Annotated in this window: 36 protein-coding genes and 1 riboswitch (1 of these 37 cut by a window edge); of the genes, 15 read left to right on the forward strand and 21 right to left on the reverse strand. The window is 70.5% G+C overall.

What is annotated here, in order from left to right:
• Window positions 1–559 carry the end of an ABC transporter substrate-binding protein gene (locus H1Q64_RS22540; protein ID WP_237905694.1) on the forward strand. Its footprint begins 683 nt before the window's first position, so only the last 559 of its 1242 coding nucleotides appear in the window; the start codon falls outside the window, past its left edge; its stop codon occupies window positions 557–559.
• A 62-nt stretch (window positions 560–621) separates the two neighbouring features.
• Here the strand turns inward: H1Q64_RS22540 and H1Q64_RS22545 are convergent, their stop codons facing one another.
• A complete protein-coding gene (locus H1Q64_RS22545; protein WP_237905695.1) occupies window positions 622–2427 on the reverse strand; it encodes a glycosyltransferase in 1806 nt (601 codons plus the stop codon).
• Window positions 2428–2501: 74 nt separating this feature from the next.
• Between H1Q64_RS22545 and H1Q64_RS22550 the strand changes: the two genes are divergently transcribed.
• The 8 genes from H1Q64_RS22550 (at window position 2502) to H1Q64_RS22585 (ending at window position 10866) form a co-directional block, all read left to right on the forward strand.
• On the forward strand, window positions 2502–3467 hold the full coding sequence (locus H1Q64_RS22550) for a L,D-transpeptidase (RefSeq protein ID WP_237905696.1): 966 nt from the start codon (window positions 2502–2504) through the stop codon (window positions 3465–3467).
• A gap of 98 nt (window positions 3468–3565) precedes the next feature.
• Window positions 3566–4435 (forward strand): branched-chain amino acid ABC transporter permease, encoded by an 870-nt coding sequence (locus H1Q64_RS22555; protein ID WP_237905697.1) that lies wholly within the window; start codon window positions 3566–3568, stop codon window positions 4433–4435.
• Window positions 4432–5421, forward strand: coding sequence for a branched-chain amino acid ABC transporter permease (locus H1Q64_RS22560; protein WP_237905698.1), 990 nt, complete (start codon window positions 4432–4434; stop codon window positions 5419–5421). Before H1Q64_RS22555 ends, H1Q64_RS22560 begins: the two co-directional genes overlap by 4 nt.
• Window positions 5421–6146 carry an ABC transporter ATP-binding protein gene (locus H1Q64_RS22565; protein ID WP_041812312.1) on the forward strand — a complete coding sequence of 242 codons (726 nt, stop codon included), beginning with the start codon at window positions 5421–5423 and terminating at the stop codon, window positions 6144–6146. Before H1Q64_RS22560 ends, H1Q64_RS22565 begins: the two co-directional genes overlap by 1 nt.
• Window positions 6147–6299: 153 nt before the next feature.
• On the forward strand, window positions 6300–8012 hold the full coding sequence (locus H1Q64_RS22570; protein WP_237905699.1) for a methyl-accepting chemotaxis protein: 1713 nt from the start codon (window positions 6300–6302) through the stop codon (window positions 8010–8012).
• 121 nt (window positions 8013–8133) lie between these two features.
• Window positions 8134–9255: an LPS export ABC transporter permease LptF gene (lptF, locus tag H1Q64_RS22575; protein ID WP_237905700.1), complete on the forward strand. Its 1122-nt coding sequence runs from the start codon at window positions 8134–8136 to the stop codon at window positions 9253–9255.
• 16 nt (window positions 9256–9271) lie between these two features.
• Entirely contained in the window at window positions 9272–10300 is a 1029-nt protein-coding gene (locus tag H1Q64_RS22580) for a glycosyltransferase family 9 protein (protein ID WP_237905701.1), read from the forward strand.
• Window positions 10301–10392: 92 nt separating this feature from the next.
• Window positions 10393–10866, forward strand: coding sequence for a flagellar biosynthesis regulator FlaF (locus H1Q64_RS22585; protein ID WP_237905702.1), 474 nt, complete (start codon window positions 10393–10395; stop codon window positions 10864–10866).
• Window positions 10867–10985: 119 nt separating this feature from the next.
• Here H1Q64_RS22585 and H1Q64_RS22590 read toward each other — a convergent pair whose 3' ends face one another.
• The 3 genes from H1Q64_RS22590 to H1Q64_RS22600 form a co-directional block, all read right to left on the reverse strand.
• Entirely contained in the window at window positions 10986–13052 is a 2067-nt protein-coding gene (locus tag H1Q64_RS22590; RefSeq protein WP_237905703.1) for a hypothetical protein, read from the reverse strand.
• Window positions 13049–14455, reverse strand: a complete 1407-nt coding sequence (flgK, locus tag H1Q64_RS22595; RefSeq protein ID WP_237905704.1) for a flagellar hook-associated protein FlgK — start codon at window positions 14453–14455, stop codon at window positions 13049–13051. The genes H1Q64_RS22590 and flgK overlap by 4 nt, the downstream gene beginning before the upstream one ends.
• 92 nt (window positions 14456–14547) lie before the next feature.
• Window positions 14548–17973 (reverse strand): flagellar hook-basal body complex protein, encoded by a 3426-nt coding sequence (locus H1Q64_RS22600; RefSeq protein ID WP_237905705.1) that lies wholly within the window; start codon window positions 17971–17973, stop codon window positions 14548–14550.
• Window positions 17974–18287: 314 nt separating this feature from the next.
• Here H1Q64_RS22600 and H1Q64_RS22605 point away from each other — a divergent pair, with 314 nt between their 5' ends.
• Window positions 18288–18518, forward strand: a complete 231-nt coding sequence (locus H1Q64_RS22605) for a hypothetical protein (RefSeq protein ID WP_237906500.1) — start codon at window positions 18288–18290, stop codon at window positions 18516–18518.
• Here H1Q64_RS22605 and H1Q64_RS22610 read toward each other — a convergent pair.
• Complete coding sequence (locus tag H1Q64_RS22610) at window positions 18491–19945, reverse strand: tetratricopeptide repeat protein (protein WP_237905706.1); 1455 nt, start codon at window positions 19943–19945, stop codon at window positions 18491–18493. The genes H1Q64_RS22605 and H1Q64_RS22610 overlap by 28 nt on opposite strands.
• 66 nt (window positions 19946–20011) lie before the next feature.
• Here H1Q64_RS22610 and H1Q64_RS22615 point away from each other — a divergent pair, with 66 nt between their 5' ends.
• Complete coding sequence (locus H1Q64_RS22615) at window positions 20012–20344, forward strand: DUF1491 family protein (RefSeq protein WP_014197577.1); 333 nt, start codon at window positions 20012–20014, stop codon at window positions 20342–20344.
• Window positions 20345–20369: 25 nt separating this feature from the next.
• On the opposite strand, the gene H1Q64_RS22620 is transcribed toward H1Q64_RS22615, so the two are convergent.
• Both H1Q64_RS22620 and H1Q64_RS22625 read right to left on the reverse strand, forming a co-directional pair.
• Window positions 20370–22841 (reverse strand): PAS domain-containing sensor histidine kinase, encoded by a 2472-nt coding sequence (locus tag H1Q64_RS22620; RefSeq protein WP_237905707.1) that lies wholly within the window; start codon window positions 22839–22841, stop codon window positions 20370–20372.
• A gap of 7 nt (window positions 22842–22848) precedes the next feature.
• Window positions 22849–24384: a bifunctional metallophosphatase/5'-nucleotidase gene (locus H1Q64_RS22625; protein ID WP_237905708.1), complete on the reverse strand. Its 1536-nt coding sequence runs from the start codon at window positions 24382–24384 to the stop codon at window positions 22849–22851.
• Window positions 24385–24827: 443 nt separating this feature from the next.
• Here H1Q64_RS22625 and H1Q64_RS22630 point away from each other — a divergent pair, with 443 nt between their 5' ends.
• Entirely contained in the window at window positions 24828–26273 is a 1446-nt protein-coding gene (locus tag H1Q64_RS22630; RefSeq protein ID WP_237905709.1) for a PLP-dependent aminotransferase family protein, read from the forward strand.
• A 15-nt stretch (window positions 26274–26288) separates the two neighbouring features.
• On the opposite strand, the gene H1Q64_RS22635 is transcribed toward H1Q64_RS22630, so the two are convergent.
• Together H1Q64_RS22635 and H1Q64_RS22640 are read right to left on the reverse strand one after the other, a co-directional pair.
• On the reverse strand, window positions 26289–26738 hold the full coding sequence (locus tag H1Q64_RS22635; protein WP_237905710.1) for a carboxymuconolactone decarboxylase family protein: 450 nt from the start codon (window positions 26736–26738) through the stop codon (window positions 26289–26291).
• Window positions 26739–26862: 124 nt separating this feature from the next.
• The gene (locus H1Q64_RS22640) at window positions 26863–27462 is read right to left on the reverse strand and encodes a TetR/AcrR family transcriptional regulator (RefSeq protein WP_237905711.1); all 600 of its coding nucleotides are present in this window, start codon (window positions 27460–27462) and stop codon (window positions 26863–26865) included.
• Window positions 27463–27535: 73 nt separating this feature from the next.
• On the opposite strand from H1Q64_RS22640, the gene bdcA reads away from it, so the two are divergent.
• A complete protein-coding gene (gene bdcA, locus H1Q64_RS22645; RefSeq protein WP_237905712.1) occupies window positions 27536–28249 on the forward strand; it encodes an SDR family oxidoreductase in 714 nt (237 codons plus the stop codon).
• Window positions 28250–28258: 9 nt separating this feature from the next.
• Here the strand turns inward: bdcA and bluB are convergent, their stop codons facing one another.
• From bluB to cobA, 3 genes are read right to left on the reverse strand one after another with little or no spacing between them, the layout of a single operon-like run.
• On the reverse strand, window positions 28259–28918 hold the full coding sequence (bluB, locus tag H1Q64_RS22650; protein WP_237905713.1) for a 5,6-dimethylbenzimidazole synthase: 660 nt from the start codon (window positions 28916–28918) through the stop codon (window positions 28259–28261).
• Window positions 28915–30261 carry a cobyrinate a,c-diamide synthase gene (locus H1Q64_RS22655; protein WP_237905714.1) on the reverse strand — a complete coding sequence of 449 codons (1347 nt, stop codon included), beginning with the start codon at window positions 30259–30261 and terminating at the stop codon, window positions 28915–28917. The genes bluB and H1Q64_RS22655 overlap by 4 nt, the downstream gene beginning before the upstream one ends.
• Entirely contained in the window at window positions 30254–31060 is an 807-nt protein-coding gene (cobA, locus tag H1Q64_RS22660) for a uroporphyrinogen-III C-methyltransferase (RefSeq protein WP_237905715.1), read from the reverse strand. The genes H1Q64_RS22655 and cobA overlap by 8 nt, the downstream gene beginning before the upstream one ends.
• Between cobA and H1Q64_RS22665 the strand changes: the two genes are divergently transcribed.
• Window positions 31059–32201: a cobalt-precorrin-5B (C(1))-methyltransferase gene (locus H1Q64_RS22665; protein WP_237905716.1), complete on the forward strand. Its 1143-nt coding sequence runs from the start codon at window positions 31059–31061 to the stop codon at window positions 32199–32201. The genes cobA and H1Q64_RS22665 overlap by 2 nt on opposite strands.
• A 185-nt stretch (window positions 32202–32386) precedes the next feature.
• Here the strand turns inward: H1Q64_RS22665 and cobM are convergent, their stop codons facing one another.
• The 3 genes from cobM to cbiE are packed head-to-tail and all read right to left on the reverse strand — an operon-like array spanning window position 32387 to window position 34778.
• Window positions 32387–33148, reverse strand: coding sequence for a precorrin-4 C(11)-methyltransferase (gene cobM / locus H1Q64_RS22670; RefSeq protein ID WP_237905717.1), 762 nt, complete (start codon window positions 33146–33148; stop codon window positions 32387–32389).
• Window positions 33145–33555, reverse strand: coding sequence for a cobalamin biosynthesis protein (locus H1Q64_RS22675; protein WP_237905718.1), 411 nt, complete (start codon window positions 33553–33555; stop codon window positions 33145–33147). Before H1Q64_RS22675 ends, cobM begins: the two co-directional genes overlap by 4 nt.
• A complete protein-coding gene (cbiE, locus tag H1Q64_RS22680; RefSeq protein ID WP_237905719.1) occupies window positions 33552–34778 on the reverse strand; it encodes a precorrin-6y C5,15-methyltransferase (decarboxylating) subunit CbiE in 1227 nt (408 codons plus the stop codon). The genes H1Q64_RS22675 and cbiE overlap by 4 nt, the downstream gene beginning before the upstream one ends.
• Before the next feature lie 23 nt (window positions 34779–34801).
• On the opposite strand from cbiE, the gene H1Q64_RS22685 reads away from it, so the two are divergent.
• Window positions 34802–35542 carry a cobalt-precorrin-6A reductase gene (locus tag H1Q64_RS22685; protein ID WP_237905720.1) on the forward strand — a complete coding sequence of 247 codons (741 nt, stop codon included), beginning with the start codon at window positions 34802–34804 and terminating at the stop codon, window positions 35540–35542.
• A gap of 101 nt (window positions 35543–35643) precedes the next feature.
• Here H1Q64_RS22685 and cobJ read toward each other — a convergent pair whose 3' ends face one another.
• The 6 genes from cobJ to cobW form a co-directional block, all read right to left on the reverse strand.
• Window positions 35644–36423 carry a precorrin-3B C(17)-methyltransferase gene (gene cobJ / locus H1Q64_RS22690; RefSeq protein WP_237905721.1) on the reverse strand — a complete coding sequence of 260 codons (780 nt, stop codon included), beginning with the start codon at window positions 36421–36423 and terminating at the stop codon, window positions 35644–35646.
• Window positions 36420–37160: a precorrin-2 C(20)-methyltransferase gene (locus tag H1Q64_RS22695; RefSeq protein ID WP_237905722.1), complete on the reverse strand. Its 741-nt coding sequence runs from the start codon at window positions 37158–37160 to the stop codon at window positions 36420–36422. Before H1Q64_RS22695 ends, cobJ begins: the two co-directional genes overlap by 4 nt.
• Window positions 37157–37798: a precorrin-8X methylmutase gene (locus H1Q64_RS22700; RefSeq protein WP_237905723.1), complete on the reverse strand. Its 642-nt coding sequence runs from the start codon at window positions 37796–37798 to the stop codon at window positions 37157–37159. Before H1Q64_RS22700 ends, H1Q64_RS22695 begins: the two co-directional genes overlap by 4 nt.
• Window positions 37788–39185 (reverse strand): precorrin-3B synthase, encoded by a 1398-nt coding sequence (gene cobG, locus H1Q64_RS22705; RefSeq protein ID WP_237905724.1) that lies wholly within the window; start codon window positions 39183–39185, stop codon window positions 37788–37790. Before cobG ends, H1Q64_RS22700 begins: the two co-directional genes overlap by 11 nt.
• Window positions 39182–42583 carry a cobaltochelatase subunit CobN gene (gene cobN, locus H1Q64_RS22710; protein ID WP_237905725.1) on the reverse strand — a complete coding sequence of 1134 codons (3402 nt, stop codon included), beginning with the start codon at window positions 42581–42583 and terminating at the stop codon, window positions 39182–39184. The genes cobG and cobN overlap by 4 nt, the downstream gene beginning before the upstream one ends.
• 155 nt (window positions 42584–42738) lie before the next feature.
• Window positions 42739–43806: a cobalamin biosynthesis protein CobW gene (cobW, locus tag H1Q64_RS22715; RefSeq protein ID WP_237905726.1), complete on the reverse strand. Its 1068-nt coding sequence runs from the start codon at window positions 43804–43806 to the stop codon at window positions 42739–42741.
• Between the two features lie 37 nt (window positions 43807–43843).
• A riboswitch (cobalamin riboswitch) is annotated at window positions 43844–44059 on the reverse strand.
• Between the last annotated feature and the right edge of the window lie 137 nt (window positions 44060–44196).

Here is a 44196-nt window from a genome sequence, read left to right on the forward strand (position 1 = left end):
GGCGACCGGCGCCGAACTCGCCATCGTCACCACCCGCGCCAACGACGCCATCATGCTGGTGCGCGAGATGGTCAAGCAGCGGTGGGAGCCCAAGGGCATCGTCTCCCCCGGCTCGCCCGGCCTGTACGACGAGCAGTTCTACAAGGTGCTGGGCAAGTACGCCGACTACGCCATCACCAACCTGCCCTGGTACGATCCCAAGGCGGAGCTGACCAAGCGCGTCGAGGCGGCCTTCAAGAAGCAGTATCCGAACGACCGCTTCGAGGGCTACGCCTTCAACGTCGCCTTCACGCTGGAAGCGATCCTAGTTGCCGCCGACGCCTTCAAGCGCGCCGGCACCGCGGAGCCGGCCACCCTGCTGGAGGCGCTGCGCCAGACCAACCTGAAGGACAAGATGATGGTCGGCCCGGCCATCACCTTCGACGAGAAGGGGCAGAACACGCAGCTCGTCTCCGCCTGCCTGCAGAACCGCAACCTGCGCCCGACCGTGGTCCTGCCCAAGGGCTCGGCGGAGATGGACCCGGTGTTCCCGATGCCGGGCTGGGGCAAGCGCGCCTGATCGAGAGAGCGTGAGGCGGGAGGGGACGCGGTCACAAGGGGCCGCGTCTCCTCCCTTTGCCGTTATGCCGTCTGGGCTTCGAGCCCGTATGCCAGCAGCCTTTCCACCGACGCGCGGCGGTCGCCGGCCGCGGCGAACCGGGCGCGGGCCTCGGCGGACTGCCGGTCGCGGAAGGCCGCGTCGCTCGCCAGGGCGGCGGCGCGCTCCAGGAAGGCCGCCTCGTCGGCCACCGTGAAGGCCGGTCCGGCCACGGTCGCCACGTCGCCCGCCGCGATGGTCACCACCGGAACCCCGTCGGCCAGCGCGAAGGCCGCGCTGCCGCCACCGCCCTGACGGCGCGGGTTCAGATAGGCGGTGGCGAGGCGGTGCAGCGCCCGCACATCCTCGACGTCGCCCAGCGTGTGGACGCGGTCCGCGTTGCGCAGGGCGGCGATCCGCTGCGGCAGCGATTCCACGCCGCCGGCGACGGCGATGCGGGCCTCCGGCAGGCGGTCGAGCAGCGAATCGACCAGCGCCAGGAACTCCGGCCCGGCCTCCTGGTCCAGGCGGTTGCCGACCACGAGGAACAGCGGTCCGCCATCCGGCCCGGCTTCGGGAAGGCCGAAATCGGTGCGGCTGCGCTCCGGCCCGGTGGGCGGCAGGGTCCAGCCGAAGGAGAAGGGGCGGAAACGCTCCGCCATGTCCGCCGGCCAGCCCTGGGTGGTGTCGGCCTCGCCATAGCCCAGGACCAGCCGCGCCATGGACAGCGGCAGGCCGGAGGAGGTCGGGAGGCAGATGACCGGGCGCGCGCCGGAGAACAGGTCGGCCACAACGTTGGACCCGCCGAAGGCGACGATGACGTCGGGGTCGAAGCCGTCCACGTAGTCGACGATGGCGTTCACCTTCTCCTCGTCGAAGCGCTTCTGCGGGAAGGACATCATGCGGACCCTCGCGCCGAAGGCGGCGATAACCTGCTCTCCGTCATACTCCTCGGTGATGTTGTAGGCGTATTCAGGGACGAAGCCGTTCTCGCCGGTGATCGCCATGGCGTTCGGGTTGATGATGACCACCTCGCGCCCGAACTCGTCCTGCAGGCGGCGGGCGAAGTCGAAGGCGTCCGCGGTGGGCTGGTGTCCGGCGCCGAGCATCTGGTTGGTGATCAGGGCGATCCGCCTGACCTCTCCGCGCGGCGTGGCGCGCTTCATGCGGCGGCGCAGGTGGAAACGCAGCGCCGTCTCGTCCACCATCAGGCGGTAGTAGTCGGTGAGGTTCCCGGTGTGGAAGGCGCCGGCATCGCCGGACCGCGCCGCGCCCTGGAAGAGCTGCATCGCCATGCCCCAGAAGGCGTAATGGATCGACGGCACGGTGAAGCGCATCGGGTCTTCCAGGACGGCGTCCGTCAGCGCCGCGTAATGGGCGACGTCGCCGTCGAGCAGGAACAGCAGCGAATGGCGGCGCATCACGTCGCCCATGGCGTAGGCCGCGTCGACCTCGGCGGCTGCGGCGCTGCGGGTCTCGTCGTCGTAGCGGCGGATCAGCCCGGCCAGCGCGCTGACGTTGCCCCAGCCTTCGCCCTCGTTGGTCAGCAGGGTCAGGGCGCGGGCGAAGCTCAACGCCGCATCGCGGGTCTGGCCGGTGGCGTGCAGGGCGTGGCCGAGATTGGCGTGCAGCAGGGGCGAGGTCGGGTCACCGGCCACCGCCTGTCCGATCAGGTCCACCGCCTCCGCCGGACGCCCGCCTTGCAGCCCGATGACGCCGAGCAGGTGCAGCGCGTCAGGATGGCCGGGCGACGCCGCCAGCACCTCGCGGTACAGGCGTTCCGCCTCCGTGGTGCGGCCGGCGCGATGGTGTTCGGTCGCAACGGCCAGCGTCTGTTCGATGGTGTCCATGGTCGGCGTTCCTGCTGCTTGGTCCCTGACGGCATGTTTACGCGCTTTTAGGGCGGATGCGCTGAACTTTTCCCATGCAGCGCACCGCGACATTCTTGTGGCATCTTGTTCCAACGGCAACCCTGGCGATTGCCCTCGCGCTCGTTTCGCCTGGCGGCGTTCGCGCGCAGGATGCCGACACCACCTCCGAAACCGCCGCCGGGGTGACCCCGACGCGGCGAATCGTCATCAGCCTGACGGAGCGCCGGCTTCATCTGCTGGAGGAGGGCCGCCCGCCGCGCTCCTTCCCGGTCGCCATCGGACGGCTCGGCGTGGCGATTCCGCTGGGCGACAGCCGGGTCCTGCGCAAGCGGCGGAACCCGACCTGGCACCCCACCGCCAACCAGCGCCGGGAGAATCCGGCGTTGCCGGTGTCGGTGCCGTCGGGGCCGTCCAATCCGCTGGGCAAGTTCGCGCTCGACCTCGGCTGGACGGCCATCGCCATCCACGGCACCAACGAGCCGGATTCGGTGGGCCGCCGGGCCAGCGGCGGCTGCTTCCGCATGCTGCCCGCCGACATCGCCGTCCTGTTCGAGATGGTGCCGGTCGGAACCCCCGTCCGAGTCGTCTCCGGACCCGCCGCCGTCCCGGCGCCGCAACCCACCATTGCGGTCGCCGTTCCGGCGGCTATCCCAACTCCTACCCCGTCACCGTCCCTGCTTCCGAAGGTTGCGCCTCCGCCGCTCCCCATCCTGGCCGATCCGCGTTGCGCCACGGCCGGCGCGCCGCTGCGCCGGATGATCTGCACGGTGCCGGACCTCGCTGCGCTGGACGGGAGAGCGCGCGGGCTGCACCAGCGCCACCTCGCCGCCCTGCCGGCGGAGCGTCGCGACGCAGCGGCCTATGCGCTGCTCCAGGAGGAGCGCCGCTTCGACGACCGCATCACCGCCCGCTGCTGGGTCCGCCGCGGCATGGAGGAGGACCCGGCGGTCGCCGCAGCCGCGGAGGACTGCCTGCGCGACGCCCTGAGCGCCCGTCTGGAGGAGGCAAAGCGCCGTTGAGCGCCGCCTGATCCGCACAGGAAACTTGTCACGACTACGAAGGACTGCTACGCCGCTCAGGCTTGGCCATCCGGGGCTCTCCCAAGGGCGAATGATGCATGCCGTTTGACTATTACCTGAACATCGCCGCGTCGGGCCTGCTGACCGGACTGGTCTACGGGCTGGCGGCGCTCGGCCTGTCGGTCATCTTCGGCGTCGTGCGCGTGGTCAATTTCGCGCATGGCGAGATGATGGTCGCCGGCATGTACGGCGCCGTGCTGCTGGCCGGCGTTCTCGGGCTCGACCCGATCCTGGCGGCGCCGGTCGTCGCGGCGGTGCTGTTCGCCTTCGGCTGGGTGCTGCAACGCGGGCTGATCAACCGCTTTGTGGAACGGCCCGAGCACATGCAGTTCATCCTGCTGCTGGGCATCGCGACGATCATCCTGAACGCCATGCTGATGCTGTTCGGGCCGGATTCGCGCAACGTCATGGTGCCCTACAGCTTCGACACGGTGGAGATCGGGCCGCTGCTGCTCGACGCGGTGCGGCTGCGCGCCGGGGCCGGTGCGATCGTGGTGACAGTGGCGCTGTTCGCCTTCTTCCGCTTCAGCCGCACCGGCAAGGCCATTCGCGCCTGCGCCGACAACCCGCTGGGCGCCCGCGTCGTCGGGCTGAACATCGACGGGCTCTACGCGCTGACCTTCGGCATCGGCGCCGGGGTGGTGGGCATTGCCGGGGCGCTGATGACTCTGCTGGTTGATTCCCGGCCGCAACTTGCGCCGGAATACACGCTGCTGAGCTTCATCATCGTCATCGTCGGCGGGCTGGGCAGCCTGCCGGGCGCTTTGCTCGGCGGCATGCTGATCGGCTTTTCGGAGGCGATGGCCGGCTTCCTGCTGGACCCCTCGCTCAAATCCCTCTTCAGCTATGGTGTGCTGATCGTGGTGTTGCTGCTGCGCCCGCAGGGCCTGCTGGGGAAACGGTCGTGACGGGGCGCGGGATCGTCCTTCTGGCGCTGTGCGGCGCGCTGCTGCTGGCCGCGCCGATGATCGCCGACCGTTACGTCCTGTCGGTGCTGACCACGGTGCTGTGGTTCGCCTATGTCGGGCAGGCGTGGAACGTGATGATGGGCTTCTCCGGCCTGCTATCGCTGGGCCACGCGCTCTATGTCGGGCTGGGGGCCTACGCCAGCGCGGCGCTGTTCGTGCATTTCGGGATCGGTCCCTGGGCGGGCATGTGGGTGGCCATGCTGGCGGCGACGGCGGCGGGCTGCTTCATCGGCTTCCTGGGCTTCCGCTTCGGCGTGCGCGGCGTGCATTTCGCGCTGCTGACCATCGCCTTCGCCGAGGTCGCGCGCATCGGCTTCGACCATCTGCAATGGTTCGGCGGCTCGGGCGGCTTCTTCATCCCGGTGGCGGGCGACGCCGGCAACGACGTGCTGAACCTGCGCGGCTCGCCGGAGCTGTTCTACTACGTGATCCTGGCGCTGGTGCTGGCCGCGCTGGCCCTGTCGCGGGTCCTGCTGCACAGCCGCCTCGGCTATCAGTGGCTGGCCGTGCGCGAGGAGCCGGAGGCGGCGGAGGCGGTCGGCGTCGACCTGTTCCGCGCCCGCATCGCGGCGGTGGCCGTGTCCTCCGCCCTGACGGCGCTGGGCGGGGTGTTCCAGGCCTTCTACTTCAACAACCTGTTCCCCGAGCAGGTCTTCTCCATGGGCCGCTCCATCGAGATCATCCTGCCGGCCATCGTCGGCGGCATCGGCACGCTGATCGGGCCGATCCTCGGGGCCTTCATCCTGACCCCGCTGGGCGAGCTGCTGACCTTCCTGATCGAGGCGACCGGCTTCGACCTGCCGGGCCTGAAGCAGCTGTTCTACGGGGTGGCGCTGGTGGTGATCGTCGTCTACCGCCCGGACGGGGTGTGGCCGTGGCTGGCCGCCCGGCTGGGCCTCGTCCGCCGCCCCGGGGAGGACGCGTGATGGCCGGGCTTCTGGAGGTCGAGGGCCTGTCCAAGCGGTTCCGCGGGCTGAAGGCCGTTTCCAACGTCAGCTTCTCCGTGCCGGAGGGCCGGATCGTCGCGCTGATCGGGCCGAACGGCGCCGGTAAGACGACCACCTTCAACCTGATCGCCGGGGTCTTCCCGCCCGACGAGGGGCGGGTGCATCTGAAGGGCGCGCCGATCACCGGGCTGAAGCCCAACCACATCTGCACGGCGGGCATCGGCCGGACCTTCCAGATCGTTAAGCCCTTCGGGCAGCTGTCGGTCGAGGAAAACGTGATCGTCGGCGCGCTGGCCCGCGAACGGTCGGTCGCGGCGGCGCGCGATCAGGCCCGGCGGGTGCTGGACCGGCTGGGGCTGGCGGATCAGGCCAACCGCCCGGCGCGCAGCCTGACCCTGCCGGACCGCAAGCGGCTGGAGGTCGCCCGCGCGCTCGCCACCCGCCCGATCCTTCTGCTGCTGGACGAGGTGCTGGCCGGTCTGCGCCCGACCGAGGTCGACCGCATGGTCGAGGTGCTGCGCGACCTGAACCGGCGCGAGGGCATGACGATCCTGATGATCGAGCATGTGATGCGCGCCGTGATGGCCCTGTCCGACCAGGTGGTCGTTCTGGACCACGGGGAGAAGATCGCTGACGGATTGCCCTCGGAAGTTGTGGCGAACCCCAAGGTGATCGAATCCTACCTGGGTGCCGAGGATATTTGACCGCGTGTTTGCAACAGGCGGCCTCGACGCTGGAAACACTCCTTTAATGTTTGTTGGCCCATCATTCGTTCCCAGATAAGGGCAACGACCAGACACAGCAACGTCCGGTCGAGAAAACAAGCGTCCGAAAAGGGTGCTGCACGGGAGGAACGAATGAAGGCACTCGGCAATCTGCGGATTGGCAAGCGGCTGTCCATCGGCTTCGCGGCGGTGATCGCGGTGTTGGTGGTGACGGTCGGCACCGGCCTGCTGCTGACCGACAATGGGAAGACGCTCAGCCGTCTGGTGGCCGATGTCCGCATGCCGACGGCGCTGGCCGGGCAGGGCATCGTCGCGTCCGTCACCGCGACCAACGCGGCCATGCAGGGCTATCTGCTGACCAACCGCGAGGACCTGAAGCAGGAGCGCAACGTCGCCTGGGACCGCATCGACGCCCTGCGCCAGGAGATGGACGGCCTGTCGCCGCGCTGGACCGACCCGCAAGTGCGGGCCACCTGGGACGCGGTGAAGCCGCTGCTCGACCATCTGCGCCGCGATCAGGACATGGCGGAATCGCTGGGCACCATCGGCGACCAGATGGGGGCGCTGAACTCGCTGAACGACGACGCGATCCCGCGCGCCAACCAAGTGATGAGCCTGCTGGTCGGCGACGCCCGCTCCAACGACGCCAGCGGCCTGATCCCGCGCCAGCGCGCCCTGCTGCAGGCCGACACGGAGGGGATGATCCAGGGTGCCGACCGTCTGGTGATGATCCAGGCGGTTCTGCTGACCCTGGGGCTGCTGATCGCTGCGGCGGCGATCCTGCTGACCTCGCGCTCCATCGTGCGGCCGCTGGGCGCCATGACCGAGGCGATGCGCCGGCTGGCCGACGGCGACTCCGCGACCCCTGTGCCGGCCACCGGGCGGGGCGACGAGATCGGGCAGATGGCCAAGGCCGTGCTGGTCTTCAAGGACAACATGATCGCCGCGCGGGACGCCGCCGCGCGCGAGCATGCGGAGCAGGACGTCCGCGCCCGCCGCGCCCGCGCCATCGAGGAGCTGACCGGCCGTTTCGACCGCGAGGCGGCGGCCGTGCTCGGCTCCGTTTCCGCCGCCGCGGTGCAGATGAAGGCGACGGCCAGCCAGCTCGCCGCCACGGCCGAGCAGACCACCCGCCAGTCGGTGACCGTGGCCGGCGCGTCGGAGCAGGCGAGCGCCAACGTGCAGACCGTCGCCACCGCCACGGAGGAGCTGGCCGCCTCGGTGCAGGAGATCGGGCGGCAGGTCGCCAGCAGCACGGCCATCGCCGACGAGGCGGTGCACAAGGCCGAGCGCGCCGATCAGGCGATGCGCAGCCTCGCCTCCGCCTCGGCGGAGATCGTCGCGGTGATCGACCTGATCACCCAGGTGGCCTCGCAGACCCGGCTGCTGGCGCTGAACGCCACCATCGAGGCGGCGCGGGCCGGCGAGATGGGCAAGGGCTTCGCCGTCGTGGCGGCGGAGGTGAAGGCGCTGGCCGACCAGACCACCCGCGCCACCGACGAGATCGCCGCGAAGATCGTCTCCGTCCGCAGCGAGACCGAGGGTGCGGTGGCCTCGATCGGCGACGTGATGGGCACCATCGGGCGAATCAGCGAGGTCGCCTCGACCATCGCCGCGGCGGTGGAGCAGCAGCAGGCGGCGACGCGGGAGATCGCGCGGAACATCCAGCAGGCGGCGGTCGGCACGCAGGACGTCACCTCCAACATCGCCGACGTGAACCGGGCGGCCAGCGAGACCGGCAGCGCCGCCCGCAACGTGCTGGAGGCCGCGGGATCGCTGTCCGATCAGGCGGACGGGCTGCGCAGCAAGGTGGAGGTGTTCCTGACCGCGGTGCGCACCGCCTGACGCGGCGGACGGCGTGTCGGGGAGCAAAAGTTCGGTGCGCCGGGTCTGTTTCCAGATCAGGACTTGACCCGGACGCCCGAGCCCGTCAGCTTCTCGCCGGGCTCCCCCGTGACGCATGCACATGAACCGACTGCAACGCTATCTCTTCCGCAATCTTCTGATCGCCCTTCTCTATTCCACGGCCGGCCTGACCCTGACGATCTGGCTGAGCCAGTCCTTGCGGCTGATCGAGATGGTGGTGGAAGCCGGGGCGCCGATGCGGGTGTTCCTGTGGCTGCTCGTCCTGACGGTGCCGACCTTCCTCGGCATCGTGCTGCCGCTGGCGCTGGTCGGGGCGGTGCTGTTCACCTACAACCGCTTGGCGACCGACAGCGAACTGGTGGTGATGCGCGCCGCCGGCGTCGGTCCCTTCGCCCTGGCGGCCCCGGCGATGCTGCTGGCCTTCGGTGTGACGGTGGTCGTCTATGTGCTGAACCTGTGGCTGACGCCCGCCGCCCACCAGGAGTTGGTGCGCATGGAATACGCCGTGCGCAGCGACTATTCGCAGCTGTTCCTGCGCGAAGGCGTCTTCAACGAGGTGGGCGACCGCTTCAGCGTCTTCGTGCGCGAGCGCGACAGCGACGCCAATCTGCACAACGTGATCATCCATGACGGGCGGGTCCCGGAGAAGCCGGTGACGATCATGGGCGAGCGGGCGGTGATGCTGACCGGGTCGGAGGGCGCGCGCTTCGTCGTCTTCAACGGCAACCGGCAGGAGCTGGACCGCAAGACCAACCGGCTGTCCCAGCTTTTCTTCGAACGCTACGCCGTGGACCTGAAGGTGCTGAGCAGCGCAAATGCCGAGCGTTATCCGGACGCCCGCGAACGCTCCACCGACGAGTTGCTGCACCCGTCGCCCCAGATGGCGGAGGACCCGAAGATGATGCGGGACCTGCTGGCGGAACTGCACCACCGCCTGTCCTCGCCCCTGCTGGCGCTGGCCTACACCATGGTGGCGCTGGCCTGCCTGCTGTCGGGCGAATTCAACCGCCGTGGCCAGTCGGTGCGCGTGACCACCGCGGTGCTGGTCGTGATGGCGATCCAGTCCGCCGTCCTCGGCCTGTCCAGCCTCGCCGCCAAGGTGACCGTGCTGGTGCCGCTGATGTATGTGCTGCCGGTGGCGGCCCTGGCGCCGGCGGCCTGGATCCTGTCGCGCAACCTGCGGCGGCGCGTGCCGCCCGGCGGCGAAGCGGCGGCGGGCTGAGGAGGCGGGCCGGCTCTTGCGCATCCTGTTCATCACCTCCAACCGGCTGGGCGACGCTGTCCTCTCCACCGGCCTGCTGGCCCATCTGAGTGAACGGCATCCGGACGCCGCGCTGACCATCGCCTGCGGCCCGCTGCCGGCACCGCTGTTCCGTTCCGTTCCGGGGCTGGAGCGGCTGATCCCCATGCCGAAGCGGGCCTGGGCGCGGCATTGGATCGACCTGTGGAGGGCCTGCGTCGGCACGCGCTGGGATCTGGTGGTGGACCTGCGCAACTCTGCGGTCGGCCGTCTGGTGCTGGCGAAACGCCGGTTCTTCCACGCCCGCGCCCCGCATCTCCACAAGGTGGAGGAGATCGGACAGGTGCTCCGCCTGTCCCCGCCGCCGTCGCCCCGCCTGTGGATCGACGCGGCGGCGGCCGCGGCGGCCGACCGGCTGCTGCCCGGCGGCGCGGAGCCGTTCCTGGCGATCGGCCCGACCGCGAACTGGACCGGCAAGGAATGGCCGGCGGACCGCTTCGCCGAACTCGCAACGCGGCTGACCGGACCCGGCGGCCGGCTGTCCGGCCGGCGCGTCGCCGTCCTCGCCGCCGGTCCGGAACGCGAACGCGCCCGACCGGTCCTGGAGGCGCTGGGCGAGCGGGCCATCGACCTGACCGGGCGCACCGACCCGATGGCCGCGGCGGCCTGCGTGCGCCGGGCGGCGCTCTACATCGGCAACGATTCCGGGCTGATGCACATCGCCGCCGCCGCCGGCACGCCGACCGTCGGCCTCTTCGGGCCGGGTTTTCCCGAGACCTACGGCCCTTGGGGCGTGGCGGCGCGCACCGTGATCAGCCGGGTTCCGCGGTCCGAGCTCCTGGCCCGTCAGAAGGCCGATCCGCAGGCCACCGGCCTGATGGACGGCATTTCCGTGGAAGCGGTCGAACTGGCGGCGGGAGAACTGCTGGAAGCGGCGACGCCGAACTCGACAATGCCGGTCCCTCTAATGCCGGACTGCCGCGAAGTCGTGACAAATCCTTGCAAATCACCGGAGACAGGTCCCTAAAGTTGACAAGGATTGAAGGATCGCTGACAATCCATTTGGTCCGGACCTGATTCAGCATTGCTCTGTCCGGCGGCCTGTCCCGAGGGTTTGGAATGAAGCCGACACCGACATACGCGAACAAGCCGACCTCCGACAATCCCCGCGATGTCGAGGCTTGGGCTTTGGCGGAGGCGTCGCGACGCCTGATCGATGCCGGGCGCAGCCCCGTGAACGAAGAGACGCTTCGCGGTGCCCTGCAATTGAACCAGCGCCTGTGGACGATTTTCCAGGCCGCGATGACCGAGGAGGATTGCGGCCACCCGCCGGAGGTGCGGACCAATATCGCCGCCCTGTCGCTGCTGGTCGACCGCGAGACCATGGCCCGGCTGATCGACCTGGATGTGTCGAAGCTGGAGACCCTCATCAGCATCAACCGTTCGGTGGCAAGCGGCCTGACTGCCCGCCCCGACGCGCCCGCCCAGGTCCAGCCGGCGCCGGCTCCGCAGGCGGCGCGCGCGCCGATGGCTCCGCCGGTTTCCGCTCCGGACGGCCAGCCGCCGCGCCAGTCGCTGCGGATCTCGATCTGAGGTCCCCGGGCTTCAAAAGGAAAACCGGTCAAAAGAAAACCGGCGCCCCTCGGGGCGCCGGTTTTTTTAATTGGCGGCCGTACCCTCCCCTCGTCGCAGGGGAGGGAGCCATCACCGCTTCAGGCGATGTAGTTCAGCAATGACAGCTTCTGGCGCTGACCGGCGACCGTGTAGGCGGCCTCCAGGGCGTTCATGGAGGTGCGCAGGCGGGCCGCCACCTCCGTCTCGTCGATGCCTTCGATGCCGGCGATGCGCTCGACCACCGTGGCCGACGCGGTGGTGTGGGCGGTCTTCTTCTCCTCCAGCGTCGCGAGGTCGGACGCCACCTTGGAGTGGACCGAGCGCACCTCGTCCTTGGCCTGGGCCATCAGCTCCCGCGACTTGGTGATGTACTCCTCGTACTTGCCGGGGTTGGACGCGGCGACGTGGGCCATGCGGAAGGCGGCGACCAGCTTCTGGAAAGCGCGGTCGTCGCTGGTGACGCCGTAGGTCAGAGTCTGGCCGTCGTCGATGGTGACCGCGGCCTTGTCCCACGCCTTGCTGTTCTTCCGGTTCGACATGTATTCCGAATCGTAGAAGGGCAGGTCCGGCGGGTCCACATAGGGCAGATCGGTCAGCGCGTCGGCCTGCGACGGCAGGGTAGCGACCGAGATGGTGTTGTCGATCTGGCCGTTGACCGCCCGCACCGAGGTGGTGAACTGCTGCACGCGCGACGGATGGTTGGGGTCCATCGTGGTGTCGCTGGTCAGCTGGATGGTCGATCCGTTGCCGGCGGCGTCGATGGTCACCGGCGGGACCGGGCTGGTCTTGGAGAACTCGGCGCGCAGCATGTCGGCCACCTTCGACACGTCGGTGACGCCGTTGTTGTAGTCCTTCTCCGTGACCGTGTAGCGGACCGTGTATTGCTGATAGGGCGGCAGGTCCTCGGGCTCGTCCGGATGTTCCGAGTAGTATTTCCGGTTGAAGGGGTCGTCCGGGTCGCCGACGGTGACGTTGATCTCGTAGGTGTCGCCGATGTCCACGCCATCGCCGGTCAGCGCGAAGCTGTCGATCTGCTTCAGCCCGGTGCCGGCGGGCGCCGGCAGGGTGGCCGCCTGGGTGGTGGTCGGCGCCGTCATCGAATTGTCGATGCTCATCGAGTTCTGGACGCGCGCCTTCACGTCGAACTTCTGGCTCGGGTCCTCGCTGATCAGCGAGATGACGCCGTTGGCGGCGGCGGCGATGATCGGCAGCTTCGGATTGGCCGACTGGATCAGGCTGTTGAGCGTGCTGGCCACGAAGGTGACGGTCTTCGGATCGCCCGGCTGGACCTGATAGCCGAAGGGCTTGCCGTCGATCGACACTTCGAAGTAATCGTCGGCGTTGACCATCGACCCGTTCAGCGTCACGCGGGTGGACTGCGGCTGGGACAGCAGGTCGCCGACCGGCTCCGTGCCGTAGCGCGAGCCGGCGAACAGGTAGCGGTCGCCGAACTGCTCGTTCAGAAGCTGCTGGATGTCGCGCAGCGCGCCCTCGACCCGATCGCGCATGTCGTTGGCCTGCGGCCAGCTCACGTTGAAGGTGCTGCTCGACGCCGCGGTGAGCTGGTCGAAGCTGAGGTTCAGGACCGCGCCTTCGCCGGGGCCGCCATCGATCTTGAAGTTGTAGCCGCCGCCGTCGCTGGGGGGCACGGTCTTCAGATTGATGGTGCGGGTGGTCTTGCCGCCCAGCCCGTCGGTCACCGTCACATCGAACGAGCCGTTGACGCCATCCTTCGAGGGGATGGAGGTCACGGTGTAGCGGGCGTTCTGGGTGAAGGTGGACTTGTCGCCGTTGACCGTCAGCTTCAGCGCGTCGGGATTGCTGTTGAAGGGGGAGGTGACGGTGGCCGGCCCCGGCTGGAACGGCATCAGGTTGCTGCTCTGCCAATCCGTGGCCAGCTTCTCCAGGCTGTTCAGCACCGTGTCGGTCGCCTTGACGCGTGGCGACGCGGTGTTGATGTTCTGGACGTACGACTCGCGCTGGGTCAGCTCGGCGCGCAGGGCGAGCAGCTTCTGCGTCTCGGCCCCGTAGGCGTTCAGGTCGGTGGATTTCTTCCCGGTGGTCAACTGCTCCGAGAGCGTGTCCACCTTGTTCTGGCCGTTGGTCAGGTTGCGAACCAGGCCAAGATACTTGGCGTAGCTGCTGACTTGAGTGACGGAGCTCATCGGACGATCGCCTCCAGCGCGTCAAACATCGTGTTGGCCACTTGCATGACCCGTGCCGACGCGGCGTAGGAGGTCTGGAGCTGCTGCAGATTCGCGATTTCCTCGTCGATGTTGACGCCGGTCGTCGCGTGGTAGCGCTCCTCCAGGATCTGGCGGGAGTCCTTGTCCAACGAGGACTTGTCCATCGCAGTCTTGGCCGCGGACATCCAGCCGCCGGTGATGTTGCTGGTGATGGAACTGAAGGACGCGCCCTCCAGCTTCAGCCCGTCGGCCTGGAAGCTGCGGCCCGTCGCGCTGAGCGCCGTGACCACGTCCTTGACGGCCGCGCTCTTCAGCTTCTTGGTGTTGTTCAGCAGGTTTTCGTTCACGTGGATGGTGAAGCGGTCGTTGCCCATGAAGAACTGCGTGCCTTCCTCGCCCGGGACCGTCTTGGCCTGATCGTAGGCGTCGCGGAAGCTGGTGGGCTCGCCCGGCTTGGTGGAGCCGGTGAACATCTGCGCGTAAGCGTCGAGCTGCGAGCGCAGTTTGCGGATCACCTCGGTGGTCGGGTCGGCGCTGGCCGCCTGCGGCGGGTTGGCGGTGGAGCCGTCGGCCCGCAGGTTCATCAGCGCGGCAACCTTGCCTTCCTTCAGGTGCTGGTTGACGTTGGTGACTTGATTGCCCACCGTCAGGTTGATATTGCCGCCCTCGTAGGAAAGATTTGCCGCCTGGCTGTCGACCAGCGCCAGTCCCGTGGGGGTGAAGACGGCGATGCGGCCGTCCGGGCGGGCCATCGTGCGCACGCCGACATAGGTGCTCAGCTCGCGGATCAGCCCGTCGCGCTTGTCGGCCACCTCGTTGCCGGCCGAGCCGTAGCCCTGCAGCGACACGATGTTGTTGTTGATGCTCTCGATTTCCTTCAGCAGCCGGTTCACCTCGCCGACCGACTGGCTGAGGTCCCCCTGGATCTCGCGGTCCATGTCCTCGACACCCTGGGACACGCGATTGATCTCGCGCGCGAAGGTGTCGGCGGCCTGGATGAGCTGGTACTGCGCGACCTCGCTCTCCGGGGAGGTTTCCACCGCCTTCCAGGCGGTCTGGAAGGCTTCGGCGTACTGGTTCAACTGCGGCTTGCCGCTGGTCGTACGCAGCAGGTCGCCCAGCTGCTGCATGTAGGAGGATTTGGTGGCCGACGAGCCCTCGCGCGCGGTCAGGTCCTGCACCTGGCTGAGCAGGGCGGAATCGACCTCGCGGCGGTACTGGGAGGTGAGGACGAACCCGTTGGAATCCAGCACGTTCGACACGGTGTGCCGGGTGCGGGTGGGGTCGTCGGCGCGGGCGACGTTGTCCGAGACCAGCTTCACCTGGGCCTGGACCGCACGGAGGCTGGCCGTCGCGCTGCCGAGGGCGCCGAAGAGGGACATGGTCGTTGGACCTTTCGTCTACGGGGAAAGCGGTCTGCTGTTGACCGGGCGGGCCGCGGGTCACGCGGCCGCCCGCTGGATCAGGACCGCGCTTAGCGCTTCAGCCCGAGGACTTCCTGGAGCATCTCGTCGGAGGTCGTGACGATCTTGGTGTTCGCGGAGTAGGTGCGCTGGGTGACGATCAGCTTGGTGAACTCGTCCGCGATGTCCACGTTGGAGGATTCCACGCTGTTCGCGACCACCGCGCCGGCGCCGTTGGTGTCGGGGTCGTTGAAGTTCGGCCGGCCACCTTCGTCCGTCTCGATGTAGACGCCGCCCGCCTCGCGCTGGAGCGCGTTGGGGCTGTTGAAGGTGACCACCGGAATGCGCCCGATGGTGCGGCTGCGGCCGTTGTCGTAGTTGACGATCACGTCGCCGTTGTCGCCGTAGACCACCTCCTTGTACTGGCCGCGCGAAGCGCCGTCCTGCACCAGCTCGCGCACGTTGATCTCGCTGCCGGCGAACTGGGTGACGCCGCCCGACTTGCCGATCTGGCCGAGATTCAGCGTGATCTGCTGCGGGCCGAAGCCGTAGTCCACCGTGAAGGTCACGTTGGCGTCCGCCCCCAGCCCCTGGTTGGCGGAGGTCACTGCCGTGCCGGTGCCGACCTTGGCCGTGCTGACGCTGGTGATGGTGCCGACGTTTCCGGGATCGGTGCCGAAGTTCAGCAGGACGTGCGCGGGGGTGGTGCCGGCCTGGGCGGCGGTTTCCAGCGTGAACTGGTCGGCCACGGTGCCGCTCGCCGACTTGGCGACGAGCTTCAGCACGCTGCCCTCGGCGCTGGCCGTCACCGGCAAGGAGGTGTTCTTGTTCACCAGATTGGCGAGGCTGGCCGCGATGGTCTCCATCGAGGTTTCCTCACCCGTCGTCCGGTAGGTGATCGGCGAGCCGTTGACGATGACCGTGTATTCTGCGTCCTTGTCGCCCGGCGTGCCGGTCAGCGTCACCGATTCCGACTGCCGCACCCCCGCCACGTTGGAGGTGGTGGTGGAGGCGGTCAGCGTGCCGGAGCTGCCGGTGGCGTTCTGGATGCTGGCCTTCGCCTCGAACTTGCCGGTGGTCGAGGTGTTGTGGGTGAGGGTCAGCCGGCCGCCGGTCGCGGTGGCGACGACGTTCAGGTTGGTGGCGTTGACGCGGTTGGCCAGCTCCTGCAGGACGCCGTTGATGTCCTGGAAGTTGCCGTAGTTGGACTTGTCCACCTTCACCGAGATCGGCGTGCCGTCGATCGACACCGAATAGACGTCGCCAATGTCGATCTGCGTCTGCGGGTAGGAGAATTCCTGGCGCTGGCCGCGCGAGTCCGTCGGCGCGCTGATCGTCGGGCCGTTCACCTGATTGTTGGAGGCCGCGCCCGAGGTGTATTCCTGGTCGATCTTGAAGGGCGTGCCGGGGTTGCGGGCGGTGACCTGCAACTGCGAATTCACCACCGACGCGATGACCGGCGCCTGCGGCCGGGCGGAGTTGATCTGGGCGGCCAGTGCGTTGGCGATGCCGCCGTAGGTCCCCATGGTCAGGATGTTGTCGGCGGTCACCGAGACCGCGTAGGGCACACCGTCCACCCGCACGGTGTAGCTGTCGCCCACCCGCACGTTGTCCGTGCCGGTGATGTCCAGCGTGTTGCCGCTGACGTTCAGGGCCGTGCCGTTCGTCGTGCCCGTCAGCACCAGATCCCCTGCGGCGTTGACCGTGGCGCCCACGGCAAGGCCGGCGTTGTTGATCTGCGTCATCAGGTCGTTGACGACGCCCTTCATGTCGCTCAGGGCGTTGATGTTCGAGTAGGAGATCGTGGTCTTGAACTCGGTTCCCAGCACGTTGACGATGTACTGGTCCGGCACTTTCAGGGTCGCGGCCGTGGGAAAGGTAACCTGCGTGATCTCGGGCAAGGCGGCGGTGGCGGCTTGGATGGGCGTCGCCGTGGCCGCCGTGTAGTCCACCGGGCTGGAGGTGGTGATGTTGTTCTTGCGGCTGTCCGCGTTGGTCACGCCATAGGTGGCCGTGAAGGTCTGCGTCGCGACCGTGCCGTCCAGCACGAGTTGGTTAGCCGTGCCCGCCGGGACTGTGGCCGTGCCGATCAAGGCGTTGATGCCCAGCGGCGGTACGGCGCCGTTGATCTGGCTTGCCAGATCGGCGACCACACCGTTGATACCCCCCGCCGCCTGCAGCGCGCCGATGTTGGCCGAGGTGACCCGCGTCTTGAACTCCTTGCCCGCCACGGTGATGCGGAACTCGTCGCCCACGTCGATGGCGGCGGTGGAGAAGGTGAAGGTGCTGCGTTGGTCGCCGCTGACCGAGCCGGTCAGGTTGGTCGAGGGACCGCTGACCGTGCTGAGCTGCGGCGCGGCGTTCGAGAAGCTGCCGCTGACCTCGACCGGAGAACCGTCCAGCTTTTTCACCAGGATCTTGCGCGGGTCGCTGCTGTCGATCTCGGCGTTGTAGGGGGCCGGCACCATTCCGTTGACCGCGCTGGCCAGTGCGTTCGCCACGTCCGAGAAGTTCGGGAAGCTCGCGATGTTCGCGGCGGTCACCGCGACCGTGACGGTCGAGCCGTTGATGGTCAGGCTGTAGGTATCGCCGACCCGGATGTTGTCCTGCGACGTGCCGTCCGGGTAGTAGTTGGTCCGTCCGCTGACGGTGACCGACGAGGACGGCACGGAGGTCGTGCCGTTGACCAGCACTTGGCTGACCTGGGCCACCGGAGTCACGCCGGACACTTGGCTGCCCGCCGCCATGGAGGCGGCGCCCCCGGTGAAGGAGCCGGCGACCGGCTGCGACGAGCTTCCCGGCGCGTCGATGCCCAGGCGCCACGCGTTGGCGGCGTCCTGGCGCCAGTTGAACTGGATGGTCCGGGCGTTGCCCTGGGTGTCGTAGACCTGGATGCTGGAGGACGGGATCGGCACGCCCGGCGTCGGGGTGGCCGGCAGGTTGGCGCCCAGCGTGATGCTGTTGGTCGACTGCGGCTTGTCGGTCAGGGTGTTGACCTGGAGCGGTTGCACCACGTCCTTCTTCAACTGGCCGGTCACGTCGTCGACGATCCAGCCGTTCAGCGCGAAGCCGGCGCTGTTCACCAGATAGCGGTTCTTGTCCAGCTCGAAGTCGCCGACACGGGTGTAATAGACGTTGTCGGCGTTCAGCGTGCCGGTCTGGGTCTGCACCGTCTCGCCCTGCTGGCCGGGACCGGTCAGGCCGCGGCTGAGCTTGGACACGCTGAAGAAGCCCTGGCCCTGGATGGCGGCGTTGGTCGGGCTCTGCACCTGGGTCAGGTTGCCCTGGATGTTGTTCATGAAGACCGGCGCCGCCGTCACGCCGCCCGGCGCGTGCAACCGCTCGTTGGATTGGAGCACCAGCGTCTCGAACGCTGTGTTGACCCGCTTGTAGCCGACCGTCGAGGCGTTGGCGATGTTGTCAGAGATGTGACCGAGGGCCTTCGACTGCGCGCTCAGGCCGAGGACGGCGGTGGTCATCGAACCGAAGATGCTCATGGCCAGGGATCTCCACGCGGAAAGGGCAAAAATCGTTGCCATTTGGGTAAGCAAGGACGATGCCAACTTCCGGGTCTTCCCTAACGCACTGATTTATATGAACAAGCCTCTGGGGCGACCGTGCCGGCCCCCTTTTTGCCGCGCGCTGGGAAAAATTGGCCTAGCAGCCTGTGCGGGGGAGGGAAGAAAGCTCCCGTCCGATCGATATGACCTAAGGATAGGGGGTGGCCGGACCGGGGCTGCGGTAGAAGGGAGGAGACCAAACGGGACACACGCCGGCGGTGGGGCCGCCGGGGGAGGGCGGCTTGGACCGTGTGGAGCAACTTCTGATGCCGTTGCTGGGGGCTGCCCTTCTGGGGCACGCGCTGAGCGGCGCGCCGCTCCGCTTCGATCTTCCGGACGCGCAGTCCTTCGACGTGGCCGCCTTCAACGCCACCCTGCTGGCGGCGGAGATGCCGGCGCTCCCTGTTGCAAGCTCTCTCTCGTCCCCCCGCCCGGCCTGGAGCGGGGACGATCCCTACGACTGCTTCTGCGGCGCCAACTGAGCGGCGGCGAACCGCTTCAGCTCCGCGGCGACGGTGCGCAGGACGCTGTCCCAGTCGCCGGGGCGGGGCTGGCGGAACAGGCGCAGCGACGGGTACCAGGGGCTGTCCGTACGGTCGAGCAGCCAGCGCCAGTCCGGCGCGTAGGGGAGCAGCAACCACGCCGGCACGCCGAGCGCGCCCGCCAGATGGATGGTTGCCGTGTCGACCGCGATGACGAGGTCCAGATTCGCCAGGATGGCCGCGCTGTCGGCGAAGTCGCGGATACCCGCGGTCAGGTCGGGCAGGGCGGCGGGGCGGGGCGCTTTGGCATCGCCGGTCTGAAGGCTGAACAGACGGAGGCCCGGCGCGTCGAGCAGCGGGGCCAGCCGCTCGACGGGGATGGAACGGTTGCGGTCGTTGCGGTGGTTCGGGTTGCCCGCCCAGACGAGGCCGACGCGTGGTCCGGACCCCACCCCCGTATCAACCTCGGCGATCCGGCGGCCCCAGCGCGCCACCTCGTCCGCCTCGGCGGCGAGGTAGGCGGGAGGGGCGGGGACGCTCGCCAGATCGGTGCCGAAGGCGCGCGGCAGGCTCATCAGCGGGCAATGCAGGTCATGCGGCGCCGGGGCGGGACCGCGCACCAGCACCTGGATCTCCGGTCCCAGCGAGCGCAGCAGACGGAACTGCAGCGGGTGCACGTCCAGGATCACCCGGCCCCCGGCGCGCGCCACCAGCGGGGCGTAGCGGGCGAACTGGATGGTGTCGCCGAATCCCTGCTCGGCGTGCAGGAGGATGCGCCGACCCTCCAGCGGCTCTCCGGCCCAGGGCGGGGCGGGCAGGCGGCGCGGGCGCCACTCGAATTCGTCCCATCCGGCGCGCAGGTCGCCCCGCACCAGCCGGCTGACCGCGCGCGCCAGATGCGCGTCGGCGTGGTCGGGCCGGGAGGCCAGCAGGGCATCCAGGCAGACGTCGGACTCCGCGAAGCGTCGCGCGTCGCGCAGCACGACGCCGCGGTTGAGCGCGGTGTCCGGATGGCCGGGGCGCAGCCGCTCCGCGCGCTCCAGCCACGCCAGCGCGGCGGGATGGTCGGCCAGCGCGTGGCGCACCGAACCCAGATTGGTCAGGGCGTCGGCCAGGGACGGGTCGAGCGCCAGGGCGCGAGTCAGCGCGGCGTCGGCCCGCTCCGCCGCGCCGAGCGCACGCAGGGCGCCGCCGAGGTTGGCCCAGGGCGACGCCGCGTCGGGGCGGAGCCGCAACGAGCGGGTGATCAGCGCCGCAGCGGCGTCGTGAGCGTCGCGCTGGGCCTCGGCCACGCCGAGCAGATGCAGGGCGTCCGGCTGCGCCGGCTCCACCGCCAGCACGACACGGTAATCCTGCGCCGCCTCGGCGAGGCGCCCGGCCATGTGGTGGTTGACGGCGGCGTCGAGAACGTCCAGGAGTGTCGCCATGCCCGTTGTCTACACCGGGGCCTTGCCGAAGGCGAGCCCCCGGACCTTCCCGGAACGAGGATTTCCATGGACGACCGTCTGCCGACTCACCTCTGGGTGATGGCGCACATCCGCGCCGCCGATGCCGAGGGCGTCACGATGATGGTTCTGCGCAAGGGGGACCCCAGCCGAGGCACGGTCATCCTGAAACTGAACCGGCTGGACCGGACCTTCAGCGTGCTGGTCCAGGTGCGCGACGAGGAGCGGCTGCGCTGGTCGCGCGGCACCGGCGCCGAGCCGGTGGACGAGGCGACGGCGGACGCCTACATCGCCCGCCAGACCCGCTACGACCCCGACGTCTGGGTGATCGAGGTCGAGGACCGCAAGGGCCGCCACTGGTTCGAGGGCGAGGTGCGCTGACCCCGATCTCCGGAGCGACGCCGGATCACACCAATTCCGCCTTTCCCACGCTTGTCCCCGCCGTCGGGGTGACGCGCGGGAAGCGCAGGGTGAAGCGGGTGCCTTCGCCGGGGATGCTCTGCACGGTGATGGTTCCGCGCAAGGTGCCGGTGACGAGGTTGTAGACGATGTGCAGCCCCAGCCCGCTGCCCCCGTTGCCGCGGCGGGTGGTGAAAAAGGGGTCGAAGATCTTCGGCAGGATGTCCGACGGGATGCCCAGCCCGTCGTCGGCCACCGTCAGCTCCACCTGATCCTGCGGCAGCAGGCGGGCGGCAATGGTCAGCCGGCCCGGATGGTGCGGCGTGAAGGCGTGAGCCAGCGCATTGAGGACGAGGTTGGTCAAAATCTGCGACAGGGCACCGGGGTAGCCGTCCAGTTCCAGCTCGTCGGGGCTGTCCACGACGATGTCCAGCCCGCCGACGTCCTTGTAGGTCGGGCGCAGGCTGCGCAACAGCTCGCCGATGTAGGTCTTCAGCTCGAACCGCCGTCGCTCGTCGCTGGACTGGTCCACCGCGACCATCTTGAAGCTCTGCACCAGATCGGCGGCGCGCGTGCTGTTGGACAGGATCAGGCGGGCCATCTCGCCGCCGTCGGCCAGGAAGCGCTGGAACTCCGACTTCTTGATAGCCCCGGCGGCGAGCTGCCGGGTCAGCTCCTCGAACTGCAGAGCAAGCTGCGAGGCGCCGGTGATGGTGATGCCGATGGGCGTGTTCACCTCGTGCGCCACCCCGGCGACGAGCTGGCCGAGCGACGCCATCTTCTCCGCCTGGATCAGGCTGGCCTGGGTCTCCTTCAACTCGCGCAGCGCCTGTTCGGCCGAATCGCGGGACCGGCGGAGCGCCGCTTCGGCCTCGACCTCGCGGGTCACGTCCACGACGATGGACTGGACGGCGGTCTCCCCCTTCCAATCGATGCGGCGGCTGGTCAGCTCGATCCAGCGCTCCGACCCGTCGAGCCGGCGGGCGCGCAGCCGCCGCCGCTCGCTGGGCAGGCCGGTGGCGACGATGTGCCGGTAGTTGTCCTCGACCAGCGGCCGGCTGTCCTCCGCGATGAAGTCGAGCACAGACCGCACCCGCAACGCCCGGTCCAGGCTGCTGCCCAGCATCTGCAGGAAGGCCTCGTTGGCGTAGAGCGGGCGGAAATCGCGGTGGATGATGATGCCCTGGATGGAGCCTTCGACGAGGTCGCGGAAGCGCCGCTCGTTGTCGGCCAGATCCATCTGGCGCCGGTCGATCTCGTCGATGAAGTAGCGGATGGAGGCGGCGATGTCGGTGATCTCGTCGTTGCCCTCCACCGGCACCGTCGCGTCGCTGCCGGACAGGCGGGCCAGCACCGCGCCGTTCAGCGCGACCAGCCGCGAGGTCAGGAAGCGCCGGAAGAAGAGATGGACGAGGATGGCCAGCAGGATGGAGGCGCCGCCCAGCACCATCACCATGCGCGAGCGCTCCTGGATCATCGCCGCCAGATCGCCGGTGCGGTCGGTGGACTGGTCGTGGATGGCGTCGAACAGGGCCAGCGTGAAGCGGTCCACCGTCTCCACCAGAACGCGCGACTGGCCGGACAGCGCCTGGGCGCGGTTGCGCGCCTGCAGCCGTTCGGCGGAGCTGTCGAACAGTCCCTCCGGCGCCACCAGGATCGCGGCGAGGTCGGCCCGGATGCGCTCCATGGCGGAGCCCTCCGGCTCGGGCGTGGCGGCGGCCAGGCGGCCCAGCTCGGCCAGCGTGTGCTCCGCGTTGCGGCGCTCCACCCGCAGCCGGTTGAGGTGGTCCGTCTGCATCGCCCCGGCGGCCCGGGCCATCAGCGCGCCCGCCCGCACCGCCCAGGCCCCCAGCGTTCCGCCCCCGCCGGGCGCCGCCGTGGCCGGTCCGGTTCCGGGTTCCGCGCCCGGCAATCGCTCCAGCGCGTCGGCGAGCTGGGCCAGGGCGCGGATCGCCTCCGCTTGGCGGGCACCGGCCTCGATCTGCCGCCCGACCTCGGCGTTCAGGTCGGCCACCGTCGCCGCCAGGATCAGCAGGGTGGACTGGGCCTGTTCCAGAAGCCGCAACTCGTCGCTTTCGCCGTCGCCGCCCGGCTCGCCTTGCTGGTGGAGGTCCCGCATGCGCTCCACCAGCTTCCTCAGGAACTCCAGTTCGCTGATCAGCTCGTCGTAGATGGCCCGGCGCTGCGGGGTGGTGGCCGCGCCGGCCAGGACGGGCAGGCGGGCGACCAGCTTCTGGAGCGAGCCGCGCAGCTCCGCGCTGGTGATGACCTTCGGCAGGGTGGTGGTGGACAGCACCGACACCTCCCCCCGGAACAGCTGGAAGGAGGACAGCGACACGACGCCGACCAGCAGGACCAGCATCGTCATGATGGTCAGGCCGATGGAGATGCGCAGCACGATACCGGCGCGCGCCCCAGGGCGTCGGCGCAGGGGCGCGGTGGCATCGGTGCGGTCGGCGGAGGGCGGCGTGGCGTTCATTCCGCGGCTACCGCTGGACCGTCAGGCGACCGTCGAGCCGCGGCGCGAAGCTGCCCGTGCGGGCGATCCGGCTGGCCAGGATGGTCGAGACGAAATCGGCGTCCCGGTCGTCCACCAGCCGCGGAGCGGTGGTCAGCATCGCATAGCCGTCCCCGCCGTTGGCGAGGTAGCTGCCGGTGGCCAGCCGGAAGCGGGCCGTCGGCTCCACCGGCTTGCCGCCCACCGTCAGCGCCATCACCCGCTGGCCGGGCGGGCGCGACGGGTCGACGATGACGCGGGCGTTGGACAGGTGCGGGAAACGGCCCTGCAACTGCTCGATTCCGGAGAAGCCGAACTCCAGCGCGTCGCGCAACTGCTGCCCGGTGACCTCGATCAGCACGGCGGTGTCGTGGAAGGGAAATTCGGTCTGGATGTCCCGGCGCGTCCACACCGTGCCCGCCGCATAGGCGCGGTCGCCGCGGAAGGAGCCGCCGTTGATCAGCGCCACGTCGGCCTCCATCGCCTCGCGCAGCGAATCGGCGACGGTGTTGGCGAAGGCGTTCTCGCTGGCGCGCACCGCCTCGCGCCGCGTGTCGATGGGGGCGTCCAGACGGCCCACCTGCATGCCCAGCATGCTGTCCAGCCGCGCGCGATAGGCCTTGGCCTGCGCGTCCAGCGCCGGGTCCGGCGCCACGGTGGCGGTGTCGATGGCGCGCACGCCGCTGCTCCACACCGTGCGCGTGGCGTCGCCTTTGGTCACCTTCTCGGCGGTGATGTCCAGGGCCAGCACCCAGGCGGCCTGTGGCTCGACCGTCGCGTTCAGGGTCTTGCCGTCGTATTCCACGGCGACCACCCGCCCGCGGTCCTGGTAAAGCACGATGTCGGCGGCGCCGGAGGCGATCACGTCGCGGTGGGTGCCGCCGGAATCGCCGGTCAGCGCCACCACCAGATCGGCCCCGGCGTTGCGCAGGTCCTTCGCCTTCCTGGCCAGCACCGGACCCGGCGGCAGGAAGTCGGTGCGCGGCGAGCGGGTGATCTCTCCCGTCCGCGCCGGTGCCGCGGCCAGCACCCCGACGCGCACCGGCCCGGCGTTCAGCATCGCGCGGTCCTCCAGCCCATCCAGCGGCTTGCCGGTCTGGCGGTCCGCCGCGTTGGAGACGACCATGGGGAAGTTCGCTTCGAAGGCGCGGGTCATCAGCACATCGTCGCCGTGATGGAATTCCCGGTTCAGCGCCGCCATGGCGTCGATGCCGACCCCGTTCAGCAGGTCGATGACGTGCGCCCCCTGGTCGTAGAAGGACAGGACGGAGGGGGCGAGCGCCTGCCCGCCGTGCAGGACCAGCACGGTGGCGCCCGCCGCCCGTTCCTGGTGGACCAGCGTGGCGAGCCGGGCAATGCCGCCGCGTCCCTGCACGTCCTCCAGCTCGGTCGTGCTGTGGGCGTAGAGGATGGTGAAGCGGGTGGGGTCCGCCCACGCGGGTTCGCCGGCAGAAATCCCGTTGGTCAGAATCCCGAGAAGCAGCGCGACCACCGGGCGCAGCCAGACGCCCCTGCCGAATCCCATGCCGTCGTTCCCCATCCAGCGCCCGCACGGCCATGGCCACTGCGGGCCGCACCCCCGGTTCCGCGCCGGATTATGCGCGTTCGCGCGTCGGTGGTGAAGCTGTACCGAGGATGACAAATCGCCCCGTTCCACGACGGGAGAGCACACTGACACCATAGGGGAAAGCGGAAACGTCAAAAAACCACACTATTCACAGGGAATTATCGGCCTATGCGGATGCTGCACCGCACCCATTCCGGATTGGTAATACCAGTTTGAAAGGGGTGCCCCTATTCTCCGCCAGCCCATTCTCGGGGCGTTTCCTCCCTAGACTCAAGGCCGGAGCGGTTGCTCCGGCTTTTTTTTCGTCCACGACGCGCCGGACACTCGGGAGCCTGCCGGCGGGAAATCCGGGAAGCTTGCGGTGGATTGCGGATGGGCAAGCTTGCGCTATCCTGCGGCCCATGCCCGCCCTGCCGCCGCCGGAAACTCTGGATATCGCCCTCAGCCGGACCGCGAAGGTTCCGCTGTCCGCTCAAATCCACGCCGCCTTGCGCGACGCCATCCGCAATGGCCGGCTGGCCGGAGGGGCGCGGTTGCCGTCCTGGCGGGATCTGGCGGTGCAGCTCGGGGTGTCCCGTGGGACGGTGCGCGACGCCTATGAGCGGCTGATCGACGAACAGCTTGCGGTCGGTTTGGGCGCCGCGGGGACGCGGGTGGCCGAGGGGGCCATGGCGGGGCCGTCCCCCGACGGGCCGGTCCAGGCACCGTCCTTCCCGGAGCTGTTTTCCAATTTCGAGCGGGCGCCGCTGCCCTTCCAGATGGGTGTGCCGGCGCAGGACGCCTTTCCCTTCACGCTGTGGTCCCGGATCGTCGGGCGGGCGGCGCGGGCCGCCGCGGCGGCCCCGGTCGGCTATCCCGATCCGCGCGGCCATCCGGATCTGCGGCGAGAGATCGCCGCCGTGCTGGCCATCGCCCGCGGCATCCGCTGCACGCCGGAGCAGATTTTCATCACGGCGGGCTATTCCGGCGCGCTCGGCTTGGTGATTCGGGCCTTGCGACTGGACGGCGCCACCGCCTGGATGGAGGAGCCCGGCTTTCCCCTGACCCGCCGCGCCCTTCACCTCGCCGGCATGACCGTGGTGCCCGTGCCGACGGACGGCGCCGGGATCGACGTGGATGCGGGACTCGCACGGGCGCCCGCGGCGGGCTTGGCCGTGGTGACGCCCGGCCAGCAGGCGCCGCTCGGCGTGACCATGACGTTGCAGCGCCGCCTCGCCCTGCTGGAATGGGCCTCGCGAGCCGGGGCATGGATCGTCGAGGACGACTATCTCAGCGAACTGCAACTGAAGGGCCGGGCCGCTCCGGCGCTGGCCTCCCTCGACCGGGATGGGCGGGTGCTGCACGCCGGCACCTTCAGCAAGACGATCAGCCCGGCGCTGCGGCTCGGCTTCCTGATGGTGCCGCCGGGGTTGACCGGTCTCTTCGGCGAGGCCGCCGCCTGCCTGTCCCCGGCTCCAGCGGCGGCGATGCAGCGGGCGGTGGCGGACTTCATGGCGGGCGGGCATTATTTCCGGCACCTGCGCCGGATGAAGCGGCTCTACGCCGTCCGCCAGCAGGCGCTTCTGGCGACCATGCGCGACGCCGCGGGGGCGGAGTCACCGATGGCGGTGGAGGCGTCGGGGAGCCTGTCGGTCCGCCTGGACCTGCCACCGGGCAGCCGCGATGTCGGCATCGCCGCGGCGGCGCAGGCGGACGGTCTCGCTCCGGTGCCGCTGTCGCCCTGGTACGCCGATGGCCCGGAGGCCGCTCGCCCCCGAGGCCTGCTGCTGGGCATCACCAATTTGCAGGAACGGCGCCTGTCCGACGACTGTCGCCGATTGCTCGACTTGGTGAAACGGCATGGCTGAGCCGGCGTATCGCGCTCAACGGGCCGCGGCGGGAACCGTGCGGAAGCTGATGGCGAGGCGGTTGTAGAGATTCATCAGGCCGATGGCGATCGTCAGGTCGGCCACCTCCTTCTCGGAGAACAGCGCCGACACCGCCTGGAACTCCGAATCCGGGACGGCGGTCTCGGCCACCCGCGTCACCGTCTCCGCCCAGCGCAAGGCGGCGCGTTCGCGGTCGGTGAACAGCGTTTCGGCCTCGTGCCAGACCGGCACCAGCACCAGCTTGTCGATGGTGACACCGTTCTTCAGCAGATCGCGGCTGTGCAGGTCGATGCAATAGGCGCAGCCGTTGATTTGCGAAACGCGTAAATACACGAGATCGATCAACGTGACAGGAAGCCCGCACTGGCCGATGTAGCCATGCGCACCGGCGAGGGCCTTCATGCCGGCGGGGGCGGTGGCGTGGTAGTCGAGACGCGGGGACATGGCGGTTGGTCCTCAATGGGGATGCGGGAGGTTCCCGGCTGCCGCTGATCCTGCGCCTCCCGCCGGTCAGTCGTAAGGACCAAGACGTGACGGAAATCCTGTACCATCCCCGCAGGACCACCCGTCAGACACCCGCCAGTTCCCGGCGGAAGGCCCGGTCCATCATGGCGGCCACCCGGTCCAGCCTTTCCCGATCCGCGCCGTCGCGGGCCGCCGCCGACATCCCCATCATTGCGACCACCACCAGATCGGCCAGCGCGTCGGCGCGGTCCGGCGCTTCGGTGGCGATGAAGTCGCGGACCGCGGCGCAGCCCTCCCGCTTGGCCGCGTCGGCCAAGGCCTGTGCCTCGGGGTCGGCGCTGTTGCGCGCGCCGTCGAGCACGAGGCACCCCGCCGTCCCTCCCTGGCCGGGATACAGCTCGGCGGCGAGCGCCAGCGTCCGCCCGATCACCGTGGCCACATCGCCGCCCTCCGCCAGGGCCCGTGCGAAGATGTTGGCCTCGCCCGCCGCGTAGCGCCGCAGGGCGCGTTCGAACAGCCCGGCCTTGCTGCCGAAGGCGGCGTAAAAGCTCGGCGGCTTGATGCCCAGTTCGGTGCCCAGCTCGGCCACGCCGACCGCGTCGTAACCGCGGGCGTGGAACAGGCGCATCGCCGTCTCCACCGCCTCGTCCACGTCGAAGGAACGCCGCCGTCCGCGCGGCTCCGATTTTTTTGTAGTGACCACTATAAAAAATCCTTGCGCGATGCCTTTCGCTGATTTTATATAGCGGTCACTACATTAATTCAAGGAACCGATCATGAGCGACTTCGCGGGCAAGAACATCCTGGTGCTGGGCGGCAGCCGGGGCATCGGCAAGGCCATCGTGCAGCGTTTCGCGGCGGGTGGCGGGCGAGTCGCCTTCACCTACGCCGGTTCGGCGGAGGCCGCAGCGGCGCTGGCCGCCGAGACCGGGTCCGAGGCGATCCGCACCGACAGCGCCGACCGCGACGCGGTGATCGCAACGGTGGCCGGGCGGGGCGCGCTGGACGTGCTGGTCGTCAACGCCGGGGTGGCGATCATCGGCGATCCGCTGACCTTCGACCCCGACGAGGTTGACCGCATGATCGACATCAACGTGCGCGGGCCCTACCACGCCGCGGTCGAGGCGGCGCGCCACATGACCGGGCCGGGGCGCATCATCGTCATCGGGTCGGTCAACGGCGACCGCATGCCCTTCGCGGGCGGGGCGGCCTATGCGCTCACCAAATCGGCGGTCCAGGGCATGGTGCGTGGCCTAGCGCGCGACTTCGGCGACCGCGGGATCACCGTCAACGCGATCCAGCCGGGGCCGACCGACAGCGATATGAATCCGGCCGACGGTCCGATGGCCGAGGCCATGCGCGGCTTCATGGCGATCAAGCGCTACGCCCACGCCAGCGAGGTCGCCGAACTGACCGCCTTCGTCGCCGGCCCGCACGGCGCGATGATCACCGGCACGTTCCAGACCATCGACGGCGGCTTCGGGGCCTGACGGCGGCCTTTACGTCGTCCCGCCCCAGCGGTCGCGGAAGACGAGGTCCTCAAGGGGGAGCCGGCTGCGCCAGCCGGCTTTCTCCAGTTCCGGCGTCTCGTGGAAGTGGGAGACGTAGCCGAGGCAGAGGTAGGCCACGGGGACGATCCGCTCCGGGATGCCCAGCGCCTCGCGCAGCTTGTCCTCGTGCAGGATGCTGACCCAGCCGACGCCCAGCCCCTCCGCCCGCGCGGCCAACCAGAGATTCTGCACCGCGCAGACGCAGGAGTAGAGGTCCATGGTCGGGATGTGCGTCCGCCCCAGCACCACCGGGCCGGAGCGCTCCCGGTCGCAGGTGATGCACAGGTTGACCGGCGCCTCGCGGATGCCTTCCAGCTTCAGGCGGCTGTAAAGCGCCTTGCGTTCCCCGGTGAAGAGGGCGGCGGCCTCCTCGTTGGCCTGGGAGAAATCGGCGTGCACGCGGGCCTTCACCGCCGGGTCCTGGACGACGATGAAGTTCCAGGGCTGCATGAAGCCGACCGACGGCGCGTGGTGCGCGGCGGTCAGCACGCGGGTCAGCACCTCGTCGGGGACCGGGTCGGGGGCGAACTGCCCGCGCACGTCGCGGCGCGAGAAGATCGCCTTGTAGAGCGCGTCCCGCTCCTCCGGTGCGAAGGCGTGGTCGCTCATTGATCTGCCGCGATGACGTGGAAGAAGGAGGCGAAGACGCTGCCCCGCCGGCCGCCGAGCGGGCCGAGGTCCGAGTCGTCCGCCGCCGTGGCGGTGACCAGCGGCTCGTCCCCCCCGCGGTCGAGGATCGAGGCGTAGTGGAACTCGTGCCCGCGCAGCGCGGTGCCCGCCCGGCCCAGCGGCGTGTCGCCCAGCAGGACGGCGCGGCGATAGCCGAGATGCAGTTTCCGCTTGGCGAAGGAGGTCCGCACCCCGAGCAGCCCGAGCATCGGGTGGGTGGTGCCCGCCGCGTCCTCCAGCGACTCGCCGAGCGCCATGTAGCCGCCGCACTCGCCATAGACTGAGCGGCCGAGCCCGGCGAAGCGGTGCATGCCGTCGCGGAAGCGTCCGGCGGCGGCGAGCCGTCCGGCGTGCAGTTCCGGATAGCCGCCGGGCAGATAGACGGCGTCCGCGTCGTCGGGCGGCGCCTCGTCGGCCAGGGGCGAGAAGTGCGTCACCTCGGCGCCCGCCGCGCGCCAGCCCTCCAGAAGGTGCGGGTAGACGAAGGTGAAGGCGGCGTCCCGCGCGATGGCGATGCGCTGGCCCAGCGGCGGCAGGGCGGGCACGAAGCTCCCCTCCGGCGCGCGGGAGGGGGTGGCGAGTGCCGCCACCCGGTCGAGATCGACATGCTGCGCGATGAAGCGGCCGAGCGCCGCCAGACGCTCCTGAAGGTCCGCCGTCTCCTCCGCCTGGATCAGGCCGAGGTGGCGTTCGGGCAGGATCACGTCGGGGGTGCGGGGCAGCGAACCGAGGACGGGGACGCCCAGCGCCTCGATGGCGCCGCCGGCCAAGGCGAGATGGCGCGGGCTGGCGATGTTGTTCAGGATCACCCCGCCGATCCGCACATCGTCGCGGTAGGTGGCGAAGCCCTTGACCAGGGCGGCGGCGGACTGCGACTGGCCCTTGGCGTTGACCACCAGAATCACCGGCCAGCCGGTGCGCGCCGCCAGTTCGGAGGTGGCGCCGGTGCCGGTCGCCCCGACGCCGGCCACCCCGTCGAACAGGCCCATCAGCGCCTCGCAGACCAGCAGGTCGGTGCCCTCCCCGGCACGGCGGGCCAGCGAATCCAGCAGGTCCGGCCCCATCGCCCAGTTGTCGAGGTTGACGCTGGGCCGCCCGGTCGCCGCTTGATGGAAGGCCGGGTCGATGTAGTCCGGCCCCGCCTTCACCGCGCCGACGCGCAGGCCGCGCGCCTTCAGGGCCACCAGCAGCCCCAGCGTGACGGTGGTCTTGCCGGTGCCGGACGCCGGCGCCCCGACGATCAGCCCGCGCGGTGCAGCCTCAGACATGGGGGCCTCAGCCATGGGGAGCCTCCTTGGGCAGCCAGTCGAGCACGGGGCGCAGCCGCACCACCTCGCCGATCACGATGATGGCCGGGGGCTCCATCCCGCTCGCCTCCAGATCGGCGACGCAGGTGCCGAGTGTGGTGACCAGCACGCGCTGCCGCTCGGTCGTCGCGTCGGTCACCACGCCGACCGGCGTGTCGGCGGACCGTCCGCCCTCCATCAGCGCGGCGGCGATGCCGGGCAAACCCTTCCAGGCCATGTAGAGGATCAGCGGCGCGCCCGTCGCGGCCAGCGCCTTCCAGTCCGGCCCGCCCGCGCAGCTGTGGCCGGTCGCCAGGATCACCGCCTGGTTGGCCGAGCGGTGGGTGGCCGGGATGCCGGCGTAGGCTGGGCCGGCGAGGCCCGCCGTGATGCCGGGGATGATGCGGAAGGGGATGCCCCGCTCGGCCAGCGCCTGCGCCTCCTCGCCGCCGCGTCCGAAGACGAAGGGGTCGCCGCCCTTCAGCCGCAGCACGCGGTGCCCCTCGCGCGCCAGCTCGATCAGGCGGTTGGTGATGTCGTCCTGGTGGGCGGAGGGCTTTCCGCCGCGTTTGCCCGCGAACTCCAGCCTTGCCGAGGGCGCTGCCAGCGCCATGATCCGTTCACCGACCAGCGCGTCGTGGACGATCACCTCGGCTTGCCTTAGACCTTGCAGGGCCAGCAGGGTCAGCAGGCCGGGATCGCCGGGACCGGCCCCCGCCAGCCACACGCTGCCGGGCCGGAAGTCGGCCAGTTCCAGAGGAAGAGAAAGGGAGTCGGGCAACGGCTCTGCGGTCATGGACGAGCACTCAGCGACGGAAAACGGTGTGGACGGCCAGGGAAACGGTAATGGCGACGGCAAGGCGCTGCGGCGGGGCTGGACGACAGGCACCTGCGCCACCGCCGCCGCGCGCGCGGCTTGCGGGGCGCTGTTTTCCGGCGACTTCCCCGATCCGGTGACGGTAACCCTGCCCGGCGGCCAGACGCCAGCCTTCGCGCTCGCCTGGACGGACCGCGGCGACGGCTGGGCGGCGGCGGGGGTGGTCAAGGATGCCGGCGACGACCCGGACGTCACCCACGGCGCGCTGATCCAAGCCCGCGTCAGCCGCGCCGCGCCCGGCCAGGGCGTCGTCTTCCGCGCGGGCGAGGGGGTGGGCACGGTGACCCGCCCCGGCCTGCCGGTCCCGGTCGGCGAACCGGCCATCAACCCGGTGCCCCGCGCGATGATCCGCCAAGCGGTCGCGGAGGCCGCGGCGCTGGCCGGCGAGGCCCCCGACATCGTCGTCGAGGTCTCGGTTGAGAATGGGGAGGCACTGGCCCGCCGCACCATGAATCCGCGGCTGGGCATCCTCGGCGGCCTGTCGATCCTGGGGACAACGGGGATCGTCGTGCCCTACTCGTGTGCTGCCTGGATCGCCTCGATCCAGCGCGGCGTCGATGTGGCGCGGGCGGCCGGGCTGAGCCACGTCGCGGCCTGCACCGGCGACACCTCGGAAAAGGCGGTCGTGGCGCGCTACGGCCTGCCCGAGCATGCGCTGCTCGACATGGGCGATTTCGCGGGCGGCACGCTGAAGTACCTGCGCCGCCACCCGATCCCGCGCCTGACCCTGTGCGGCGGCTTCGCCAAGTTCGGAAAGCTGGCGCGCGGCCTGCTCGACCTGCATTCCAAGCGCGGCAGCGTCGATCTCGACTGGCTGGCCGACCGCATGGCCGAACTGGGCGCCGCTTCCGACACCGTGGCCGAGGCCCGCACCGCCAACACCGCCGCGCATGTCCTGAGCATCGCCAGGGAGGCCGGCCTGCCGCTGGCCGACCGTGTGGCGGCGCTGGCCCAGCGCACCGCGCTGGACACGCTCGATGGCGCTCCCGTGGCGGTCGAGGTGCTGGTCACCGACCGCCAAGGCAACATCGTGGGCGGTTCCGGCTGGAGCACCCTTTAGTCCCCTCTCCCCTCTGGGGAGAGGGTTAGGGTGCGGGGGATGTCGGGGGACAGGAGAGTACGGCAATTGCCGGACCCCCTCACCCCGACCCTCTCCCCGCTTTCGGCGGGCCAAAGGTCCGCCTGTCGCGTCAGCGCAAACTTCGTTTGCGCGTAAGCGGAGGGGAGAGGGAGTGAAAACCTCCCTCACTCCCCCAGCCCCCGGTAGCGGCGCACGTGCGACCCGTCGTAGAGCGCGCTGCACCGGAAATCCTCCACCCCCAGCGCTGGGCCGACCAGGATCAGGGCAGTGCGCTCCATCGGCGACTCCGCCACCTGGGCGGCGATGTCCGCCAGTGTGCCGCGCAGCACCCGCTCCTCCGGCCAACTCGCCCGGTAGACCACCGCCGCCGGGCATTCCGCGCCGTAGAGCGGGGTCAGCCGCTCCACCACCCGGTCGATGACGTGGATCGACAGGTGGATGGCCAGCGTCGCGCCCGAGCGCCCCAGAACCTCCAGAGTCTCGTTCGCCGGCATGGCCGAGGCCCGGCCCTCCGTCCGTGTCAAAATCAGCGTCTGGCTGACCTCCGGCAGGGTCAGTTCCCGCCCCAGCGCGGCCGACGCCGCGGCGAAGGCCGGCACGCCCGGCGTGATGTCGTAGGGGATGCCCAGTTCGCGCAACGCTCGCGTCTGCTCGCCCAGCGCGCTGTAGACCGACAGGTCGCCGGAATGCAGCCGCGCCACGTCCTGCCCGGCCGCATGCGCCGCCTTGAACTCGGCGACGATCTGGTCGAGCGTCAGTGGGGCGGTGTCGACGATCCGGGCGCCCGGCGGGGCGTGGGCGATGATTTCCCTGGGCACCAGCGACCCGGCGTAGAGGCAGACCGGGCAGGACGCGATCAGGTCGCGCCCGCGCAGGGTCAGCAGGTCGGGCGCGCCCGGTCCGGCGCCGATGAAATGCACGGTCATGCGGAAACTTCCCCAGAAATCGCCAGCGCGCAGGTGGCGCGCGGGGTGGAACGGCGCGGCAGCAGAAGGGTGGAGCCCGGCCCCGCGGCGGCCAGAGCGGCGGCCTCGGCGACCGAGGCGACACCCACCGCCGCCTCGACGCGGGCGGAACAGGTCTGCACACGGTCCTGAACCGCGGCCAACGCTGAATCGTCAACGAACCGGAGCGGAAGGGCGAGCAGGCGCGCCGCGTCCGCAACCCCGGCTTCGTTCCGCTTGTGCATCGGTGCCGCCAATTGCACGGCGCGGCGCGCGGCCTCGTCCAGCGCGGCCTCCGCGAAGGCGGCGCGGACCAGCCCGGCGATCTCGTCGCCAGGGCAGCCCGCTCGGCAACCGATTCCCGCCGCGATGATTCGAGCCGCCGTCACAACGGTTTCTCCGCCAGCCACAGCGTGACCGGCATCAGCGGGCGCCAGCCGGTGAAGCCGCCGATGGGCGCGGCGCGGCTGACGGCGATCTGCGACAGTTGCCCGCCCAACCGCTTGTGGGTGGCGATCAGCAACGCCTCGCTTTCCAGCGTCGCGGCGTTGGCGACGATCCGCCCGCCGGGCTTCAGCGCCGACCAGCAGGCGTCCAGCACGCCGTCGTTGGTCAGCCCGCCGCCGATGAACACGGCGTCCGGCGCCGGCAATCCGTCCAGCGCCTCCGGCGCCTTGCCGCGCACCAAGTCCAACCCCGGCACGCCGAAGGCGGCGGCGTTGGCCGGAATGCGGGCGGCGCGGTCGGTCTTGTGCTCAATGGCGATGGCGCGGTTCGTTGGATCGCTCAGCATCCATTCGACGCTGATGGAACCGGAGCCGGCGCCGACGTCCCACAGCAGCTCGCCGCGGCGCGGGGCCAGCCAGGACAGGGTGACGGCGCGGATTTCGCGCTTGGTGATCTGGCCGTCATGCTCGAACCAGTCGTCGGGCAGGCCCGGCGTGCGGGGCAGGGCGCGGGCGTGGGGCGCGGTGACGCACTCCACCGCCAGCGTGTTCAGGTCGGCCACGCGCTCCGCCGACCATTCTTCCGCCGTCGCAACGATGCAGCGCTCGCGCGGTCCGCCCATGGATTCCAGGGCGGTCAGGCGCGACGGGCCGAAGCCGCGCGCCGTCAGCAGAGCCGCCAGCTTGGTCGGGGTCGTTCCGTCCCAGGAAAGGATGAGAAGCCGCGCCCCCGGTTGCAGATGCGGAATGACCAGCTCCAGCGGGCGTCCGTGCACGGTCAGGGTGCCGCAGTCCTGCAACGGCCAGCCCAGGCGGGCGGCGGCAAGGCTGAGGGATGACGGGGCCGGAACGATCGACAGTTCCTCAACCGGAACGAGTTTCGCCAGGGTGGCGCCGATGCCGTACCAGGACGGATCGCCGCTCGCCAGCACGCAGACCCGTTGGCCGCGCCGCTCCAGCAGGGTGGGGTAGGCGTCCGACAGGGGGGAGGGCCAGGGAAGGCGCTCCTGTCGAGTGGTTTCGGGTACCAGCGCCAGATGGCGGGCACCGCCGGCCAGTAGGTCCGCGCCTTCGACCAGCGCGCGGGCGGCGGACGACAGACCGTCCCACCCGTCCTCGCCGATGCCGACGACGCTCAGCCAACGCCCCGGTCCTGTGCTAATCATGGCGCACCCCAAGGAGGACAAGCATGAAGGCGCTGATTCTGGGTGGCACCACTGAAGCGACGGCGCTGGCCCGCCTTCTCAATGGCCACCCGCGCATCGACGCGGCGGTGTCGCTGGCCGGGCGCACCAAGCAGCCGGTCCTGCCGCCCCTGCCGACCCGCATCGGCGGTTTCGGCGGGGTGGACGGGCTGGCGACGCATCTCGTGGAAAGCGGCATCGGGGCGGTGGTGGACGCGACACATCCCTTCGCCGACCAGATTTCCGCCAACGCCGCGGCGGCCTGCGCGCGGGTGGGCGTGCCGCTGCTCGTACTGACCCGCAAGCCCTGGGTGCCGACCGAGAGCGACCGCTGGATCGGCGTGCCGGACATGGCCGCCGCCGCCGAGGCACTGCGCCCGCTCGGCGAGAGCGTTTTCCTGACCATCGGCCGGCAGGAGGTCGCGGTGTTCGAGGCGGTGCCGGACAAGCGCTACCTGATCCGCGCCGTCGATCCGCCGGAACCGACGCCGAAGCTGCCCGATTACCGCCTGATTCTCGGCCGTGGCCCCTTCACGCTGGAGGGAGAATGCGCCCTGCTGGAGGAGCATCGGGTGGATGTCATCGTCAGCAAGAACAGCGGCGGGACGGCAACGGAAGCGAAGCTGGAAGCCGCGCGTCGCCGGGGCATCCCCGTGGTGATGGTCGAGCGCCCAAAGGGTAATGGCGTGGCCGAAGTGCACGCAGCGGCGGCGGCGTTGGCGTGGTTGGAGGCATTCGGCAGTTGAGCCCCCCTCCCGACCTCCCCCCGCTACGCAGGGGGAGGGGATTCCCTCCCCTGCAAAGCGGGGGAGGGTTAGGGAGGGGGCAACGGTTGGCGACACCGCCCTCATCCCCGCACCCCATAGCTGCGCGGCGTGTAGACCCACGGCCGCGCACCCTCGCGCGGCACCAGCCGGGTGTGCGAGGCGCCGATGATGACGCAGGTCCGCATGTCGGCCTGTGCCGCGTCCACCGCGCCCAGGGTCGTGATGGTCAGCGCCTCGTCGGGGCGGCCGACCGCCTGGGCGAGGATCACCGGCGTGTCCGCCGAGCGGAGGTCGCGCAGCGCGTCGAAGGCGGCGCCGAGCTGCCAGGGGCGGGCACGGCTGATCGGGTTGTAGAGCGCGATCACGAAATCCGCCTCCGCCGCCAGACGCAGGCGTTTCAGCACCACCTCCCACGGCTTCAGATTGTCGGACAGCGAGATGGCGCAGAAATCATGGCCGAGCGGCGCGCCGGCCCGTGCCGCCGCCGCCTGCATCGCGGAAATGCCGGGATCGACGGACAGAGCCACGCGGTGCCACGCCGCGGGCGCCGCCGGGTCGTCCAGCGCTTCGAACACCGCGGCGGCCATGGCGAAGACGCCGGGGTCGCCGCCGGACACCACCGCCACCCGACGGCCCTCCGCCGCCAGTTCGAGGGCGTGGCGGGCGCGGTCCAGTTCCACCCGGTTGTCGGAGGCGTGGCGCACCTGCGGCCCCGGCGGCACGCGGTCCACATAGGGGAAATAGCCGACGAGGTCGGTCGCCTCCGCCAGATCGCGCCGGGCCTCCGGGGTCAGCCAGTCCTCGGTGCCGGGGCCGAGCCCGACGACCTTCAACCATCCGGCGCGTGGATCGGCCGTCATCGCCGCAGCCCTTCGCCGGGGATGACGATCTGCGAGAAATAGGGGGCCGTCTCCGGCGCCTCGCGGAAGGGCATGACACGCTGGTCCGCCATGCTCGCCCGCTCGATGTACCAGGCGCGGTCGGCCAGCCCGGCGGCCTCCACGGCGCGGCGGACCTTCGGCAGGTTCTGGCCCAGCTTCATGATGACCGCGGCGTCGGCGTTGCGCAGCGCGCGCAAAAGCGCCTCCTCCCCCAGCGTGCCGGGAATGACCGACAGCACGTCGTCGCGTAGCGTCAGCGGGCGCGGCAGCAGCGAGGCGCTGCACATCATCGAGGTCACGCCCGGCACCACCTCCGTCGGGAAGCGCGAGGCCAGCCGCAGGAACAGATGCATGAAGCTGCCGTAGAAGAAGGCGTCGCCCTCGTTCAGCGCGGCGATGGAGCGCCCGGCGGCGAGATGCTCGGCCAGCCGCTCGGCGGACTCGTCGAAGAAGGCCTCGATCTGGCGGCCGTAGTCGGGGTGGTTGGGCGGCAGCTCGACCGTCACCGGATAGACCATCGGCAGTTCGATGTGCTCCGCCGTAATGCAGCCGTCGGCGATGCGCCGGGCCTGTCCAGAGGTGCCGCGCTTGCAGAAATACGCGACCACCGGGCAGGCGCCGATGGTGCGCATGGCGCGGACGGTCATCAGGTCCGGATCGCCGGGGCCGACGCTGACGCCGTAGAGGGTGCCGGTAGGGGGAGTGCTGTTGCTCATTCCACGTCGCTCGCCAGGGCGTTGACCGCCGCCGCCGCCATGGCGCTGCCGCCGCGCCGGCCCTTGATCGCCAGGAAGGGCAGGCCGAAGGGCGCCTCGGCCAGCGCGTCCTTGCTTTCCGCCGCACCGACGAAGCCCACCGGGAAGCCCAGCACCGCCGCCGGCTTCGGCGCGCCGTCGCGGATCATCTCCAGCAGCTTGAACAGGGCGGTCGGCGCGTTGCCGATGGCGACGACCGAACCGGCGAGCCGGGGCACCCACAGCTCAAGCGCGGCGGCGGATCGGGTGTTTTCGACCTGCTTGGCCAGTTCCGGCACCGCCGGGTCGCGCAGCGTGCAGACGACGGCGTTGTCCGCCGGCAGGCGCGCCCGCGTGATGCCGTGGGCGACCATCTCGCTGTCGCAGAGGATCGCCGCGCCATGACGCAAAGCCGTTCGCGCCGCCGTTCCCACGTCGGGGGAGAACATCAGGTCCTTGGCCGCGTCCACCATGCCGCAGGCGTGGATGACGCGCACCGCCACCGCCTTCAGATCGTCGGGGATGGCCGACAGGTCGGCCTCCGCCCGGATGGTTGCGAAGGACTGGCGGTAGATGGCCGCTCCATCGCGGATGTAGTCGTAAAGCGGCTCAGCGGACACGGGACAACTCCTCAACAGACAATCCGGCGATTGTGGCGATGGCCTCGGGCGGCGTCAGGCCGGACCGCCAGGGCGCGCCTCCGGGGGCGGCGTTCAGCGCGACGTCATAGACGCCGTCCCGCGCGGTGAGCGTGACATCCGCCGCACCGGGATGGGCGCAGCCCTTCGCGCAGCCGGAGACATGCACCATCCGCACCGCCTCCAGCAAGCCTGCCGCGCGCCCGGCGATGGCGAGGCCGTCCGCGTGGGTGTCGGTGGTGCCGACGTCGCAGCCGGTGACGCCGCTGCAGGCGGTGAGCTTCAGGCGGATGTCAAGGGGATCGAGGATGCCGCCGAGCGCGGCGGCTTTCTCCGCGGCGCCCTCCTGCGGGGCGGCCAGCAGCAGGGCGCGCCAGGGGGTGATGCGGATCTCGTGGGTGAGGGTGGCCAGCGCCTCCAGCCGGTCGACGTCGAGGCGGCCGAAGGGGAAGGCGACGCCCAGCCATGAAACAGGGGGCCAGGAGGGTTGGGGGCCGAGGAAGAGTCGGGTCGGCGACGTTTGCCCCCACCCTGACCCTCCCCCGCTGGGCGGGGGAGGGAATGAGGTTTGCGGGGGAGAATCTTCCCTCCCCCGCCCAGCGGGGGAGGGAAGGGGCCCATGCGCAGCATGGGAAGGGTGGGGGCAAGACAGCAGGCCCCTCACCCGCTCCCGCAGCGCCTCCACCCCCAGCGTCTTGACCAATCCGGCCATGCGCCGCGGCGGCTCGGCCAGGGTTTGGCGAAGCTCCAGAAAAGCCCGCGCCAGCGCCGCCGCAAGCTCCACCAAATCGTCGGGCCGGCAGTGGCCCAGCACCACCGCTCCCTCGAACGTCCCGCCCAGCCCGACGCGGAGCAGCGGCCCCGCCACCGCGTCGAAGCGCACGTCGGTGCTGCTGTCGAACAGGGGGGCCTGACCGCCGCCGTCGATCAGCCAGCCGAATTTCGGCGGCAGCCGGTGGAGGTCACGGTCGGCCGCCAGCCGGGCATCGAGCGCCAGGGAGTAGGGGCGCACGTCCAGCACCGCCGTCCCGTCCAGCCCGGCGGTCGGGGAGGTCAGCACGTTGCGCACCGCCTCGCTCTCCGCGTCCTCCGAGACGTAGCCGAGCGCGCGAAGCTCGGCGATCAGCGCCGCCATGTCCGCCGCGGCGACACCGCGCAGTTGCAGGTTGCCGCGGTGGCTGAGGTCGACCAGACCGTTGCCGTAACGACGCCCCAGCTCCGCGAACCGCGTCGCCGAGGCGGCGGGAAGCACCCCCGCCGGAACGCGCACGCGGACCAGCAGACCGTCGCCGACCTCCATTGGGGCCAGGACGCCGGGGCACATGCCGCGCCGGCGGGGTGGATTGCGGAGTTGGGTGATCGCGCTCATGCGGACATCTCCTTGCGGCGGCGCAGATCGTCGCCCGTCGAATTGCGGCGTGGGTGCCAGAGACCGCGCTCCAAAGCCTCGGTCAGCCGGTCCAGGATATGCCGGGCGGCGGCCGGATTGGACTGCGCCAGGAAGTCCCACACCCGCAGGTCGTCCACATAGGCATCGTACAACTGGTCGAAATGATGGGGCCGCACCGCCGTGGTGGTCGCGGCGAAGGCGAACAGCGTGTCCACGCTCGCCGCCAGCTCCCCGGCGCCGCGGTAGCCGTGGCGCATCATGCCGTCGATCCAGCGCGGGTTGGCCGCCCGTCCGCGCATCACGCGGGCGATCTCCTCCCCCAGCGTGCGGACGGTCAGGCTCTCCGGCTCCGAACTGTCGAGGTGGTAGAGCGCCGGGTCGTTGTCGACCAAGGCGGCGGCGGCGGAGAAGCCGCCCTCATACTGCATGAACCCGTCGGTGGAGAGGACGTCGTGCTCCCGCTGGTCCTGGTGGTGGACCAGCGCGTCGGCCCCGCCGATGCGGCGGCGGAACAGGCTGGGCAGCGGGACGCCCTCCAGCCCCTTGCCGTAGGCGTGGCAGCTTCCCTCCAGATAGGCGGCGCCGAAATCGGCCCGCGCGTTCCAGTCTCCGCGCGCGATCATGCCGGGCAGCGCCGTGCCGTAGGCGCCGGGGGCCGCGCCGAAGACCCGCGCGCTGGCCCAGCGCTCGGCCTCCGCCGCCGGGGTGCCGCCGGCTTTCAACTCGGCGCGGTCGGTGCGCAACGCGACGGCGACGGGGTTCACGTCCTCCGGTTCGTCCTCCGCCATCACGGCGCGGACGGCCTGGTCGAACAGGGCGATCTGCTGCGGGAAGACGTCGCGGAACAGGCCGGAGATGCGCAGCGTCACGTCCACCCTCGGGCGGCCCAGGACGGAGGCCGGCATCACCTCGAAGCCGGTGACCCGGCCGGACCCGTTTTCCCACAGCGGGCGCACGCCGAGCAGGGCCATGGCCTGGGCCAGCTCGTCGCCGCCGGTGCGCATGGCCGGCGTGCCCCAGCAATCCACCACCAGCCGCTTCGGCCAGTCGCCGTGGTCCTGCAGGTAGCGGGTGATCAGCGCGTCCGCCGCCTGCCAGCCCAGCGTCCAGGCGGTCGGCGTCGGCACGCCGCGCGGGTCGAGCGCGTAGAGGTTTCGCCCGGTGGGCAGCGTGTCGGCCCGCCCCCGCGCCAGCGAGCCGCCGGGGCCGGGCTTCACGAAGCGTCCGTCCAGCCCGGCCAGCAAGGCGGCCATCTCCGCCTCGCCGCAGGCGTCCAGCGCCGGGGCGACGTCCTCCGCCGTGCCGAAACGGGCGACGGCGGCGAGCAGGCGGGCCCGGCGCTCCGGCTCTGGCGTCGTGCCGAAGACGTGCAGCCCGTCGCGGATCTGCATCTCCTTGATGTCGCAGAGATGGGCGTCGAGGCGGCTGAGGATGGCGTCGGGGTCGTCGTCGGGCCGCAGGTTGCAGTCGGCGGCGACGCCGGAACTCCAGGCGAGATCGAGGATGGTCTGCCGCAGCGTGCCCAGACGCCGCGGGTCGAGCCCGGTCGCCATCGAATATTCGTCGATGGCCGTTTCAAGCGCGGCGAGGTCGCCGTGCAGCCCGGCCTCGACCGGCGGCGGGGTCAGGTGGCCGATCAGCACGGCGCCGAGCCGGCGGCGCGCCTGCACACCCTCGCCGGGGTTGTTGACGATGAAGGGATAGAGGCAGGGCAGGGGACCGGCGACGATCTCCGGCCAGCAATCGGCGGACAGGGCAACGGCCTTGCCCGGCAGCCATTCCAGCGTCCCGTGCGCCCCCACCTGGACCAGCGCGTGGATGCCCAGGATGTGGCGGAGCCAAAGGTGGAAGGCGTAGTAGCCGTGGCTGGGCGGCGTCTCCGGGTCGTGGTGCTGGGTGGTGGTCAGCGGGCCGTGGCCGCGGCTTGGCTGCACGGCGACGGTGACGTTGCCGCAGGCCAGAACGGTGAAGTGGAAGGCCGCGCCGTCGGAACGCGGGTCGGCCTCCTCGTCGCCCCAGCATGCCGCGATGCGGGCGCGGGCGTCGGCGGAGGCGAGGCGGCGGTAGTCCTCCAAACTCAGCGCGGCGGTGGCTCCGCCGGTCAGCGCCTCCATCAGGGCGGCGGGGCCGGCGGGGAGCCCGTCCAGCGCGTAGCCCTCGGCGCGCAGCCGCTCCAGGATGCCGACGACGCTCGCCGGGGTGTCGAGGCCGACCGCGTGCCCGATGCCGCCGCCCGGCCCCGGATAATCGGAGAGCACCAGCGCCAGCTTGCGCTCGGCCCGCGGGGTGGCGCCCAGCCGTACCCAGGCGGCGGCCAGATCGGCGGCGAACGCCACGCGGTCGGGCACCGGGCGGATCAGCGTCGGGGCGAACTCCAGGTCGGGGTCCAGCGCCCCTTCGGCCTTGAAGGCGATGGCGCGGGTCAGGATGCGTCCATCCATCTCCGGCAGCACCACGTTCATCGCGAGATCGGACGGCCCCATGCCGCGGGCGGAGCCGCGCCAGCCCTCCTCCGGGGTGGTGGACAGCACGGCCTGAAGCACCGGCGTGCCGTTGGCCTCCAGCGGCGACCCGTCCTCGCGCGCCGCCGAGAAGCCGGTCAGGTTCATCACGACGACGGCGTCGCGGGCGGTCAGGGTGGCGCGCATCCAGGCGGCGCAGTCCGGCTCCTTCAGGCTCGCCACGAACAGCGGCAGCGGGGCGAGGCCGCGCGCGGCCAGCGCGTCGCACAGCGCGTGCACCGGCTCCAGATCGCCGGCCAGCAGGTGGGAGCGGTAGAAGACGACCGGCGCGCATGGCCCAGCAACTTGGCCGGACCAGCCCTCATAGACGCCGAAGCGGGGGACCGGCGCCGGCTCGCGCCAAGGGCGCTCCTGCCCGCTCAGAGTGGCGGCGTAGGCCAGCAGGTTGGCCATGTTGTCCGGCCCGCCTTCGGTGAATCCGCGCCACAGCCGTTGCGCGGCCTCGGCCGGAACGGTGCCATAGCCCTCCAGGGCGGGGTTCGGCTGGGCGCAGCCGGGCAGCACGGCCAGCGCCACCCCGGATTCCCGGCAGGCGGCGGCGACATGGTCAAGCCCATAACGCCAGTAGCCCGCCCCGCCGAGCAGCCGCAGAACGACCAGCTTCGCCTTGCGGATCACGGACTCGACGTAGAGGTCCACCGACAGCGGGTGCCCCAGCCGCGCGAGATTCGCCAGCCGCAGGGTCGGCAACGGATTGGAAGTCAGGGCGTCGCGATGGCGCTTCCAGCAGGCGGCGAGCGCCGTCAGGTCGCTGTCGGAGAAGGACAGGACGACGAGGTCCGCCGGGCTCTGCCCCAGATCCACGGCCTGGGGGCCGGCGTCGAGGTCTTCCTGGCGGGCGGCGAGTAGGTGCATGACCGAGAGCTTTTCGAAATGTCCCTCTCCCCTCTGGGGAGAGGGCTAGGGTGAGGGGGGTGCGCGTGGCGGAACGTCCGGCGTAAGCGCACCCCCCTCACCGGCCCTGCGGGCCACCCTCTCCCCAGAGGGGAGAGGGTTGTGAAGGCCGAAAATCACCCCAGCGCCGCGGTCACGGCGTTGCGGTCCAGGCCCGTCTCGCCGATCACCACCAGACGGCTGCGGCGCGGCTCGTCGGGCTTCCAGAAGCGGTCGAAATGGGTCTGGATGCGCGTCCCCACGCCCTGCACCAGCAGGCGCATCGGCTTGCCCGGCACATCGATGAAGCCCTTCAGGCGCAGCACGCCGTGGGCGGCGGCCACGCGCTCCAGCGTCTTCGCCAGCGCCGCCGGGTCGGGCTGCGGGCCGAGTTCCACGACGAAGCTGGTGAAATCGTCGTGGTCGTGGCCCTCCTCCTCGTCATGGTGGCTGGGGCGGTTGGCGAGGTCGTCCTCGGCCCCGGCCCCGACGCCCAGCAGGACCACCGGATCGACCTTGCCGTTGCTGGCGCGCAGGATCTTGGCCTCGCGCCCGGTGCCACCCTCGGCCATGGCGGCGCGGATCAGGTCCTCGACCTTCGCCAGATCGGCGGCATCGACCAGATCGGTCTTGTTCACCACGATCAGGTCGGCGCAGAGGAGCTGGTCCTCGAACACCTCCTCCACCGGCGTCTCGTGGTCGAGCTGCCCGGCGGAGGCGGCCTGGGCGGCCAGCGCCGCCGGATCGGGGGCGAAGCGGCCCTCCGCGGCGGCAGCCGCGTCGACCACCGCGACCACCCCGTCCACCGTCACCCGCGTCTTGATCGCCGGCCAGTGGAAGGCCTGGACCAGCGGCTTCGGCAGGGCGAGGCCGCTCGTCTCAATGATGATGTGCTCCGGCGGCTGGGGGCGCGACAGCAGCTTCTCGATGGCCGGGACGAAGTCGTCGGCGACGGTGCAGCACAGGCAGCCGTTCGCCAGCTCGATCACGTCGTCCTCGGTGCAGGTGGGATCGCCGCAGGCGCGCAGGATCTCGCCGTCGATGCCGACGTCGCCGAATTCGTTGATGATCAGCGCCAGACGGCGCCCGCCGGCCTGCTCCAGCAGGCTGCGGATCAGCGTCGTCTTGCCGGCGCCGAGAAAGCCGGTGATGACGGTGGCCGGGGTCTTCCCGGCGGACGGACGGAGGACGGCGCGATGCGTCATGATCTGTTTCCCTGTCTCCGCCACACCCGGCGGATTGGATGAGTTTCGGTCTGGCGGCAGGTTTCCTGGCTCGCGGGTCGTCGCCGCGCCTCCCGCCTTCCCAGCCTGTCGGCCCGTGGCATTTCCGGAGGCGGACTCGCCGCATACAGTTGCGGGGGCAGCCGCGGCCTTGGACCCATCCGGATCCGCACCGCATTCCCTATTATCCCCGCGCCTTCACGGCGGACGGGGCACCGTCGGAGGCGCAGAATTGCAGGCGGACCCCCGATTTGCAAGCGGCCATTTGGCGCCCGGAAAGCGTGCCATCGAACCCGGAACGGTCCGCCCAACCCGCCGTTGGTGTGTCGGAAGATCGGTACAGTCTGTCTGGAAAGCTGACACTCTGGACCG

The organism is Azospirillum brasilense, assembly GCF_022023855.1.
GTDB classification, from domain to species: domain Bacteria; phylum Pseudomonadota; class Alphaproteobacteria; order Azospirillales; family Azospirillaceae; genus Azospirillum; species Azospirillum brasilense_F.

Bases quoted from the DNA above. Each gene is read 5' to 3' on its own strand.
- H1Q64_RS22635 (WP_237905710.1), bottom strand. From the start codon at position 26,738: ATGTCCCCGCGTCTCGACTACCACGCCACCGCCCCCGCCGGCATGAAG.
- H1Q64_RS22545 (WP_237905695.1), bottom strand. From the start codon at position 2,427: ATGGACACCATCGAACAGACGCTGGCCGTTGCGACCGAACACCATCGC.
- H1Q64_RS22630 (WP_237905709.1), top strand. From the start codon at position 24,828: ATGCCCGCCCTGCCGCCGCCGGAAACTCTGGATATCGCCCTCAGCCGG.
- H1Q64_RS22685 (WP_237905720.1), top strand. From the start codon at position 34,802: ATGAAGGCGCTGATTCTGGGTGGCACCACTGAAGCGACGGCGCTGGCC.
- H1Q64_RS22600 (WP_237905705.1), bottom strand. From the start codon at position 17,973: ATGAGCATCTTCGGTTCGATGACCACCGCCGTCCTCGGCCTGAGCGCG.
- H1Q64_RS22620 (WP_237905707.1), bottom strand. From the start codon at position 22,841: ATGAACGCCACGCCGCCCTCCGCCGACCGCACCGATGCCACCGCGCCC.
- cobG (WP_237905724.1), bottom strand. From the start codon at position 39,185: ATGAGCGCGATCACCCAACTCCGCAATCCACCCCGCCGGCGCGGCATG.
- H1Q64_RS22610 (WP_237905706.1), bottom strand. From the start codon at position 19,945: ATGGCGACACTCCTGGACGTTCTCGACGCCGCCGTCAACCACCACATG.
- H1Q64_RS22555 (WP_237905697.1), top strand. From the start codon at position 3,566: ATGCCGTTTGACTATTACCTGAACATCGCCGCGTCGGGCCTGCTGACC.
- H1Q64_RS22590 (WP_237905703.1), bottom strand. From the start codon at position 13,052: ATGAGCTCCGTCACTCAAGTCAGCAGCTACGCCAAGTATCTTGGCCTG.
- cobN (WP_237905725.1), bottom strand. From the start codon at position 42,583: ATGCACCTACTCGCCGCCCGCCAGGAAGACCTCGACGCCGGCCCCCAG.
- H1Q64_RS22655 (WP_237905714.1), bottom strand. From the start codon at position 30,261: ATGGCTGAGGCCCCCATGTCTGAGGCTGCACCGCGCGGGCTGATCGTC.
- cbiE (WP_237905719.1), bottom strand. From the start codon at position 34,778: ATGATTAGCACAGGACCGGGGCGTTGGCTGAGCGTCGTCGGCATCGGC.
- H1Q64_RS22550 (WP_237905696.1), top strand. From the start codon at position 2,502: ATGCAGCGCACCGCGACATTCTTGTGGCATCTTGTTCCAACGGCAACC.
- bdcA (WP_237905712.1), top strand. From the start codon at position 27,536: ATGAGCGACTTCGCGGGCAAGAACATCCTGGTGCTGGGCGGCAGCCGG.
- lptF (WP_237905700.1), top strand. From the start codon at position 8,134: ATGAACCGACTGCAACGCTATCTCTTCCGCAATCTTCTGATCGCCCTT.
- cobA (WP_237905715.1), bottom strand. From the start codon at position 31,060: ATGACCGCAGAGCCGTTGCCCGACTCCCTTTCTCTTCCTCTGGAACTG.
- cobM (WP_237905717.1), bottom strand. From the start codon at position 33,148: ATGACCGTGCATTTCATCGGCGCCGGACCGGGCGCGCCCGACCTGCTG.
- H1Q64_RS22585 (WP_237905702.1), top strand. From the start codon at position 10,393: ATGAAGCCGACACCGACATACGCGAACAAGCCGACCTCCGACAATCCC.
- H1Q64_RS22695 (WP_237905722.1), bottom strand. From the start codon at position 37,160: ATGAGCAACAGCACTCCCCCTACCGGCACCCTCTACGGCGTCAGCGTC.
- H1Q64_RS22665 (WP_237905716.1), top strand. From the start codon at position 31,059: ATGGACGAGCACTCAGCGACGGAAAACGGTGTGGACGGCCAGGGAAAC.
- bluB (WP_237905713.1), bottom strand. From the start codon at position 28,918: ATGAGCGACCACGCCTTCGCACCGGAGGAGCGGGACGCGCTCTACAAG.
- H1Q64_RS22625 (WP_237905708.1), bottom strand. From the start codon at position 24,384: ATGGGATTCGGCAGGGGCGTCTGGCTGCGCCCGGTGGTCGCGCTGCTT.
- H1Q64_RS22565 (WP_041812312.1), top strand. From the start codon at position 5,421: ATGGCCGGGCTTCTGGAGGTCGAGGGCCTGTCCAAGCGGTTCCGCGGG.
- flgK (WP_237905704.1), bottom strand. From the start codon at position 14,455: ATGTCCCTCTTCGGCGCCCTCGGCAGCGCGACGGCCAGCCTCCGTGCG.
- H1Q64_RS22615 (WP_014197577.1), top strand. From the start codon at position 20,012: ATGGACGACCGTCTGCCGACTCACCTCTGGGTGATGGCGCACATCCGC.
- cobW (WP_237905726.1), bottom strand. From the start codon at position 43,806: ATGACGCATCGCGCCGTCCTCCGTCCGTCCGCCGGGAAGACCCCGGCC.
- cobJ (WP_237905721.1), bottom strand. From the start codon at position 36,423: ATGACGGCCGATCCACGCGCCGGATGGTTGAAGGTCGTCGGGCTCGGC.
- H1Q64_RS22570 (WP_237905699.1), top strand. From the start codon at position 6,300: ATGAAGGCACTCGGCAATCTGCGGATTGGCAAGCGGCTGTCCATCGGC.